Here is a 54,784-nt window from a genome sequence, read left to right as displayed (position 1 = left end):
GGGTGCGGACCGCTTTCCCAAACCGAATATCGAAGGCGAATAATCACGGCGCCGGCCGGGCGATGCCCGGTCGGCGTTCGTTTATTTGAGCAAGTCGACGGCAAAGGCGCGGACGTCGTCGGCCATGTCGGGACGTGCGAGCGCGACCGCAAGATTGGCCTGGATATAGCCCGCCTTCGACCCGCAGTCGTACCGCGTCCCGTCGAACGTGACGGCATGAAAGGGCTGCTTGCCGATCATCGTCGCCATCGCGTCGGTAAGCTGGATTTCGCCGCCGGCGCCTTTTCCCTGTCCTTCGAGGACGCGCATCACTTCGGGCTGCAGGATATAGCGGCCCGAGATGATGAGGTTCGACGGCGCGTCCTCGACCGCGGGTTTTTCGACGAGCCCCGTGACTTCGGTCAGCGCGCCGTCGGCCTTGCCCGGCGCGATCACGCCGTAGCTCGATACCTGCTCGCGCGGCACCTCGAGCACCGAGATCAGGTTGCCGCCGACATGGGCATAGGCGTCGACCATCTGCTTCATGCAGCCGGGCGAGCCATGCATGAATTCGTCGGGAAGGAAGATGGCGAAAGGTTCGTCGCCGACGATATCGCGCGCACACCAGATGGCGTGACCGAGGCCCATCGGTTCCTGCTGCCGGACATAGGCGCAATTGCCCGGCCCGAGCCGCGTCGCTTCGAGCACCGATATGTCCCTGCCGCGGTCGAGCATCGTCTTTTCGAGCTCGAACGCGATGTCGAAATGATCCTCGATCGCGCTCTTGCCGCGCCCGGTGACGAAGATCATCTGCTCGATCCCCGCCTCGCGCGCCTCGTCCACCGCATATTGGATCAGCGGCCGGTCGACGACCGGCAGCATTTCCTTCGGGATCGCCTTCGTCGCGGGCAGGAAGCGCGTGCCGAGACCGGCGACGGGGAAGACGGCTTTGCGGATCGGCTTTTGCATCGACAGCGAATTAGAGCGTGATGCCATGACATTGACCCACCGTGACGGAGCCGCTTTTGGCCGAGTGCGAGGCGTGAGGAGCGGCGCGATGCGGGACATCGTGCCCGACGAGCAACGAAGCAATCGGCCAAAAGCGGCCCGCCCCGCAGGGATTGCCCCCGGAAGCCCGCCGGGCGGCGGCGCGTCTCTGGACCGGGCCACCGGCCCGGCCTGCGAGACGCTTTTTGCCGGCGAACTTCCGGGGGCAATCACGGTGGGTCAATGTCATGGCATCACGCTCTAGCCGCGAACGCCCGACAAGGAAAGGCGCGGCTATTGCGGCGTGACGATCACGACGACGCGCCGGTTGTCCTGGCGGCCTTCGGCGGTCTTGTTACTCGATAAGGGCAGGGTTTCGCCGCGCCCGACGATCTGGTCGGCGGTGAACTGCATGCCGCTCGCCTGCATCGGCGCCGCGACCGCCTGCGCCCGCGCTTGCGACAGCGTCAGATTATAGGCGGCGGTCCCGGTCGAATCGGTATGGCCTTCGACCCGTGCGGTGACGATGCCGACCGCGACGAGCTTGGCCGCGATGTCGCCGATCCGTTGCTGCTGCTCGCCCGGCAGGCCGCTTTCATTGGACGGAAAGAGCAGGCGTTCGGGCATGCTCAGTTCCCAGCCCAGCCCGGTTTCGACAAAGCCCTGCGATTGAAGCGCGGAAACTTGCGCGGCGCTGAAGCCCGTCTGCGGCGGCACGGTCTGGCAGGCGGCCAGCAAGGCCGCGAAGGCGGACAGGAAAATGAGGCGAAGCGAACGGGGGAGGGGGTGGGTCACGGCAATACTCCGGTCATCGGACTGAACGATTGGTCAGCTTGTCGGCATACATGGCGGCGTCGGCGGCGGTGAGCAGTGCGGTCGCGTCGCTGCCATTGTCGGGATAGACCGCAACGCCGACGCTGACCGACGCGCGATAGGTCGCGCCGCCGGGGAGCGTGACGGGCTGGGCAACGCAGGCGCGGATGCGCATCGCGAGGTCATTGGGCACGGTTTCGGCATCGAGCGGGTCGATGATCACGATGAATTCGTCGCCGCCGATCCGCGCCGCGAAATCACCCTTGCGCAGCGTGTCCTTGATGCAGGCCGACAGCGCGACGAGGACGGCATCGCCGGCGGCGTGACCGTGATTGTCGTTCGCCGCCTTGAAATTGTCCGCATCGATGAAGAGCAGGGCGAAGCGCACGCCGCGGCGATCCGCGGCCTCGATCCGCTGTGCCAGCTGTTCGTCGAACGCCGCGCGGTTCGGCATGGCGGTCAGCGGATCGTGCGAGGCGCGGTGCGCCAGCATCGCATGTTCGCTTTCCATATGGCCCTGCCAGCCCGCAAGTTCGTCGAGCAGCGCATTGATGTCGCCGCCGAGCCGGTCGAGCTCGGCGATCCCGAGCGGCTGGACGCGCTTGTCGAACCGGCGATGGAGGCGGACGTCGTGCGCCACGGTCGCGATTTCATTGAGCGGCTTGACCAGTTCATATTCGAACCGGCGCGCGAGCGCGATGGTGCCGAGCGCGGTGATGAGCAGGCAGATCAGGCCAGCGAGCAGGCCGATCCGGACATAGTCGGTCAGCGTCGAACTGTCGCCCCAGACTTCGACCTTGCCGATGGCGGAGCCGTTGCGGCGGACGGCGACGGCATAGGGGCTCGGGAAGAAAATTTGCGTCAGCAGCGGCGCCGGGTCGTCGGCCGGCGACGTCCATTCGATCAGCGGCCGGCCGCGGTCGTCGACCACGCGCAGCCGCGCGATGCCCGGAATGCGCGTCAAAGGTTCGATCCCCTCGCGCGCCGCCTGCGGGTCGTTGAAAATCAGCGCCGGTTCGACGCCATAGGCGCCAAGCTGCGCCGCCAGTTCGATATTGCGGTCGGCATAGCCGCGCAGCGCGGTCACGCCGGCGAGCAGGATGGTGATGCCGGAGAGCGCGACGGCGAACAGCGTGATGCCGAAATGGAAACGCGACAGCAATTTCTGCAGCGTCGTCCGCGCGCCGATGCGTTTGCCGGTCCGTTCGCCGATCCGTTCGCCGATCCGTTCGGGCGTGGGGCCGGTCATGGCGCGCCCTCCCCGTCGCGGCCGATCTTGAGCACGCGCGGATCGATGCGCAGCGTTCCGCGGGCGATCGCGTCGAGATTGACCGAAAAGCTGAGGCCCGACTGCCGGTTGGCGAGGCAGAACATCGCGCCGTAAATGCAGGCGGGATCGTCATCGGTGATCGTCAATGCCGCGCGGCCGCGGACCCAGACGATCAGTTTCTGGCGGTCGGTGACGGGCATCCGTCCCAGGAACAATATGTCGCAATCGGCACCGTCGGTCACGCCGTCGATGGTCATGCGGCGTACCGTGACGGCGGGTCCGCCGGGGACGACGGGCGCGATACGATCGGTCAGGCGCGGCGTGCCGACAAGGCACATATTGCGTACGGCGCCGCGTTGCCCGTCGGGCCAGCGCGCGTAGCCGATGATTCCGCCAAGCATGCGGTTGACCGCACGCGCCGTCCCGCCGGCGTTGTTTTCGACGATCGTCTGGCTGGCGGCCTGAACCGACATCTGTGGCGTCGCAAATAACGAGCCGATCAGAAACAGTGATGCCAGCACCTTGCAGTGACCCCCAACTGCGCTTCGGGCCTATCCTGCCCGACCAAGGCGGTGTCCGCTAGTTAAAAGAGTATGAAAGTCAAGGAAAAGTAGCGGCATGCAACCTTGTTTAAACACCCCGCCAAGCGTTCAGCCGGCGCGCAAACGGTCGCTGAAGCCCTTGCGCAGCTTGGCGAGCTTGGGGGGGATGACGGCCAGGCAATAGGGGTTGCGCTGGCCTTCGCCTTCCCAATAGGCCTGATGATAGTCTTCGGCCGGATACCAATCGCTTGCCGCTTCGATCGTCGTCACGATCGGCGCCGGCCAGTCGGCCCCGGCGCGGACGATGCCGGCGCGCGCCGCGTCGCCCTGCGCGGCGTCGAGGGGGAAGATCGCGCTCCTATACTGGGTGCCGATGTCATTGCCCTGGCGGTTGAGTTGGGTCGGATCGTGCGTCGCGAAAAAGACATCGAGCAGATCGTCATAAGTAATCGCGGCGGGGTCAAAAGTGATGCGGATCGCCTCGGCATGACCGGTATCGCCGCCGCACACCTGCTTGTAGGTCGGATCGGGGGCAGTGCCGCCGATATAGCCGCTTTCGACGCGCTCGACACCGGTCAGCGACTGGAACACGGCTTCGGTGCACCAGAAGCAGCCTCCGGCGAAAATGGCGGTCTCACGGGTCATGGCGTCGATCCTTGTCGTGAAAATTGTCGGGAAGAAAGCGGATGCCGTCAAAATAGGGTGGCGCGGCCTTATTCCAAGGGTGGCGGCGCGGCGATCAGCGGCGGGACGAACGGTTTGCCCGATGCCTGCGCGGTGCGGATCGCCGCGATCTCGGTTTCGAGTATCTGGACGCGGTCCTGCCAGCGCGGATGGGTGCCCGCCTGAAACAGTATCGGACCGCCGCGTTTGCCGAAGCGCTGCCAGAAGCGCACGGCGGCCGCGGGGTCATATCCCGCCGCCTGCATCAACCAGACCGACAGGCGGTCGGCCTCGATCTCGGTCTGGCGGAACAGGCGCGCGCTGCGTCCGAACTGCTTGCCGAGGCCGCGGTCGACCCCTGCGGCATCGAGCCGGGCGCGGTGGCGCAGGATGTTGTGCGCCAGTTCGTGGGCGACCGCGGCGGCAAGCTCGTCGTCGTCCGCAAAGCCTGCGAGCCCGGCGCTGATCAATACCAGCCGGCCGTCGGCCGCGCCCTCGGGACGGTCGCGCGCTTCGACACGAAAGGCGCTGGCGCAGCCGGCGACGGGATGGACCGCGATGCGGCGGCCGTCGGCGGCCTCGATCTCCACGGCGGGATCCGGGCTCGGCGCGCCGAGGCGCGTTTCAAGCGCGGCGATGCGGGCAAAGGCGTCGCCGCCTTCGCTGGCCGGGACCAGCCCGGCGACCGCATGGATCGCCATGCCGACGTGCAAACCCGCCGCCGCGGCGGGTGAACCGGTGGCGATCGCGGCGATGTAGGGGGCGTCGCTGTCGCTTGCGCCATAGGCGGCGCGCGCCGCAGCGCGGCTGGCGGTGTCATAGAGACGCGGATCGCCCCAGATCACACCGATCTGCGGCTGGGTCTGGGGACAATGCGGTGCATTGGCCGTGGTCAGGCGAAAGCCGATCGTCGCGACGCGCGTCTCGAGTTCCGCAAGCACAGCGTAAGGCGAAGCACCGGCCGGCGCGGACGCCGCAGCGGGTGCGGCGCACAGCGCGGTCAGGACGGCAAGGAGCGATCGTGTGAAGCGGGGCATCGGCGCGGGCTTACCAAGGGGCGGCTGTCGCGGCCATGAATTTCCCCGGGCCTCGATCGAGGAGATTGTGGTCGATTGCAAAGTTGTCGGGAGATGGCGGGTAACGGGCGGAAGCGGACCTCTCCTTCATCGTCATCCCGGACTTGATCCGGGATCCCGCTTCTTGACCTTGCCACCAGTTTTCGACGTCAAGCGGGACCCCGGATCAAGCCTGTCCTGAGCCTGTCGAAGGGCCCGGGGTGACGAGGAGGGGTGGAAGTTGACGCTCTGGTGCGTACCCCGTGCGAAGGACGGGTATTCCAATGCGGGGCCGAACGCCCGCTGCACTCCAAAACCAGTCGTCCAATTCCAGGGTTGCAATCGATAGGACCGCCATTTCCAGCCCCTTGCCTATCTCCCGGCGAGCGCCGATAGGGCGGGTCGATGACCGACGCCTCGACTCTCTCGCCCTCCGTTCGCCTTTCCGCGCCGCGTCCGGCGGCGCTGGCGCGCTGGCTCTGGGCAGTCGCGTTGCTGGTGATTGCGGTGGTTGCGGTCGGCGGGATCACGCGGCTCACCGAATCGGGGCTGTCGATCACCGAATGGAAACCCGTGTCGGGGGTGCTGCCGCCGCTGACCGAGGCGGGATGGCTGGCCGAGTTCGAGAAATATAAGCGGATCCCCGAATATAAGGCGATCAACCTCGGCATGACGCTCGACGGGTTCAAGGCGATCTTCTTCTGGGAATGGCTGCACCGTATCCTCGGGCGGCTCGTCGGCATGGCGCTCGTCGTGCCGCTGATCTGGTACGCGTGGCGCCGCGCCGTCCCGGCCGGTTATGGCTGGCGGCTCGTCGCGCTCGCGGCGCTGGTCGGGCTGCAGGGCGCGATCGGCTGGTGGATGGTCGCCTCGGGGCTCGAATATCGCACCGACGTCAGCCATTTCCGGCTCGCGACGCATTTGCTGACGGCCTTGTTCCTGCTTGCCGGGCTGGTGTGGACGGCGCGCGACCTTGGCGCGCTGGCCAGAAATCCGGCGGCACGTCCGGCGCGGCTGACCGGCGCTGCGCTCGGCATCATCGGCATCCTGTTCTTCCAGCTTCTGCTCGGCGCCTGGGTCGCCGGGCTCAACGCCGGCTATGTTGCGAGCACATGGCCTTCGATGAACGGGCATTTCGTTCCCGAAGGCATCGACTGGTCCGATGGCGCGTGGATGGCGTTCACCAACGATCCCTTCCTGATCCACTTCATCCACCGCTGGTGGTCGTGGGCCGCGGCGCTGGCCTTGCTCCTGCTGGCCCGCCAGTTGTCGAAAGGCGGCGCGCGGACCGAGGCGGCGTTGCTTGTGGCGGTGGTCGCGGCGCAGATGACGCTGGGTATTCTGACCGTCGTGACCGGCGTGTCGATGTGGATCGCGGTGCTGCACCAGGTCACCGGCGCGGTGCTGGTCGCGATCGCCGCGGCTGCGCTTCACCGGCTCGGCCGCCCGGCGACATGATCGCGGCGGCAGGCCTCGGCGCGCTGCTGCTCGCCGCGCAGATTCCCGCTGGACCGCCGCCCGTATCGCCGCCGGCGCGCGTCGCCGCATCACAATTCGCGCCGCCGCTCGGCCAGCCGATGGCCTATCGCGTCACGACGCGCCGGCTGGGCCGCGACGGCAGTTTGATCAGCTTTTCGCTCGTCTATGCGCTGCAATGGCAGCGCGTGGGCCGCGGGTATCAGCTTGTCGCGACGTTGCAGCGAATCGATTCGGATGCCCGGCCCGAGGTGACGCGCGCGCTGACCGCGGTGCTGCAGCCGCTCGTCGGCGAGCCGATGACCTATCTTGTCGCGCCCGACGGCAGCCGCATCGATCTGGTCGATGCCGAGGCCTTGTGGGACCGTGCGATGGCACGGACCGAGGCGCTGGGTGCCGCGGCCGGGCAGGCGGAGGCAAAGCAGATGGCGGCGCTGATCGCTGCCCTGCCGGTCGGACAGCGGAGCGAGATGGCGACGGCTGATATCCGCGCGCTGGTGGCGCCCGCCAATGCCGCCATCCCGGCGTCGGGGGGGGCGAGCGTGTCGATCCGGCAGGATGGGGCGATGCAGAGTGTTGCGCTGGTCGAGCATGTTCAGCTTGCCGCGGGGCAGGGCGGCAACCCGCTCGAAATCGACAATCTCTGGACCATCGACACCGCGACGGGGCTGGTTGTGCGCGAACAGCGGCAGAGCTGGATCATCGAGCCAGGCAGTGATGCGCGCACGCTCGTCGAGGAGCGGGTCCGCGCGCTGGAACCCGCCGCAAAAGATTGAAGGTATCATAATACCCGTCAGCAAAGCCGCGATATGCTTGACTTTGCGGCTCCCAGCGGCCATTGGCCCGCTCCGAAGCGCCGCTGCGTCCCGTCGGGATCAGGCGGCGCGGTTTGTTTCGGGCGGCGCGTGCCGCTCATCCTAGTCCATCTCTGTCAAGGAGCGTGCCATGAAGGCGCTGACCAAGACGACCGCTTCGGCCAACGCCGCCACGGTCGAAAAGAAATGGGTGCTGATCGACGCCGAGGGCCTTGTTGTGGGCCGCGTTGCATCGATTATCGCCAATATCCTGCGCGGCAAGCACAAGCCGTCGTTCACCCCGCACGTCGATTGCGGTGACAATGTCATCGTCATCAACGCCGAGAAGGTGGCGTTCACCGGCAAGAAGCTGGCTGACAAGCGCTATTACAAGCACACCGGTTATGCCGGCGGCATCAAGGAAACCAGCCCCCAGAAGATCCTGGAAGGCCGTTTCCCCGAGCGCGTACTTGAAAAGGCCATCGAACGCATGATCCCGCGCGGCCCGCTCGGCCGCCAGCAGATGCGCAACCTGCGCGTCTTCGCCGGATCCGAACATCCGCATGAAGGGCAGAGCCCCGAAGTGATCGACGTCGCGTCGATGAACCGCAAGAACAAGGTGGGTGCATAATGGCTGACGAACAGACCATGACCGATCTCAAGGACCTCGCCGGCGCCGTCGAAGGCGCCGCCGTCGCTCCCCAGATCTCGAGCGCGCCGCTGCGCGAGAAGATTGTCGACAAGCAGGGCCGCGCTTATGCGACCGGCCGCCGCAAGGACGCAGTCGCCCGCGTGTGGGTCAAGCCCGGCACGGGGAAGATCACCGTCAACGGCCGCGACCAGGAAGTCTATTTCGCGCGTCCGACGCTGCGCCTCGTTATCAACCAGCCCTTCGGTCTGACCGAGCGCGTTGGCCAGTATGACGTGATCGCAACCGTCAAGGGCGGCGGTCTGTCGGGCCAGGCGGGCGCCGTGCTTCACGGTATTTCGCAGGCGCTGACCCGCTTCGAACCGACGCTTCGCGGCGTCGTCAAGACGGCCGGCTTCCTGACCCGCGACAGCCGCGCGGTCGAGCGTAAGAAATACGGCAAGGCCAAGGCCCGCCGCAGCTTCCAGTTCTCGAAGCGCTAAGGCGAGCCTTACTGCTGGGCTTGAAAAAGCCCAACTATATCAAGGAAAAAGCGGGGCTTGTCCCCGCTTTTTTCATGTACAACAGATTTGCAGCAGGCCGTTCGAAAGCGCGGTTTTCTGCCATTCTTTAACTCGACTTCAATCCCTGCGTGCAACAGGTCGTGCAACAGATCGCGCCCCATGTGCAACAGGTTTGGAACGAGAAAAGTGAAGAGAATCAATGCTTTCAAGATAGAGGGCGGCAAAGTCACCGTGTTCCAGCGCGATGACGTGAAAAGCAGCCTCTAGTATGCGAATTTCCAGTTCGGCCATCGCCAGCGCGCAATGCGATCGTTGGAAACGGACGACCGAGCAGTGGCAGAGCACAAGGCGAAGGAGATTTATCGCAAGCTGCTCGTTCGCGTTGACCAAGACCTCCCGTTGAAAGCACTGAAGTTTTCGGATTTCTGGGACAACAAATGGATTCCCTATGCGAAGCGGCGGCTATCGCCTGATCGCTATCGTCTGCATGAAGGCACGGGACGCCTTTATCTCAAATCTTATATCGACAATCGCAATCTCGACCAGATCACCGCGCAGGTCGCGGAAGGCTATGTCGAATGGCGGCGGGACTATTGGATTGAGAGGGATGATCGCCCCAAAAATTGCGCGGTGCGGCCATCGAGGAAGACCTTGCAGATTGAATTTGGGCTGCTCAAACAATCCCTGTATTGGGCTGAACGCGAAAAGCTCGTCCGGCCGTTGGGCGTGATGAAGGCGCATGTCCTCAACAGCGACCCGGATCGACAACGCCGATACGGCTTCACCTCAGATGAATGGTATGAGCTAGGCAGCTACATGGAGAGTTGGCAGCATGGCGGACGCCATCGCCTGCACAACACCCAGCGCGCTTTGCTGCGCCGTTTGATCTGGAGCTATTACCTGACGGGTCTGCGTCGCCGCGAGATGGAAACGCTGACATGGAAAGGCGTGAAACCGTTGAAGGACGGGAAGGCGGAAATAACTGTCGCCGCCGACACCAAGACCGGCACGCGCACGGCGATAAGTCAGCCCGATATATTCCACTATCTGCCGGAGCGCGGGGCCGATGAGGATTTGGTCTGGCCGGACGGCCATAACCGCACGATATACAGCTTCCGCCATACCTACGCGACGGAACGGCTGAAGGCCGGTGTCAGCTACGAGGATTTAGCCCTGAATATGGGCACCTCCTATGAGCAAATCCGCAAGCATTACAGTCACGTCATTCCGCAATAGCGCGCCGATGCGATCACGAAGCTGGATGGACGTTCCGCCGCCGAGCTTGTGCGGGCAATGACATTCCTGCGTCGGGAAGCGCAAGGCGAGGGACTGGATTGGGATGCGCTCGTCCAGCAGGTACTTGCCGCCCAAGCTGCCAAAGATGCTACCTGAATTGCGTTTTCCAGCCCGACGAAGGCGACATCCCCTAGCCCAGTAGCGGACGGCGTTTCGCGCCGCTCCGCGCTCAGAAGCTCTGATGGCGCGTTCTCACTAGTAGTGAGGGGAGGATACCGCTTCACTTCGAGATGAGCGAAATTTCTTTACACACCTTGCTGTAATAAAATTTCCTGAGCGCGTTTTCCTCTGCTGATCGCAGCGCTTCGAAATGCTGCAAGAGGTCGTGCCGCTGCTGCTGCCAGGACGGCGGCCATTCCCCAGAGCCGTATAGCAACGCGAGGGTGTCGGGGACGATTTTCCTCCGCACGTCGCGGCGCAGATCGAGCCGCCAATGGAAATAGAGATACAGGGAAAGCGTCAAGGTTCCCACTATGACGGGATTTCCTTCCCCGATCACCAAACCACGAAGTCCGAAAATTGAAAATAGCAACGCGAACCACATCGCCAATCCCCTCAAATATTTTGGATAAGGTGATTTTTATCGCGGAATCTGCCAGCGAATGCGGTTGCTGTAGGTGCCGCCCGTCGGATTGCCGGTCCGGTCTTGGCCCGGATTAAAACGAGCGCGCCGCCGCGCTATGGAGCATGTCGCCGTATCAAGGTCGGCATGACCGCTGGATGACGTCACCTCACATGCGACAACAGAGCCTCGCTCGTTGAAGGCAAGGCGGAAGTCGGCCGTTCCTTCCCGCTGTTCGCGCATCGCTCGAACTGGATAGTCGTCATATGTGATCCATTGTTGCGGGCTGCCGATCAGACGGGCGGGACTGGACAGATCGACGTTCGGATCGGCAACTTCCGCTCCTTCATTCCGGATCGCCTCCTTCGATGCATCTTCACTTTCGTTCGTGACCCCATTGGAGGTCTGGGCTGTATCGCGTCCGTTCGACGTGGGTTCACTCTGTTCCTCAGGGTGCCGCGGACTCTTTACTGTGTCGGGAAGGTTAAGGGTGATGGCCCATCGCTCTTCATTGGCAGGGAGGTATAGCGCATCGCACTTCGCATTGGTGGCAGTTGCCGAGATATAGCCCGGCATGTCGCTTTTCACCCAATCGCCATCCTTCAAACCACAGACGCCGTTAATAGCGCGACGAATATCTGCGATTGTTGAGGTCAAACGCGGGGTGGTAGCGAAGAAGCTCTTCGCCTTTCCCGACGGAAGATATTCGACCTGAACCTCCGTCAGTTGAAGGCCATGCCACGTTTCGCCTCTATCAAGGCCACCGTTTTCCAACAATTTTGTATAGTCGGCCCGCTTTGCAACGCCCAGACGCAGCGCCTGTTCAAGCAGGTTATCGGCTGCAATTTCCGGCCGAGTGTCTGCGATGGCCTCCACGATCTTTGTGTTGTTGCCGATATAATCATAGGCCAGAATGCCAGAGCCGCCTGCCGCAGCGACGATCAATGTCCAAGCGCCATAAACGGCCACGCTGTTGCGCTTGGGTTTTTGGGCATCATTCCAATCTGGATCGGGGGACGCGGTGACCGACTGTTGCGTCGAACCGAGCAATCGCGTCTTCTGGGTTGCAAACTCGGCATCGGTAAGCGCCCCCTCCTGCCAAAGCTTGGTGATGCGCTCCAGATCGTCTATATTCTGGCCTTGCAATGACACGGTTTGGTTCAACCGTTCCCCCTGATATTCCCGCATAAATCGCCTCTCGTCCCGCTTCAATATTCAAAAAATGCATATGCAATTATTGCATGTAGTCAACGGGAGATGTCGAAATCGGCCTTCTCTGCTGCCCACCAGCTTTTGGTGAAGGGTTTGACGCAGGCGCGCGAAGCGGCAGGGCTGCATCAAGCCGATCTTGCGAAGAAGATCGGCAAAAACCAGAGCTACATCAGCAACATCGAACGCGGTCAGCGCAGGGTGGATGTGATCGAGTTCATCGTGATCGTGGAGGCGATGAACGGCGATCCGGTCAGGATGTTTTCGGAGGTCGTTAGCGGCATGCCCGATGAAGTAGCCATTTAAAACCGGTTTGCTCGGATTGACCGATTACGGAGTTTTCCTCCGGCAACGAGGCCGATAAAATTGCGTGGAGAATGTCCAATTAGTTATGGTTTTCTGTTATTTGCGCGCGGCACGAGTTACTCGTCTGCTAAGCGGTTCATCCTCGATCCAAACTCAAAGTTCCATCCCTCAGGGATCGCTCCGGCCTGACTGAAATGCTCGGCTTCGTCCGCGAGGGCGATACGATCGTCGTCAGCAGATTGGACCGCTTCGCGCGTTCGCTATCCGATCTGTTCCAGATGCTCGATACGCTGACCAGCAAGAGCGTCGCGTTCCAATGTCTGCATCAATCCATTGATACCGGGACCAGCACCGGCAAACTCACGCTCGCGATCTTGGGTGCGGTGGCTGAATTCGAGAATGATCTACGCCGGGAGCGCCAGCGCGAGGGGATCGCCAAGGCCAAGGCGAGCGGAACCTACAAGGGCCGAAAGCCGAGCATTGACCTTTCTATGCTCCACGATCTTAGGGACGCGGGGCTTGGCCTGTCTGCTATCGCGCTACAGATGCCCAACCGGACAAACTTCCGGTGGCGGAGACTCTTCCAACAACGCCGATCGAAGTGGAAGCCGAAGGACGCCTTAGAGCGCTTTGCGGACCTAGACCCAATCGACTTCGAGCACATGTCTGCCGTGTTACAGGTCAAGCCAAGGCGTCAGGAATTGTCTACATAGTAAATGACTTGAGGCTGGCGTTTATGGAATGGTTTGCGATCAGCGGCTTTGCAGTTTGAAGATATAGGAGGCTTTGATCGCCTTCTCGAATTCCCTGCGCCGCTTCTGCTGATCCTTCGTCCGGTCCAAAGCCTGTTTGGCCTGATCCACATCGCGCTTGCGGGCGGCGACAACGGATTGCTCAGGTGTCAGCGGCTTCTTCGGTTTCTTGGGTTTGGTGGCAGCAAATTCGTAAAATCTCATATCGTATTTATGCTTGCCAAGTTTCAATATTGATTTTAATAGCTTAGCTATGAATTAGCCTGCAACAGATATGCAGCAGGTTTGCGTTATTTTTATTTAATCTTTATAATTCAATGCGATAACTCATAGTTTAAGTTATCGAAGCGCTAATCACTTTCCTTCGTCGACGGACGGAGAAACGGAAAAGGCGGTCCAGCGATGGGCCGCCTTTTTTGTTTGGTCATGTTGTTTGCGAAGCCGGGCGGATGGCGGCATTGCGGCAGGGAGCGGACGTTGAATTTCCCATCCCGCTTGCGGGAGGGGAGATGAACGGCAGCTATCGGCCGGTAACGGACACTCCGTGGGAAACCGGAGCGTCAGATAAACGGATCATAGGCCCATTGCAGCAGCGCCTGCCGCTGGCGCGGGCGGCAGAAGATGTCGCCGGGGTCGCAATTGGCGCGGATCTGGCCGGCATGGCGCGCGAAGCCGCGCCAGCGCTTGATCTGGATCGCATCGATGTCGGGCAGGCGGCGGCCCATATAATAGCGGCAATACCATTGGAACCAGCCGCGCGGATCGGGGCCGTAAATCCACCCCTTGTCGCGCCACACCGACAGCGGCTGCCGGCTCTTCACCCCGAAATAGTTCAGCTCTGCGTCGGCGATGTCGGCGGTCTTCGCCTTTTTGAACCATGATTTTGGAAATTCGGCCGTGCAGTCGTTGCAATATTTGCCCTCGAAAACCCCCATTTCCAGCATCTCCTGCGGCGTGAAATGCGGGGTGAAATCGGGTTCGAAATCCTGTCCGGCGCGCGCCGTCAGGCGATAGCTATAGCCCGACTGCATCCGGTCGTTCACATGGACCAGCCGGCCCTTCTTCTCGTTCACAGCAACTCCAGACTTCCCAGCATCAGCGCCTGGCGCGCCGGGCGTTCGGCCATGACTGCGAACATTTCGTCGCCGCGTGTCGTGCGCTCGACGCTCATCGAGGCGAAGATCGCCATGAAATAACCGCTCAAGGCCCCGATGCGATAGTCGATCCACAACGCTTCGGCATCACTTTCGATGCCCTTGGAGTCCAGCGCCGCGATCCAATGGTCGAAGGCGGGGCGGTCGGCGGCCGCGCGCGCGGCGGGGTCGGCGATGCTGGTGCCGACCAGATAGGCGAGGTCGCTCGCGCCGCTGCCGCGCCCGAGCGTCTGCCAGTCGACGAGCCAGCATTGCGCGCCGCCGGGGGCGAACAGGATATTGTCGATGCGCAGGTCGCCATGGACGATTGTCCGCGCCGCGGGGGTGCGCGCCAGATAGGCGTCGAGCCGGTCGACGATGGCGGCGCCGAGATCGAGCAGTTCGGGTGCTAACCGCGCCGCATAACGCTCGCGGAAGCCGAGGTAGAATTGCGGGAACAGGCTCCGGATCAGCTCTCCATTGTCGCGCGACAGCCAGGGCAGGGTTTCGAGCCGCGCGTCGTTCCACAGCAGCGCGTGCAACCCGGCCGCCGCGTCGATACACGGCCGCAGTCCGGCGAGGTCGAGCCCGGCAAGCTGGTCGCCTTGCCGCGCGGGAGCAAGGTCCGACAGGATCAGGATGAAGTCGACGTCGTTCGAGGCAATGTCGGCGTGGTAACAATGCGGCGCCGCGACCCCGCTGCCCGCCGCCAGTTCGCGGTACCAGCTCACTTCCTTGACATAAGTGCCGGTGAGCGCGGCGATATTGCGGCTCGCCGCGTCATGGCTCGGGCATTTGGCGACGACGCTCGCGGGCGCATCGATGCCGTCCGCCCAGTCGAGGGTTAGGCGGAAGCTGTCGCACATCTGGCCGGTCCCGACGGGCGTCGCGGTAAAACCATGTAGTGCGCCCGCTTCCTGCCCCAGTTTTTCCGCCAGCCACGCCGGCGTCATCGCGCCGGGCGAGGTCGGGAAGCTCATGGTGCGGGGTCCAGCAGGCCCGTGAGGCCGCTCGGCGCGTGCGGGCCGACGAACAATTGTTCGAGCACGCCGGCCCCGCTGTCGCTGCGGTCGCCGTCGGCGAGGTCGGCGCGCACCAGCGCCTGGACATGCATCGCCAGCGGATTGCCCCACTGGCGTTCGGCATCGGACAGGCTGTCATACGCGACCTCCAGCTCGCCATGGTCGAAACCATGGCCCCAGACGGGGTGCGTATAACCGAGCCCGCTCATCGCGAACATCGGCCCGGTCGGGGTCAGCGCCAGCCGGGTCGAGCGATCCAAATCGGCGGTCAGCCTGCGCATCCGGCGCGTTCCCGGCTGCCACTCGGCGATAAAGGCCGGGTCGGCGAAATGACGCTCGCCGCCATCGCCGCCGGCCAGCACCGCGCGGCGGTTCCACGGACGGCCTTCGCCGTCGTCGTTGCTGTGGAAGAAGAGCGAGCGGTCGGCGAAGTTGCACGGTGTCCACAGCCAGAAGAATTGGCTGAAATTGCCCTGCGGCGGCGGCTGGGGTTCGGCGGCGCCGACGGGGCGGATGCCCCAGCTCCGGTCGCGCGTGCCGGCCCAGCCGGCGTCGACATCGACCCGCGCGCCGTCGACCGACAGCCAGCCCGACCAATGGCCGTTCTGCGTCATCCGCGTATAGTCCATGAACAGGCGCGTGCCATTGCGGCGCGTGAAGCGCGGCTCCTCGATCGGGAAATGGCGCGCGGTGAAATGGAGTTCGGCAGCGAGCGGGCCGTCGTTCGCGGCGATGCGCAAGGTCAGCCGTTCGAGCGGCGCATCGATGGCGATCGCGATCGGACCGACCGCGAGGTCGAGCCGCTCGCCGCCCGACCGGCGGCTCGCGCGCAGATTATGCTGAACGCCGTCAACGAGCACGCAGAAGGCCGCGTCGACGATGCCGAGCTGCGGATAAAAGCCCATCGCCGCGGCGAAAAACACCGATCCGTCGGGCGAATAGCCGTTGAAAAAATAGCGGTCGTAAAAATTGCGGTCGGTGCCGGCAAAGGCCATCGGCTCGGCGCTCTGGTGCAGCGGGAAATCATCGCCTTTTGTCAGCATCGTTCCTCATCCCGTTTTTTGTTGCAACCTAACGGGATAGCAAGGTGCGTCAATGGGCGTGCATCGATGGGGCCGCGTCAATGCACCGGCGGATCGACCGGGGGCACGGCGCCCACCGGCGCGACAGGCTCGCCGGGTGCGCGCGGAGGCAGCGCATCGGATGGCACGTCGGCAATCTGCATGTCGGGGGTCGGAACCTTTTCGACGTTGCGGACACGGACGCTGAGCGCCCCGTCCACCAGACGCAGTTCGTTGAAGCTTGGCGGCGTCGACCGGATGCGCTGCGACAGGGTGCCGGCGCCGATCATGCGGATCGGACCCGCCGGCGTCGACTGGACGAGGTCGAAGGCGTCGTGGACATGGCCGGTCAGAACCCCCGCGACGCGCCGTTCGGCGAGCGCCTGAAGCGCGCGGGCGCCGCCGCGGGTCAGCGCGCGGCCGCGCGTTCCCGCTTCGACCAGCGGATGATGCGCGGTGACGAGTACGGTCGTCCCGGCGGGAAGCGCGTCGATGGCCGCCACTGTCCTGGCGAGCGCCTTTTTCGTCACCCAGCCCTTCGACCAGTCGAGCCGCCACTGCGCGCGTGCCGTGGTCTTGAGCGGCACGACGGCGACGCCGGGCAGGTCGAGTTCGCGCTCGACCAGTCGCTCGATCCCCCGAATGCGGCGATAGGGGTAGAAGAAGCGGGCGATCGGGTTGAAATAGGGCAGGTCATGATTACCGACCTCGACCGTTACCGGCATGTCGAGCGCACCGATCCAGTCACAGGCGGCGGCAAATTCGCGGGTCCGCGCGCGCATCGTCAGATCGCCGGTGATCAGCACGGCGTCGGGCTGTTCGCGGCGGACGAGACCCTTGAACCAGTCGAGCGCGGCGCGGTCTTCGAGCCCGAAATGCAGGTCGCTGATATGGAAAAGCCGGGTCATGACGTCGCGATGAAATCGACCGCACTGGCCCCGATCGCAAAGCGCGCGGGCGAGGATGTTTCGCGGAGCTCGCCATCATATTCGAGGCTGATCGGCCGTTCGCTTTCGAGGATGATCGTCTCGCCGGCGGCGAGCTCCTCGCTCGGCCCGTCGCGAAAGTCGCCGCCGAGCCAGGCCAGGCCGTGGCGCAGCACGTCGGCGGTGCCCTCGGTCAGGATGCCGTCGGCGCGCAGGCCCTGCTCGGTGGGGGTCAGGATGATCGCGGGATAGGTTTTTTCCTGCCCCGCGACGCGAACGCCCGGCGCGTTCAGCATGGCGTCGAGCGCGTCCGGCGCGGCGCCCGCCGCCTCGATCAACCCGTCCTGCCGCATCGTTTCGCGCACCTCGGCCCAGCGCGTTGCGGGCCCTGCGACGACGGTGATGAACGCGTCGCCCGCGTCGCTGCGGACGATCGGCACCGGCGTGCGGCGGCCCTTGCCCGCAAGCGCCTCGGTCAGGATATCGGGCGCCGGGCGGTCGCCGTGGAGCGCCTTCGACAACAGGTTGAGCGTGCCGCCGGGAAGCGGCAGGACGGCGCCGTCCCAGCCCGCCGCGCCGCTCGCGGCGGCGTTGATCGTCCCGTCGCCGGTCCAGACAAGCAACAGGTCGATGCTTTGCCGTTTCAGTTCATTTGCATCCGGAATATCGTCATCGGGAAGCGCAAAGGTCACGGCGAGCGGCGCCCCGGCGGCGCGGCAGCGTTCGACGATTTGTTGGAGAACGGCTTCGTCATGGCTGCCGCTCTGGCTGTTGCAGACAAGGGCGGGGCGGGTGAAAGCGCTGGTCATGGCCCTTCCTACGCATGACGGCGCAAAAGGTCACCTGAACCCGTCATCCGGGCGAAGGCCGGGACCTCGACATTGCAATATGACGCAGAATTATGGACGCATCTATGGCACCGCTTGTTTGCTGGACCGCGGCCCTGTAGGGCGCAGACCCTGTGGCGATGGCTAAGAGAATGCGGTTGATCAAATTCCTGATAGTCGTGGGTCTGCTGGTCCTGTTCTTCGGCGGCGGGACGCGGATGATCCTGGCGGGCGGCGCCAAGTCGCTCAATCTTGGCGACAAGCTGCTCGGCGACGGCGATGGCGCGACCCTGCAGGTCGCGGGGCAGCCCTATGGATCCGGCGACCGCAACAAGCTCAACATCTGGGTGCCGACGGGGACGAAGCAGGGCGACCGGCTGCCGGTGCTCGTCTTCCTCTATGGCGGCGGCTGGTACAGCGGCGCGCGCGACGATTATGGCTTTGCCGGGCGCGCCTTTGCCAAGCAGGGCTTCCTTGTCGTGATCCCCGACTATCGCATCGTCCCCGAGGGCCATTGGCCCGACTTTCTGCAGGACAGCGCGGCGGCGGTGGCGTGGACCGAAAGGCATATTGCGGCCTATGGCGGCGATCCCGGCCGGATCGCGCTGTCGGGCCATTCGGCAGGCGCCTATAATGCGGTGATGCTCGCGCTCGACCCGCAATGGATGAAGGCCGCGGGCAGCGATGCGTCGGTGATCCGCGGCGTCGCGGCACTCGCGGGTCCCTATGATTTCCTGCCGTTCGAAAAGGGCGGCCGCGCTGATGTCGCGATGGGCGATATCCGTCCCGCCGAACGGACGCAGCCGATCCACTTCGTCCGCGCCGACGCGCCGCCCTTATGGCTCGGCCATGGCACCGCCGACACGGTGGTGCGCGTCCGCAACAGCCAGAATCTGGCGGCGGCGCTGCAGCGGGCCGGCGGGTCGGCGACGCTGCGCACTTACGAGGGGCTGAGCCACAACGACCTCGTCATGGCGCTCACCGGGCCGCTGGCATATAAAGGCCCGATCCTGTCCGACGCGACCGACTTCCTGCGCGGCGCGACCGCGCGGCGGCTGTCTGCGGCGCCATGAGCGCGCTGATCCCCGCTATCGTCATGGCCGGCAGCCGGCCCGGCCCCGACCCGCTGCTGACCGGCAGCGGTGTGTCGACCAAGGCGCTGCTGCCGATCGCGGGCCGGCCGATGCTGGTCCATGTCGTGCGCGCGCTCCGCGCTTCACCGCGCGTCGGGCCGATCACGGTGCTGGCGCAGAACAGCGCCGAGCTGGCCGCCGAACCGGGGCTCGCCGGGATCAGCGGCCTGCATTTCCGGGACTCAGGCGCCGGAATCAGCAGTTCGCTCGCCGCGGCGCTGCCCGCGGGGGACGATCCGCTGCTGGTCACGACCGCCGACAATGTGCTGCTGACCCCGACGATGATCGCCGCGTTTCTGGCGGGCGCCGAGGACAGCGACGTCGCGGTGGCGATGGTCGAAAAGGACGTACTGCTCGCGCGCTATCCCGAATCGAAGCGAACCTGGCTGAAGTTTCGCGGCGGCTGGTGGTCGGGGGCGAACATGTTCCGCCTGCGCGGGCGCCGCGTGCTGCCGTTGCTCGACTTCTGGGGGCGGATCGAGCGCGACCGCAAGAAAGGGCTGAAGATCATTGCGGCGTTCGGTCCGTGGCTGCTGATCGGCGCGCTCTTGCGCCTGTTCACGATCCAGCAGGGGATTGCGCGCGCCGGGATGCGTTTCGGGCTCAAGGCCAGGGTGGTCCCGATGTCCGAGGGCGAGGCGTGCATCGATGCCGACAAGCCCGTCGATATCGAATTGATCGAGAAGATTATGGCGGCGCGTCAGGCCGCTGCCAGCGCCTGATCCACCGCCGCCGTCGCGATCGCGAGTTCTTCTTCATAGGGAAGCGTCGCGTCGATATCGACGATCGGCGCGCCGTTGAAGGTCAGCATGGGCACCGTCTCGACCTTGCGCGTGATCAGCGCGCGGTCGTGGTCGGGTTTGCGCGCCATGACCGTGTCGACATCGACATGCAGGCGGATGACCAGCGTCGGGACATAGGCCGCCATTTCGGCATAGAGCGCGCGCTCCTCCGCCTGCATCGCGGCAAGGCGGGCATTCGGGGCGCGGCCGGCGAGGATCGGGCCGTCATGGAGACCGGGCACTTCCAGCTGGGGGTAGCGGTCGGTGACGATGGTGATGCCCGCGCGGCGGCGGTCGACCAGCCCCGCAAACTTTGCGCGGCGCTTCTGCGACTTGTTCAGCGCATAGCGCGCCGCGAGCATGCCGGGGATCGGTGCGCCGGGCTCGCGGAGTTTATCGGCGATGCCGTCGAGGAAGCGGTGGAGCGGCGGACCGATGACCGGCCAGCGCCCGATGCGCCGGCCCTGCTCGCCCGACCCGAGGCCAAGATAGCCGCTTTCGGCTATCCGCGTCCGCCGGACATGCGCGAGCAGATCGGCCGACAGGGTCGATTTCCCCGACCCGTCGCTGCCGACGACTGCGATCAGGGGAGCGAGATCGCCCCCCATCAATTCAGCTCAATTCCTTGAAGAAGCCGACCATCTTCAGCCCGCCGATGATGAAGCGGATCACGACAAGCGCGGCAAAGGCATAGACCCAGGTCCACTGCTGCGGGGTCAGCGCGTCGAAATTGAAGTCGAGCCGCGCGAACCAGGTCAGGAACACCGTGGTGGCGAGCAGGAACAGCTTATTCTGTTCGCGCCAGATCATCCGCTTCCACCAGAAGGGATATTTGGGTTTGATCCAGCCGTGGAGGCGCGGGAGGAGCGCGGGAACGTCCTTGGCCCATTCGGCATGCGCGGCGCCGAACTTCTCGCGAAGGAATTCTTCTTCGTAGATCGAGATCCGCTCGTAGATCAGGATGCCGAGCAGAAAGACGATCGCGCCGAACACCCAGCTGCCCGACAGCATCGCGAGGCCGGTGAAGTTGAGAATGCGGCCGACATAGAGCGGGTTGCGCACCAGGCTGTACGGGCCTGTCGTGTTGAGTTCGCTCGCTTCGGCGGCGACCTTGGCGCGGCCCGAGGTGCCGAGCGCGGCCCAGCCGCTGGTGAAGACACGGACGATGGCGCCGGCGCTAGCGACGCCGAGCGAGAGCCAGAACCAGGCGCAATCGCCGGTGGCGGTCTGGAACGGACCCCAATCCTGCGCTACCCATGCGATCAAGACAGAGATCGCGATGGTGATGTAGATATAGGTGCCGCGAATGAAAAAGAGCCGCTTGCCGCTGCGGGCGAGTTCTTGCTGATACATGGGTATTCCGCCTGTTGGCCGCATCGCGGCGTCAAAAGTGGCGACCCCTCTAGCAGAATTTACGGCCAAAATAAGACCGTCTCTGTCAACGGCTAGACCAGCCGCAACTTCCGGGCCGTCTTGCCCAGCGAGGCGCGGTCGGCATGCGGCAGGGCGAAGCGCATCGACAGCCAGATCGATCCGGCGGCAATGGCGGCGATCAGCGGCAGCGCGATCGGGTCGGGCAGCCGGCTCGCGAGCAGCGCGACGGCGCCTCCTGCCAGCGTGATGCCGAGCCCGCGCAGCGCGACCAGCGGGAATTGCGCGTCGAACGGATGGAGTTTTTCATTGAGCGCCAGCTGGGCCATCGGCACACCCGCCATCACGACGAGCCCGATCGACATCGCCAGCGTCACTCCGGTCAGCGCATCCATATGGCCGACGATCAGCCAGCCGGCCCCGACCGCGACGATCACGCCGAAGATGCTCGCGGTGAGCTGGTGGCGGAAGGCGGCGACGACCTGCAGCACCGGCATCGAAATGCCGAGCACCGCTTCGAGCGCACGTGCGAAGAGCAGGATGACGACCGCGGCCTGTGCAACATCAGCCTGGTGCCCGAACAGGCTGAGCAGCGACGCGCTGCCCGCCGCGAGCACCGCGGCAAGCGGCAGGGCGATTGCCGCGATCAGCCGCGTCGCATAGGCGTAGATGTCGGCGACCTGCGCGCGATCCTCGCGCTCGGCGCTGGCCGCCAGCGGTGCCATCACATAGACGAAGGCGATGCGGACGAGCTGGACGACGCTCGACAGCTTGCGCGCGATCGTGAACAGCCCCGATGCCGCAGCGCCGGCGGCGCCGGGCAGTAACAGGTTGAGGATCAGCGCCGGGGCGTCGCCGAACAGGCGCGCGATGATGTTCGATGGCAGGATCGACAGCCCCGCCCAGAACGTATTGCGCGTGGTTTCGCTGACCCACGGCCCGCGCCCCAGATCGGCAAAGCTGTAATAGCGCCGGAGCAGACGGACACAGAGGATCGCGGTGATCGCCAGCGAACAAAGATGCGCGATGAACAGCCCCTTGAGCCCGAGCCCGCCGGCAAAGAACAGCCCGGCGAACACCAGCCGCATGATCTGTTCCCAAACGATGCGCAGGCGGATTTCGGCACCGAACACCATGCGCGCGCGCATCGCCGAGGTCGCGATCTCGACGAACGCCCAGAGGGGCAGCGCCCAGACGAACAGCTGGATCGCGGGGGTGACGAGCGCGCGATCCTTGTCGGCGACGTTGAGCAGCGGGGCGAGGTCGGCGGCGAAGAGCGCGATCAGGCCTGCGACGACCAGGCACGGCCCGACCCCGAAGATCATCGCGGTGCGCAGCGCCGCCGCGGCGTCGGCATCGCTTGCGGACTGGGGCACGGTGCGCTGCATCGCGCTCGTCATCCCGGTATCGAAGATATTCTCGAGCAGGTTGATCGTTGCCCAGAGCACGGCATAGAGGCCGTAACCCGCGAGCCCGAACATCAGCACGTACAGCGGCTGTGCGACGATCTCGACCACCGCGCCGAGCCGCGCAAGCACGGTCGTGCCAAGCCCGCGCGCGACGCTGCGGCTGGTAACGGCGGGCGGTGCGGCGGCGTCTTCGCTCATCCTGGCGCCCCTAGCGCCTTGCCTTCGCCGCCGCCAGCGGCTTTCACGCTTTGCGCCATCCAACCCCTTGCCGACTCTGCCAATCGGGTCTAGTCGGACCCCCAATTGCATAGGGGAACCGCGACATGGCCGAATTCCGTCTGCCCAAGAACAGCCGCCCGCAGAAGACGGGCAAGGTCCACAAGGCCGAGGGCGCCGCGGCCGTGAAGACATTCAAAGTCTATCGCTACGACCCCGACAGCGGCGAAAATCCCCGCTTCGATACATTCGAGATCGACACCGAAAAATGCGGCCCGATGGTGCTCGACGCGCTGATCAAGATGAAGAGCGAGCAGGACAGCTCGCTGACCTTCCGCCGTTCGTGCCGCGAAGGCATTTGCGGCAGCTGTTCGATGAACATGAACGGCAAGAACGGCCTTGCCTGCACCACCGCGATCGAGGATCTGAAGGGCGACGTCACGATCACCCCGCTGCCGGCGATGGACGTGATCAAGGACCTTGTCCCCGATTTCACCCATTTCTACGCGCAATATGCGTCGATCGAGCCGTGGCTGAAGACCAAGACGACGACGCCCAGCGGCAAGGAACGGCTGCAGTCGCCCGCCGAGCGCGAAAAGCTCGATGGGCTTTACGAATGCATCCTGTGCGCCTGCTGCTCGACGAGCTGCCCGAGCTATTGGTGGAACAGCGACAAGTTCCTGGGCCCCGCGATCCTGCTCCAGGCTTATCGCTGGCTCGCCGACAGCCGCGACGAGATGACCGGCGAGCGGCTCGACGAGCTCGAAGATCCGTTCCGCCTCTATCGCTGCCATACGATCATGAACTGCTCGAACGCCTGCCCCAAGGGGCTGAGCCCGGCGCGCGCGATCGCTGAGATCAAGAAGCTGGAAGCCGAGCGGCAGGTCTGATGCGCTTCGGGCTGCCGGCGCTGGTCGCGCTGGCGCTCGCGGGGTGTGCCGCCCATCCAACTGCCCAAAGCGTTGCTATGCCCCGCACCTATGCGCACGGCATCGGCGGGGCGACCTTCCTGATCGGCGGCACCTTCGCACCCGGCCGCGCCCCCGACGGCAACAGCCTGATCCTCTACGGACCCGAGGGTGCCTTTGTGATCGACACAGGGCGACACGTCGAGCATCTCACTGCGATCAAGCAGGGACTGAGCGGAATCGGCATGACCCCCGTCGCGATCGTCAACACGCATTGGCATCTCGATCATGTCAGCGGCAATCCGGCGCTGAAGGCGGCCTATCCGGATATCAGGGTTTATGGCACGTCGGCGATCGACGGGGCGTTGGCGGATTTCCTTGCGAAAAGCGCCGAAGCGTCGCGCAAGGCGCTGGCCGACGGCGCCGTGCGGGCAAGTGCGATACCCGAGGTCGAAGGCGACCTTGCGACGATCGCGCGCGGAGCGGAACTGCGGCCTGACGTGATCGTCGATGAATCGCGCGATATGGCGATCGCCGGCCGGCCGCTGTCGCTGCGCGTCGTGCGTCATGCCGTGACCGCGCGCGACTTGTGGATTTATGATGCGGCGGAGAAGCGCGCGATCGTCGGCGATCTGGTGACGTTTCCCGTGCCTTTCCTCGATACCGCCTGTCCGGAAGGCTGGCTGGAGGCGCTGGGCGGGGTCGCAGCGTCGGGGGCCGAATCAGGTGGTGCCGGGGCACGGGCCGCTGATGGACATCGCCGATTTCAATCGTTGGCGGGGTGCATTTTCCGATTTTATCGCTTGCGCGAAAGGGGCGGGCGCGCTTGAGGACTGTTCGGCGGGCTGGCTTGCCGCGACGGCGCGATGGGTCGGCGAGGATCGCCCGCGAACGAAGGCGATGGCCGATTATTATGGCGACCTGGTTCGCTCGGGAAAACTGGATGGATATTGCAAGGCATGAATGACGGGATCGAGGAACCGAAGCGCCGCGACAATTTCAGTGCCGAGGAGGTCGGCGGCGGCTGGCTGAGCTGGAACCTCAAGGACCCAAGCCGCTTCAACGCCTTTATCGAGCCGCTGTCGGTGCGCGCCGAACCAAACACGTCCGACGGCCGTCCCTGCGCGCGCGTTCGCATGATTCCGGAGCGCAAGCACAGCAACCTTGGCGACAATGTCCATGGCGCGGTAACGCTGGCGCTCGTCGATATCGCGCTGTTCGCGGCGTCGCACCAGTTCGGCTCGCTGAATGCCGGTCATTCGGTGACGCTCGACCTGTCGACGCAATTCGTCGGCGCAGGGCGGCTGGGCGAACCATTGGATGCGGTCGTCGAACTGGTGCGCGAGACCGGCCGTCTCATCTTCCTGCGCGGGCTCGTGGTGCAGGGGGAGGGGGACAGTCATATCGTACTGACCTTTGCCGGCACCATTCGCAAGGCGAGCAAGGAGCGCGGCTGATGTCGGTACTTGCCGAATATGACGCGCTGGTCGCGGCGGGCGAGCTCAAGCCCGATACCGAACAGCGCGCCGCCGCCGAGCGGCTGAACCAGCTGCAAAGCGAGCTCGAAGCCGCGCCGCCGCGCGGCAGCCTGCTCTGGCGGATCGCCGGACGCAAACCGCAGGCACCGCGCGGCGTCTATCTGTGGGGCGCGGTCGGCCGCGGCAAATCGATGCTGATGGACCTGTTTTACGATCAGCTGGATATCCAGCGCAAACGCCGGGTCCATTTCCACGCCTTCATGCTCGACGTCCACGCACGGATGCGCGAGGTGCGCAAGACCGAAAGCGGCGACCCGATCCCGCAGGTGGCGGCGGCGCTGGTCGAAAATGTCCGCTGTCTCGCCTTCGACGAAATGGTGGTGAACAACAGCGCTGACGCGATGATCCTGTCGCGCCTGTTCACCGCGCTGATCGAGCATGGAGTGACGGTGGTCGCGACGTCGAACCGGCCGCCAAAGGATCTCTACAAGGACGGACTCAACCGCGAGCATTTCCTGCCCTTCATCGCGCTGGTCGAGGAACGGCTCGACGTGATGGGCCTCAACGGGCCGACCGACTATCGCCGCGACCGGCTGGGCGACGGGGCGCGCTGGTTCGTCCCCGCCGACGAGGCAGCCAGCGCGGCGCTGTCAGCCGCCTTCTTCCGGCTGACCGATTATCCGCCCGAGGATCGTTCCAAGGTGCCGACGCTCGAACTCGATGTCGGGGGCGGGCGGCTGCTCCATGTGCCGAAGGCGCTGAAGGGCGTCGCGGTCTTTTCGTTCAAGCGATTGTGCGGCGAAGCGCGGGGAGCGCCCGATTATCTGGCGGTCGCGCGCCATTTCCATACCGTCATCATCGTCGGCATTCCGCGCATGGGACCCGAAAACCGCAACGAGGCGGCGCGCTTCGTCACGCTCATCGACGCGCTTTACGAGTTCAAGGTCAAGTTGCTGGCCAGCGCTGCGGCGATGCCCGACGCGCTCTATGTCGCCGGCGACGGCGCATTTGAATTCGAGCGGACGGCGAGCCGCCTCGCCGAAATGCAGTCCGACGATTATCTGGCGCTAGGCCACGGCCAGGAGGATGGCGGAGCCGCGGCCTAAGAGTCTGCCCTGAAGAGATTGAAGCCCGCCGCACAGCGGTTACCCTGTGAAGCCCGCCGGACTTCGTCGCGCCGCTGGCAGGGGGCCACCAGCCCCTGCGGCACGCCGCTCCTAGCCGGTGGGCTTCACAGGGCAATCACGGCGCTTCAATCTCTTCAGGGCAGACTCTAAGCCACGGCGAGGAGGATGCCGCCGGCAATCTTCCCCCAGCGTGACGAATTGACGGTCACATAGATGAGGTCGCGGACATAGCGCACCTCGTGCGCCAGATGACCGAGACCCTGTTCGACAACGCGTCGCAGCGTGCGCAGCGGTTTTGGCGCCGCGACCTGGATCCGGCCCGGACGGACGGGCGGCGCGGGCAGGGTGGCAAAGCCGCCGCTGGTCACTCGCGCGTCGTCGGCGATCGCACGGCACAAGGCTTCCATCCGCGCGATGGCAAGGCGGTTGGGAACCTTGCGGTCGCGGCTCAGCAGCTCGAAACTGTGGCTGAACGCCGAAAATTGCATCGCGCCGCTTGCCGCCGAATGGTCGAGTGCGTCGCGCATCTCCTCTTCCGACATCGCACAAAGCTGCGCCGGGCGGAAGCGGTTGGCGCGGTCCATCAGGCCGCTGACCGGGACTTCGCAAATTCCGTGATGCTCGCGCATGCCGAGGTTGCCGGCATCAAGCGAGATGGCGCAGCCGTGCCCTTGATAGGCCCCGTTGAAGCTGCTGTCGAAACGAAAACCCAATGCGGCGAGGGCGCGCAGCGTGTCGTCGTTGGCGCCGAAATTGCCGGCGCGAAACGCCGTCGGCCGCGCCGCGCCGGCACCGACCAATATGTCGCGGGCGAGGGCGATCAGCTTTTTCTGCGCCGCCAGCGGAAAATCGCCGATATTGCGTCCGGTCAGGCGTCCGACGGGATTGAAGTTCGCGAATTTCAGCCATTCGGTATGGATGTGGAGCTGGACCTCATGCCCGCGCGCCACGATCGGCTGCACGATCGCATCGATGATTTCAGGGCCATAGACGAGCGCCGGCATCGGATCGATGAAATAGACACCTAGCAATCCATGGCGGTCGAGGAGATCCATCTGAAAGTGAATACCGAAGTCGCCCTCGCGGCAGCGACCCAGGATCGAGCTGTCGAAATTGGCGCGCGCGTCGACGCCCCGTTGGTAGAGGCCTGCCGACAATTCGGTGTCAAAGCTGATGATTGCGCGCGTCATCGCCGCCAGCCTATCCTCCCTCGGGTATAGGGACGGTTAATCCGGCGCCGCGCCATCGGCTAGAATTGCATGCTCATCGCGACGCCCGCGCCCTTCGTATCCCCCCACGGGATGATCTGGACGCGTTCATTCGCTTTGGTGGTGATCAGATGTCCCGTCGCAGTGCCGATCGCGGCGCCGACGAGGACGTCCCCGACGCGGTGGCGTTTCGCCTCGACGCGCGACAGGCCCACGAACGATGCGACGACATAGGCTGGCAGTCCGACTTCCCAGCCATGGCGGTTGTGCAGCGTCGCGGCGGCGGCGAAGCTTGTCGATGTATGGCCCGACGGAAAGCTCTTGTTGTCGCTGCCGTCGGGGCGGTGCGACGGAAAGGCTTCTTTCATCCCCTGCGTGATCAGCATCGTGCCGCCGATGCTGCCCCCGGCCTGCAGCACGCCTTCCCAATCGCCTTCGACTGCCGGCATGGCGAAGGCCGCGACCATCAAAGCATTTTTGGCGATCGTTCCCGCATCGTCCCAGCCGTTTTCGCTGGCGCTGACAGGCGCTGCGAGGCCGAGCGACAGAGCAATCGCCGCCGTCGGAACAAAGCGGGGTGTGAAAAGTTTCATGTGCGGCATCCTTGCTATGCCGGAGCGGCCTGGCACGCCCGCATGAGGCCGGTTCGATTTTATGCGGCTGTCATGCAAAGGCAAGGAAAAGCCGTCAGGCTTGCAGGAAATCGCCGCTGCTACCATATCCCGATCGATCAAAAATGCTGCCTAATGTTATTGCGAACTATTATCAAAAAAAGGCGGAATTTCGTCCTTTTCGCTGTTGTTTCCTCAAGGGAATCGGCGTAGGGGCGTCGCCAGTCTTGGGACCGGAGCGGAGCTTTAGCCCGTGCTCCCGCCGGTCTGTGAACCAATTGCCGGGCTTGCCAGGAAGGGAGTGCCGCGCGCCATGGGACGCAAGAAGATCGCTTTGATCGGAGCCGGAAATATCGGCGGAACGCTGGCGCTGCTCGCCGCGCAGAAGGAACTTGGCGACGTCGTCCTGTTCGACGTCGTCGAAGGCGTGCCGCAGGGCAAGGCGCTCGATCTGTCGCAGGTCGGTCCGGTCGCCGGCTTTGATGCCAAGATCACCGGATCGAACGACTATGCCGACATTGCCGGCGCCGACGTCATCATCGTCACCGCCGGCGTCGCCCGCAAGCCGGGGATGAGCCGCGACGACCTGCTCGGCATCAACCTGAAGGTCATGAAGGCTGTCGGCGAAGGCATCAAGGCCAACGCCCCCGACGCCTTCGTTATCTGCATCACCAACCCGCTCGACGCGATGGTCTGGGCTCTCCGCGAATTCTCGGGGCTCCCGGCGGGCAAGGTCGTCGGCATGGCCGGCGTGCTCGATTCGGCGCGCTTCAGCCACTTCATCGCCGACGAATTCGACGTGTCGGTGAAGGATGTGAACACCTTCGTGCTTGGCGGTCACGGCGATACGATGGTCCCCGTCACGCGCTATTCGACGGTCAACGGCATCCCCGTTCCCGACCTCGTCAAAATGGGTCTGTCGACGCAAGAGCGTATCGACGCGATCGTCAAGCGCACGCGCGGCGGCGGCGGCGAAATCGTCGCGCTGCTCGGCACGGGTTCGGCGTTTTATGCGCCGGCCGCATCGGGCATCGCGATGGCCGAAGCCTATCTGGCCGACCAGAAGCGCATCCTGCCCTGTGCCGCCTATGTCGACGGCCAGTACGGCCTCGACGGTCTGTATGTCGGCGTGCCCGTGCTGATCGGTGCCGGCGGCGTCGAGAAGGTGGTGGAGATCGAACTCGACGACGCCGACAAGGCCGGGCTTCAGGTATCAGTCGACGCGGTCAAGGAACTGCTCGACGCGTGCAAGGCGCTGGATCCGAGCCTCGCGTAACAAAGCTTGTGCCCCTGCGCAGGCAGGGGCCCATCACCTGCGCTCGAAAGATCGGGCAAGCCGGTGAACCCAATGTCTGGAGATGGGCCCCTGCCTTCGCAGGGGCACGAGAAACGGAACGAAATCAATGTCTATTCTCATCGACAAGAATACCAAGGTCATCACGCAAGGGATGACCGGTGCCACCGGCACCTTTCACACCGAACAGGCGCTCGCCTATGGCACGCAGATGGTCGGCGGCGTCACGCCGGGCAAGGGCGGCACGACGCATATCGGCCTGCCGAACTTCAACACGGTTGAAGAAGCGAAGGCCGCGACCGGCGCGACGGCGAGCTGCATTTACGTGCCGCCGCCGTTCGCCGCCGACTCGATTCTCGAGGCGATCGACGCCGAGATGGAGCTGATCGTCTGCATCACCGAAGGCATTCCGGTGCTCGACATGGTCAAGGTGAAGCGTGCGCTTTCGGGTTCGAAATCGCGCCTCATCGGCCCGAATTGCCCCGGCGTGCTGACGCCCGGCGAATGCAAGATCGGCATCATGCCCGGCAGCATCTTTTCGAAGGGCAGCGTCGGCGTCGTCTCGCGTTCGGGTACGTTGACTTATGAAGCGGTGTTCCAGACGACGAACGTCGGGCTGGGCCAGACGACCGCGGTCGGCATCGGCGGCGACCCCGTCAACGGCACCAACTTCATCGACGTGCTCGAACTCTTCCTCGCTGACGAAGCGACCAAGTCGATCATCATGATCGGTGAAATCGGCGGCGACGCCGAAGAGCAGGCGGCGCAGTTCCTGATCGACGAAGCCAAGCGTGGCCGCAAGAAGCCGATGGCGGGCTTCATCGCGGGCCGCACGGCGCCCCCGGGCCGCCGCATGGGCCACGCCGGCGCGATCGTGTCGGGCGGCAAGGGCGACGCCGAAAGCAAGATCGCGGCGATGGAAGCCGCCGGGATCAAGGTGTCGGCGAGCCCGTCCGAACTCGGCTCGACCCTCGCCGAGGTGCTCAAGGAACGCGTTTGATTATTGCGCCGCTCTCTCATGCTTGTGCCCCTGCGAAGGCAGGGGCCCATCACCCCCCGGGCGATGAATGAAGAGCGGCGCAGTCTACATCATGGCGAACCGCAAGAACGGCGCCATCTATACCGGATCGACTTCGAAGCTGGTGCAGCGCGTTTATCAGCACCGCGAGATGACGATCGAAGGCTTCACGAAGACTCATGGCTGCGTGAAGCTGGTGTGGTTTGAAGTTCATGAGGATTTGCAGGAGGCGCGGCTGCGCGAACTCCAAATTAAGCGTTGGAAACGAAGTTGGAAGGTGCGGATGATCGAGGAAGCGAATCCTGATTGGCGGGATTTGTGGCTCGAAATTCAGGGGTGATGAAGATCAATCCCGCCGGTCCTACGTGGAGTCCCCAGGAGATGGGCCCCTGCCTGCGCAGGGGCACGGATAGGTTAGTGATATGAACCTCGAACGACAAAGCTTTGACATCGACGAACCGCAGGCGGGTCCGAGCTGGGCGCCGAAGAACTGGCCCCAGATCGATAGCGACGACCTGACCGCCGCGCTCGACCCGCAGCAGATGCAGGTCGCGGTGAAGGCGGCCGCGGCGAAGGCCGGTGCGCCGTTGTCGAACGCCGAGGTCGAGCGCGCTGCGGACGACTCGATCCGCGCCATGATGCTGATTCGCACCTATCGGGTGCGCGGCCATCTTGCCGCCAACCTCGACCCGCTCGGGCTCAGCCAGCGCGAACTGCCCGCCGACCTCACGCCCGAATATCATGGCTTTGCCGGCGCCGACCAAGACCGGCCGGTGTGGCTCGGCGGCACGCTCGGTCTCGAACGTGCGACGGTGCGCGAAGTCGTGGCGATCCTGCGCGCCAATTACTGCGGCAATGTCGGCCTCGAATATATGCACATCTCCGACATCGAGGAACGCGCGTTCCTCCAGGAGCGGATGGAGGGTGCCGACAAGATCATCGAATTTTCGGTCGAGGGCAAACGCGCCATCCTGAACAAGGTGATCGAGGCCGAGGAGTGGGAGAAATTCCTCGCGCGCAAATATGTCGGGACGAAGCGCTTCGGCCTCGACGGCGGCGAATCGATGATCCCCGCGATGGAAGCCATCATCAAATATGGCGGCCAGTATGGCGTGAAGGAAATCGTCTATGGCATGGCGCACCGCGGGCGCCTCAACATGCTCGCGAACGTGCTCGCCAAGCCGTACAAGGTGATCTTCCACGAATTCGCCGGCGGATCGGCGAACCCCGACGATGTCGGCGGGTCGGGCGACGTCAAATATCACCTCGGCACCTCGACCGACCGCGAGTTCGGCGGCGCGTCGGTGCATATGTCGCTGGTTCCCAATCCATCGCACCTTGAAGCGGCCGATCCGGTCGTGCTCGGCAAGGTTCGTGCGCAACAGGTTGTGCGCGACGACCTTGAAAAGCATGAGCAGGTGCTGCCGGTGCTGATCCACGGCGATGCGGCGTTCGCGGGGCAGGGGATCGTTTGGGAATGCCTCGGCTTCTCGGGTATTCGCGGTTACAATACCGGCGGCTGCATCCATTTCATCGTCAACAACCAGATCGGTTTCACGACCAGCCCGCAGTTCGCGCGCTCGTCGCCCTATCCGTCGGACGTCGCGAAAGGCGTGATGGCGCCGATCCTGCACGTCAACGGCGACGATCCCGAAGCGGTGACCTTTGCCTGCAAGCTCGCGATCGACTTCCGCCAGCAGTTCAAGCGCGACGTCGTGATCGACATGTGGTGCTATCGCCGCTTCGGTCACAATGAAGGCGACGAGCCCTCGTTCACCCAGCCTTTGATGTACGCCGTCATTCGCCAGCATCCGCCGGTGTCGCAGCTCTGCGCCGCGAAGCTCGAAGCCGAAGGCGTGATCGATGCCGGCTGGGCCGATGCTCACCGCGCCGAGTTTGTCGCGCGGCTCGAAGGCGATTTCGAAGCGGCAAAAAGCTACAAGCCCAACAAGGCCGACTGGTTTGCGGGTCGCTGGTCGGGGCTGCATGCTCCCGCCGATCCCGAAAATGCGCGCCGCAACATCTCGACCGGGGTTTCGGACAAATTGTTCGATTCGATCGGTCGTACGCTGACGACCATCCCGGACGACGTCGAGGTTCACAAGACGCTGCGCCGTGTGATCGATGCGCGCGGTGCGATGTTCGCCGACAAGAGCGACGGCGAAGTGTTCGACTGGGCAACCGCCGAGAGCCTCGCCTTCGGTACCTTGCTCAGCGAAGGCTATCAGGTCCGCCTGTCGGGTCAGGATTCGGGCCGCGGTACCTTCAGCCAGCGTCACGCCGTCTGGGTCGACCAGAAGACCGAAGCCAAATATGTGCCGCTGACCACCGTCCCGCACGGCCGGTTCGAGGTGCTCGACAGCCCGCTCAGCGAATATGGCGTGCTCGGTTTTGAATATGGCTATGCGATGGCCGATCCGAAGAGCCTCGTGCTGTGGGAAGCGCAGTTCGGCGATTTCGCCAATGGCGCGCAGATCATGATCGACCAGTTCATCGCGTCGGGCGAGGCCAAGTGGCTGCGCGCCAATGGCCTCGTGCTGTTGCTGCCGCACGGTTATGAAGGACAGGGGCCTGAACATAGTTCAGCGCGTCTCGAACGCTTCCTGCAATTGTGCGCGGGCGACAATATCCAGGTCTGCAATATTTCGACCCCGTCGAACTATTTCCACGTCCTGCGCCGCCAGATGCTGCGTCCGTTCCGCAAGCCGCTGATCATCATGACGCCGAAGTCGCTGCTCCGTCACAAGCTGGCGGTATCGCAGCGGTCGGACTTCATCGGCGAGGCGCATTTCCGCCGTATCATGTCCGACCGGACCGCGCCTGCGGACACGGACGTCAAGCGCGTCGTGCTCTGCTCGGGCAAAGTCGGTTATGATCTGATGGAAGCGCGTGATGCTGCGGAACTGAGCGACACGACGATCATCCGCATCGAGCAGATCTATCCGTTCCCGGGTGAGCCGCTCAGCGTTCGGCTGAAGCGGATGCTGAACCTCGAAGAGGTCGTCTGGGCGCAGGAAGAACCGCGCAATAACGGTAGCTGGTTCTTCGTCAACGAACTGATCGAGGATGCGCTGACTGAAGCGGGCAAGAAGGGCATGCGGCCGCGCTACGCCGGCCGCGCCGCCGCGGCATCGCCCGCGACGGGTCTGATGAGCCGCCACCAGACCGAACAGTCGGCGCTCGTCGCCGATGCGCTCGGCCTCAGCGTCCGCGCCGAAATCCGTCGTACCAAGAACAAAGCCTGAGCCCAGAGCCTAAGCCCCCAAGGAACTGCATCTATGAGCACCGAAGTCAAAGTCCCCGCGCTGGGCGAAAGCGTTACCGAAGCAACAATCGGCGAATGGCTGAAGCAGCCCGGCGAGGCCGTCGCGGTCGACGAGCCGATCGCGAGCCTCGAGACCGACAAGGTCGCGGTCGAGGTTCCCTCGCCCGTTGCCGGGGTGATGGGCCAGCAGGTGGTCGCCGTCGGCGATACCGTCAACGTCGGCGCGGTGATCGCGACGATCGAAGCAGGTGACGGCAAGGCGGCTGCTCCGGCGGCTTCACCAGCCGCGAAGGCCGAAGCGGCGGCGCCGGCACCGGCCGCCACCGCAGCGCCGGCAGAGGATGGCGTCGACACCGTCACCACCATGTCGCCCGCGGTCCGCCGCCTCGTCCTCGAGCATGGCGTCGACCCGACGAAGATCAAGGGCAGCGGCAAGGACGGCCGGCTGACCAAGGAAGACGTGCTGGCCGCCGCGAACACCGCGCCCGCGCCTGCTCCGGCCGCCACCGCAGCGCCTGCCGCGCCCGCACCCGTCGTCAGCAGCGCTCCGGGCCGCAAGGAAGAGCGTGTCAAGATGACGCGTATGCGCCAGACGATCGCAAAGCGGCTGAAGTCGGCGCAGGACACCGCGGCGATGCTGACGACGTTCAACGACGTCGACATGTCGGCGGTGATGGAAACGCGCGAAAAATATCGCGAGACGTTCGAGAAGAAGCATGGTGTTCGCCTCGGTTTCATGAGCTTCTTCACCAAGGCGGTCGCACTCGCCGCGCATGACATTCCGGCGGTCAATGCGCGGATCGACGGCGACGAGATCGTCTATCACGATTATCTCGACGTCTCGGTCGCAGTCAGCGCCCCCAACGGCCTCGTCGTGCCGGTCGTCCGCAACGCCGAGAGCCTGTCGTTCGCCGACATCGAGAAGGCGATCGCCGACCTCGGCAAGCGTGCCAAGGAAGGCACGCTGACGATGGACGACATGACCGGTGGCACCTTCACCATTTCGAACGGCGGCGTGTTCGGCGGCCTGATGTCGACCCCGATCATCAACCCGCCGCAGTCGGCGGTGCTCGGCCTTCATCGCATCGAGGATCGCCCGGTCGTGCGGGGCGGTGAGATCGTCATCCGTCCGATGATGTATATCGCGATGAGCTATGATCACCGCCTGGTCGATGGCCGCGAAGCGGTGACCTTCCTGAAGACGATCAAGGAAGCGATCGAGGATCCGACGCGGCTGCTGATCGATCTTTGATTTCGATTTCCTTTGCAAAGGAGCCGCAACCGATGACGCGCTTTTCCGCAAGACCGGTCCTGCTGTTCGTGCTGTCCGCGACAGTGGCCGGTTTGGCAAGTTGCGGCGAGGGCGACAACTCGATGCAAAAGGGGTTCGAGGACGGGTTCAAGACCCAGTTCGTCGAAAAGTTCGGCAAGTCGTGCCGCTCTGCCGCCGCAGGCGGCGGGGCACCGGCAGACAAGATTGCGGAAGTCTGCAAATGTGCGGCGGACGCATTGGTCAAGAAATATAGCGCATCGGAATTGATGAGTCTGTCGCCCGAAACGGCGACGCCAGTTATGAAGGAATGCGCTGCAAAATCCGGGCTGCCGGTTTGAGCGGACACGCCTCGCGGCGGCAGGCAGTAATTGAGGTAGAATGAACATGGCTGATTACGACTACGACGTCCTTGTCATCGGTGCCGGTCCCGGCGGTTATGTCGCGGCGATCCGCGCGGCGCAGCTGGGCCTCAAGACCGCGTGCGCCGAAGGGCGCGAGACGCTGGGCGGCACTTGCCTCAACGTCGGCTGCATCCCCTCGAAGGCGATGCTACACGCCTCCGAATATTTCGAAGCCGCCGCGGGCGGCGCGATGGCGGCGATGGGCATCAAGGTGAAGCCCGAACTCGATCTCGGGACGATGCACGGCCAGCGCAAGGATGCGGTCAAGGGTCTGACCGGCGGCATCGAATTTCTGTTCAAGAAGAACAAGATCGACTGGCTGAAAGGCTATGCGCAGTTCACGTCGAAGGATAGCGTGGAGGTCGCGGGCAAGACCTATCGCGCGAAGAATATCATCATCGCCACCGGTTCGTCGGTGACCCCGCTTCCCGGCGTCGAAGTCGACAACGACAAGCAGATCATCGTCGATTCAACCGGTGCGCTCGAACTCGCCAAGGTTCCCGGCCATATGGTCGTGATCGGCGGCGGCGTGATCGGGCTCGAACTCGGCAGCGTCTGGCGGCGCCTTGGCGCCAAGGTCACCTGCGTCGAATATCTCGACCAGATCCTGCCCGGCATGGACGGCGACGTCCGCAAGGAAGCGAACAAGATCTTCAAGAAACAGGGGATCGAATTCAAGCTCAAGACGAAGGTCACCAAGGCCGTCGTCAAGGGCAAGAAGGCCGTACTGACGCTCGAACCCGCCGCCGGCGGCGAAGCCGAGACGCTGGAGGCTGACGTCGTTCTGGTGTCGATCGGGCGCAAGCCTAACACCGACGGTCTCGCGCTTGATAAGGCGGGACTGGCTGTCAACCAGCGCGGCCAGATCGAAACCGATCATGATTTCAGCACGCAGGTCCCCGGCATCTGGGCGATCGGCGACGTGATTCCCGGCCCGATGCTCGCGCACAAGGCCGAGGACGAAGGCATCGCCTGCGCCGAAAATATCGCGGGCCAGACCGGCATCGTGAATCACGACGTCATCCCGTCGGTCGTCTACACTTGGCCCGAAATCGCCGGCGTCGGCCTGACTGAAGAGCAGGCGAAGGAAAAGGGCGAGGTCAAGGTCGGCAAATTCCCGATGATGGCGAACAGCCGCGCCAAGACCAACCACGAACCCGACGGTTTCGTGAAGGTGATCGCCGACGCGAAGACCGACCGCGTGCTCGGCGTGTGGTGCATCGCGAGCGTCGCCGGAACGATGATCGCGCAGGCCGCGCAGGCGATGGAATTCGGTGCAACCTCCGAAGACATCGCATACACTTGCCACGCGCATCCGACACACAGCGAGGCGATCAAGGAAGCCGCGATGGCGGTGACGGGCAAGCCGATCCACGTCTGACGAACAAAATGGGGGAGAGAGATATGGCGAAGCATTGGCTCCTGGGAGCAGCTTCGCTTGCTCTCCCGCTCGCCGCGACAACCGCCGAGGCGGCACCCGATCTTACAGCAGCCAATGCGCAGCTGACGGCGATCCTCGACAAAAATTATCCCGCACTCGAAGCGCTTTACAAGGACCTGCACCTGCATCCCGAACTCGGGATGCAGGAAGTTCGCACCGCAGGCATCCTGGCGCAGCATCTCCGCAAGGCGGGCTTCACGGTAACCGAGAAGGTGGGCGGGACCGGGGTCGTCGGCCTGCTGAAGAATGGCGAGGGTCCCACGATCCTTGTCCGCGCCGATATGGACGCGCTGCCGATGGAGGAAAAGACCGGGCTCGCCTGGTCGAGCAAGGCGCGCGCGACCTATGAGGGGCGCGACGTGCCCGTCATGCACGCATGCGGCCACGATACGCACGTCGCCTACCTCGTCGGTGTGGCACAGGCTCTGTCGGCGATGCGCGACCGCTGGTCGGGGACTATCATGCTGATCGGCCAGCCGGCCGAAGAACCGCTGACCGGCGCGCGCGCGATGCTCGACGATGGGCTGTTCAAACGCTTCCCGAAACCCGATTTCGGTTTCGCGGCGCACGTATCGAACCTTCCGTCCGGAGTTGTCGCGATCAAGGCGGGCGCTTCGTCGTCGGCGTCGGACAGCTATTCGATCACCTTTCACGGCCGCGGAGGACATGGCTCGATGCCTGCGGCGACGATCGATCCGATTCCGATCGCCGCGCGTTTCATTACCGACACGCAGACAGTGATCAGCCGCGAAAAGGATCCGGCGGTTTTCGGCGTGCTGACGATCGGGGCGATCAATGCGGGCAGCGCGCCCAACATCATTCCCGACAGCGCCGAGATTAAGGTCAATCTGCGCTCGCAGTCGCCCGACGTGCGCAAGCTGCTGCAGGATGGCACCGCGCGCGTCGCCAGGGCAGCCGCGGCGATGGGCAATGCACCCGAACCGACGATCCGCTATCTCAGCGGCACGGGCGTAATGGTGAATGACGAGACGATGGCGAATGCCGCGGTCGCGGCACTGACGCCGGTGTTCGGCAAGGGGCTGGTCTTCGCTTCCGCGAGCACGGCGCCGATGTCGGGTAGCGAGGATTATTCCGAATTCGTCGATGCCGGCGTGCCGTCGCTTTTCTTCGGGATCGGTGGCTACGACCCGGCGGTGCTTGCCGGGCTGAAGACGAAAGGCGAACCCGCGCCGACCAACCATTCGCCCTTCTTCGCGCCCAGCGCCGAACCCGCCATCCGCAATGCCGTGACCGCGATCATGCTGTCGATCATCGGCGGCGTGCGGCCAACGCCGGAATAGCCGGCGCATGCTGGGGCTCGACAATGCGTTGCTGATCCGCCTGCTCGATCTGATCGGCATCGGCGTGTTCGCCCTGTCGGGCGCGCTGATGGCGGTACGGCTGCGCCAGACGCTGGTGACCGCGAGCTTCTTCGCGCTGGTCACCGGGGTCGGCGGTGGCAGCGTGCGCGACCTCCTCATCGGCGCGCCGGTCTTCTGGGTCCAGGATGGCGCGATCGCCGCGGTGTGTATCGCGATCGCGCTGATCGTATGGGTGACGCCCGAACGCTGGTGGCCGGGGCAGTTGCTCGAATGGGCCGATGCGGTCGGGCTCGCCGCTTATGCCGTTTTCGGTGCCGCAAAGGCTTTGGCCTGGGGCGTGCCGCCCTTTCCGGCGTTGATGATGGGCGTGATCACCGGCTGCGTCGGCGGCACGATCCGCGATATCCTTGCCGGCGTTCCGTCGATCATCATGCGCCCCGAAGTCTATGTGACCGCGGCGGCGCTTGCGTCGGGGCTGTTTCTGTTCCTGCAATGGCTGGGCGCGGGAACGCCGGTCGCGGCGGTGACCGGGGCGGTCGCGGGTTTCATTTTGCGCGGCGCGGCGATCCACTGGTCGCTCGCGCTGCCGGCCTATCGCGGGCCCCAAGGCGGTTAGACTTGCCAAATCGCGAATCTGTGGCAGGTTGGCGTTATGAACATGGATGTCAGCACGATCGCCGGCCAGGTGCGCGGACAAGCCGCCGCCTTGCCCGGTCTCTTCGGTCGTTTCGATTTCGACAAGCCCCCCGAACGCTGGGCGCCCGAACCCGAAGCGGTGAGCGAACTCGGCGGCGTCCGCGGCATCGACCGCGCCGCCTATCTGGATGACGCCGACCTTCTTGCGCGCATTCGCGAATATACGATGCTCGGCGACCGGGCCGGCGATGCCTATGCCGCGCTGATGCCCAAGCTCGGTTTTCAGCGCAGCGTCGCGATGCTCGTCCGGGCGTGCGACACGGGTATCGAAACGGTGGAGGACGCGCCGCCCGAACTCGCCGCGCTGATCGCCGAGATGGAGCATAAGCCCGACTGGCTCGACAGGACGCTGGTCGAGGAAGGCGCGGCCTATGAGCGCAACGCGACCGCGAACCTGTCACCCTTCCTGATCCGCGGCGCCTTCATCGCGACCTTCCTCAACAAATATTCGGCCATGCCGATGGCGCTCACCGGGACGCTCGGCCACGCGACCGCGGCGCGGCGGGTCAAGGAAACCGCGACCTTTTTCGCCACCACGGCCTTGCCCGGCGCGCTCGATCGCTTTGGGCCGGGGTTCAAGGCGGCGGCGATGGTGCGACTGATGCATTCGATGGTGCGGGTCAACATACTGTCGCGCCCCGGCATGTGGGACATCGACACCTATGGCGTGCCGATCCCGCAGCTCGACCAGATGCCCGCGGGACTGATCCCCGTTTACTTCCTGTCGCAGGGGGTGCTTGCCAAGGGGCGCACCCGCTTCACCCGGCTCGAACGCGCGCGGGTCGAGCTGGCGCGTTACCGCTGCTATCTCCTTGGCTTGCCGGAGGATCTGCTCGCCGACACGCCGCAGGAGATCGTCCGCATCTGGCGGACGCGCAGCGCGACGCTGCGCTACGCTTATGACGATCAGGTTTGCGGTAACCTGCTCCGCGCGACGATGGATGCCGAACTGTCGAACGATGTTTCGCCCAAGGCGCGCATCAAGCGCCGCCTCGAACGATCGACCAGCCGCGTTTTCTTCGTCAAGGCCTTCCTTGCCGGCAACGAGGAAAGCGCCGCAGGGGTGGGCGTGCCGGTCACGCGCCGCGACCGGCTGATCTACGGCGCGACGATGCTCGGCATCGCCGGCCGCATGACCGCCTATCGCCTTGCCTCGCGCCTGCCGATCATCCGCCATCTGGCCGACCGGCGGCTTGTGCACCGGATCGAGCGCCAGCTTGCCGGCTATGGCCGCGCCGAATTCACCTCGGACGCCGCCCATTATCGCCCGGCGAGCGCCAGCTGAGGCCTGACAGGGAGTTTTCATGACGACAGAGCAGACGAGCGCCAACGGCGTCAGCATCGCCTATGAGGACAAGGGGCCGCGCGACGCGCCGGTGATCCTGCTGGTGATGGGGCTGGGCGGGCAGTTGACCCTGTGGCCCGACGAGTTTGTCGACGCGCTGAACGCGCATGGTTTCCGCACCATCCGCTACGACAATCGCGACGTCGGCCTGTCGACGCGGTTCGAGACGGCGGGGGTTCCGAACCTCAAATGGATGTTCGTGAAGGCGGCGATCGGCCTGCCGGTCCGACCCGCCTATACGCTTGCCGACATGGCGGCTGATGGCACGGCGTTGCTCGACCATCTGGGGATCAAGCGCGCGCATGTCGTCGGCGCCTCGATGGGCGGGATGATATCGCAGCATATCGCCGCGCGCTACCCAGACCGCGTGCTGTCACTGACCTCGATCATGTCGACCACCGGCAACCGCCGCCTGCCGCGTGCGAACAGGGAGGCGATGCAGGTGCTCGCGAACCGGCCGATGAGCGGCGACAAGGAGGATATGATCGCCTATTCGGTGCGCGCCGCGCGGGTGATCGGCAGCCCGGGCTATCCCGCGACCGAGGAGCGATTGCAGCGCCGGGTACGGAGCGATTTCGAACGCGGCTGGTATCCGCAGGGTGTCGCGCGGCAGATGGCGGCGATCGTCGCCGACGGCGACCGGCGCGCGATGCTGAAGGATATCAAGGCGCCGACCCTGGTGATCCATGGCGAGGCCGATCCGCTGGTACCGATCGCCGGAGGACGCGACACGGCGGCGAATATCGCCGGCGCGCGGCTGCTGACGATCCCGGGGATGGGGCATGATTTGCCGCTGGCGCTGGTCGATACGCTGGCCGATGCGATTGCGGAGCACGCCAGAAGCGTGACCGTAGCGGCATAAATTCCCCAGCCCGCCGGGGTGAGGTTATTTCAGCAGCAAAGCCAGCGTCCCCAGCCATCCCTTCGCCTCGGCGGCTTTCCCTGCCAGCGGCACTGCGGGCAGATAGGCGCGGCAATCGAGGCATGATGCCTGAATCGACCCCGCCTGGGTCAGCAGCGACAGGTCCTGCAATATCCGGCGCTCGGCAAGCTGGCGGTTCATCGCGGCGATGCCGAACCAGCCGCGCGGCGCGGCGGCGGCGGGTTGCTCGGCGCTCGACCAGCTTGCGAGCATTTTCGAGAATTCGCTCGGCTCGTCCTCGAAATATTTGGCGTAATAGCCGCCGTCGATCTTCGCGAGCTTCGCCGCGGCGGCGAGCGCGTCGGGCAAGCCGCCGAACTGGTCGACCAGCCCGATCTGGCGCGCGGTGCCGCCTGCCCAGACGCGCCCCTCGGCAATCGCCTGGATTTTTTCGAGCGGCTGCTTGCGGCTCTTGGCGACGAGGCCGGTGAAGCGGGCATAGACGTCCTCGACGCTCGCCTGCGCCATCGCGTTGAAATCCTCGCTGACGCCGCCGAGAATGTCCGGCTGGCCCGACAGGGGTGTCGTCTGGATCCCGTCGGTGGTGACCCCGACCTTGGCGAGCGTCTGTTCGAAGCTCGGCAGGATGCCGAAGACGCCGATCGAGCCGGTGATCGTTTCGGGCTCGGCGAAGATGCGGTCGGCGGGGGTCGCGACCCAATAGCCGCCCGATGCCGCGACATTGGCCATCGACACGACGACCGGCAGCTTCTTGGCCTTGGCGGCGAGCGTCGCCTGACGGATTTGTTCGGACGCAAGCACCGAACCGCCCGGCGAATCGACGCGCAGGACGATCGCTTTCACGCTGCTGTCGGCGGCGGCGTCGAGGATATGCTGGGCGATGGTTTCGCCGCCGGCGCTGCCGTTCGATGCTTCGCCGTCGACGATTTCGCCGACGATGGGAACGACCGCGATCCGGCTGCCGCTTTCCTGCGGCGGATTGGCGGCGACCCAGTTTTCGAGCGGGATCGCATTATAAGTCCACGGCTGGCTGTCGTCCTGCGCGCCGCTGATTTCGGCGACGCGGCTGTCGAACGCCATGCGGCCGCCGATCTTGTCGATCAACCCGGCGTCGAGCGACGCCTTGCTGAGGTCGTTGCCCGCGGCGCGGATCGCGCCCGCGGTGTCGGCGATATAGGGATCGATCTTCGCTTTCGGCCGCGCCTTCTTGACGTCGCTCAGCCAGTTTTCCCACAGCGCGCCGGCGTAAGCGAGGTCGGCTTCCTTCGCTTCGGGCGACTGGTCGGCGCGCAGATAGGGTTCGACCGCGCTCTTGAAGGTGCCGACGCGATAGATGTGCGCGGTGACGCCGAGCCGGTCCATCAGTCCCTTGTAATAAAGGCGCGATCCGCCGGGCCCGGCGATGGCGACGCCGCCGATGCCGTCGGCCCAGATTTCGCTGGCATGCGCCGCGACCTGATAGCTGTCGGTGGTGTAGGCGGTCGCAAAGGCGAGCACGGGCTTTTTCTTCGCGCGCACCTTGTCGATCGCGCCGCCGATTTCGGCGAGCGACACCTGCCCGCCGCCGAGGAAGCGGTCGAGGTCGAGGACGACCGAGGTCACGCGTTTGTCGTCGGCGGCGGTTTCGAGTGCGTGGACGACGTCGCGGACGCGGATTTCCTTGAGGTTGTTGCCGCCCGACAAGGCCGCGAGCGGATCGATTTCGGACGGCTGTTCGGTGACGATGCCGTCGAGGTCGATCTGCAGCGCGCCTTGGGCGACCGGCAGGCCGGCGTTGGGACGCCCCGCGAGCAGGCCGAAGAGCAGGGCAAAGAAGATGAGCAGGAAGACGAGCGCCAGCCCGTCCTTCAAGGCGACGAGCAGGTGCCAGACCTTGCGCGGAAAGCTGGTCGTGCCCCTGGGCTTGTCATCGCCCGGCAGCGGCCGGCGCACGGGGATGGCCCATGGGCCGGCGGAATTGCTGGTGTCGGGAGAGGTGTCGGTCATGCGGGCAAATCTAGGGACGCCGCCCGCCCTTGGCAATGCACGCTTCGACGGGCGGGCCATCGTGTGCCACGGGCGTCAGAGCCAGTTTTCGCGGCGATACCAGCGCACTGTCTCCGCCAGCGCGTCGCCGGTATCGATTTCGGGGCGCCAGAGGTCCGCGGGCGGACACGCGCCTTCGGCAACCACCCAGTCGGGATGCGCGATATAGCGCGCGCGATCGGGGGTCAGCTTGGCGCGGCTGCGGCGGACGAACGTGTCGATCCGCCCGCCGGCCTTCAGCAGCAGCGCCGGGGTCGCGAGCGTCGAGACATGGTGCCGCCCGACCGCGCGGCCGATCGCCCGGGCGAAGCTGCGGTGCGACCAGCCCTTCGCGCGCCCGTCGTCGGGCTCGTAAATCGCGCCGATGCTGGCATCGCGATCACCCGCGAGCGCGACGAGCAGGCGCGCGAGTTCGTCGACATGGATGACCGACAGCCGGCCGTTCGGTACCAGCGCGATGCCGCGCCGGGCCATCCGGAACATATCGAGCATCTCGGTATCGCCGGGGCCGAAGACTGCGGGCGGGCGAACGATCGTCCAGTCGAGCCCGCTGGCCTGCACGATCGTTTCGGCGCGCGCCTTCGACCAGCTATAGTTCGACAGATCCTTCTCGCGCGCCGCGAGCGAGGAAACATGGATGAAGCGCGTCACGCCCGCGCCGCGCGCTGCATCGACCATATGCGCGGTCGCGGTCGCATTGCCCGCTTCGAATGCCGCGCGGGTCGGCACGTTCACCACCCCCGCGATATGCATCACGACGTCGCTGCCGCCGGCCAGTTCGGCGAGGCTGTCGGGCTGGTCGAGCGCGCCCGCTATCCAGGTTATACCCTCCTGTTCCGGCTGCGAGCGGCGGGTGAGGGCGCGGACGTGCCAGCCCGCTGCCACCGCCTGTCGCAGCGTCGCACCGCCGACGAAACCGGTCGCGCCGGTCATCGCGAGCGTCGCCCTGGTCACAACAGCACCATATGGTCGCGGTGAACCATCGCGGTGCGGGGGGCATAGCCGAGTGCGGCCTCCTGCGCATCGCGCCCGAGCCCGAGGATCGCGGCGGCATCGGCGGCGGGATATTCCGAAAGGCCGCGTGCGATGACGCGCCCGTCGGGTCCCGCAATGTCGAGGATGTCGCCGCGCGCGAAAGCGCCCGACGCCGCGGTGACCCCCGCCGCGAGTAGGCTGGCGCCGCCATGGAGCGCCTTCACCGCGCCCGCGTCGATGGCAAGCCGTCCCTTGGCGGTGAGCCCGCCTGCGAGCCATGCCTTGCGCGCGCTCGCGCCGCGTTCGGCGGCGAACAGCGTGTGTCGCGCCTCGGTCGACAAGGGCCGGTCGATCCGCCCCGATGCGATGGCGAGGTGCGCGCCCGCGGCATTGGCGATGCGGGCCGCCGCGATCTTCGACACCATGCCGCCCGATCCCATGCCCGACGCCGATCCGGTGTCGGCCATCGCCTCGATCGCGGCGTCGATGCGGTCGATGCGCGCGATATGCACCGCGCCCGCTTGCGCGGGGTTGCGGTCGTAGAGGCCGTCGATGTCGGACAGCAGGATGACCCCGCCCGCGCCCGCCGCCTGCGCGACGCGCGCGGCGAGGCGGTCGTTGTCGCCGAAACGGATTTCCTCGGTCGCGACGCTGTCATTTTCGTTGATGATCGGCACCACGCCCAGATTGAGGAGGCGGTCGAGGGTCGCCGATGCATTGAGATAGCGGCGGCGATGTTCGAGATCGTCCAGCGTGACGAGCATCTGCGCCGCGGTGAGACCTTCGGCGCCGAGCACTTCGGCCCAGACCTGGCTCAAGGCGATCTGCCCGGTGGCTGCCGCCGCCTGTGCATCCTCGAGGCTCGCGCGGCCGCCCTTTGCCAGCCCGAGCCGCCGCGCGCCGAGCGCGATGGCACCCGACGAGACGACGGCGACCTGCTGGCCGTCGCGGGCGCGCGCCGCGATGTCGGCGGCGATGCCCGCCAGCCAGTCGCGCCGCACCGCGCCGTCGGGATCGACGAGCAGCGCCGATCCGATCTTGACGATCAGGCGGGAACAGGCGGCGGGCGGAAACAGGCTCATGGCGCCGCCGATAGCGCGATGGCCGCGCGCCGCCAATGCGAATGTCGCGGCGAGGGGCCGTCGCGCAATTTTATTCCGAAGGTCACAAAGGTCACACTACATACCCCTCTTCCTGTGGTGCTCGTTCCGCGATCGGCCGGTGGCTGCGGTCGATCGGGACGGGCACGGAATGTTCATGGGGGCGACGCTATGCCCGCGCGATAATGTAGGACAGGGATTTTTTCGGTGTCGGCTTTGGGGTGGAGAGCTGCCACAGGCACCACCCACTCTCGTCATCCCGGGCTTGACCCGGGATCCCGCTTTTTGACCGCATAATCCGTCTTTGACTTCGAGCGGGACCCCGGATCAAGTCCGGGGTGACGATAAGGGTAATGGCGGCAATCGGCCGAAAGCTGCCATCGCAGGCAGCAATTCCCGGCCGCTATCGCTCGCCGCCGAACGTGTAGCTGAGCGCGATTCCCGCCGAGGGTTGGCTGCGCGAGCCGCTGTGACGGACGACGGGCGAATCGGCCGCGTCGCCGATCAGCCGGTCGTAGCGGCCATAGACCCCGATCCCCCAGCGCTTGCCGAGTTGGCGGAGATAACCCGCGGTTACACCGACCGACTGGACGCCGCCGCCGGGGTCGAAGGCGGCCAGTCCCGACGCGGTCGATGCCGTGGGGGTAACGCCGAAATAGGCGCGTTGATATTTCGCATCGCCGAGCGTCACGCGTGGTCCGATAGAGAATAGCCAGTCATCGCCGTCGCGTGCAATATAATCGGCGCTGACTTCGCCGACCCATCCCTTGTGCCCGCTCAGCCCCTTGCGCCCTTCGACGCGGATGCGGAATTCGGGGGTGAGTGAAACCTGCGCAAAGCCGCCAGCCTCGATCGACAGGCCGACCTTGGGCAAATTGGCCTCGACATCGGCGGCGGTGCGCTTGCCGATGAAGCCGAACGCCGGGCCGAAGGCAAAATCGCCCGCATGGACAAGCGGCGAGCCGAAGCTTTCATCGGGCGCCTCAAATTCGAATGGCGTTCCTTCGGGCGAGCGCGACAGGTCGACATAGGGGCCGATCGTCATATCCTTCGCCCCGGGCCAGGCCGGCGAGAGTTGCGGACCGAGGATGAGGCGTGTGCGCTTTGTCCCGCCTTCGCCTTCCTGCGCGCTGGCGGTCGCTGTCAGGGCGACGCAAAGAGAGGCTGAAAGCAGGGTGCTGACGGAAAAACGATATCCGGGCATCGCGAACTCCTTGTTGTTCCTCGATGAAATCCCCATTCGCGGTTTTCGTTCCTAAAGCGGCGACCATGCGCCCGGTTCGCCGGGTGCGTCGTCCTCGTCGGCGCCCGGTTCGGGCAGCCCGACCGCTTCCAGCAATTTGTCGAGCACGACGTCGATGCCCGCGCCGCTGGCCCCCGACATCGCCATCACCGGATGGCCGCTTTCCGCAGCCAGTTCGGCGGACAGCGCGTCGATGAGCTCTTCGTCGAGCGTGTCGACCTTGTTCAAGGCGACGATCACCGGCTTGTCGACGAGGTCGGCGCCATAGGCCTCAAGCTCGTCGCGGACGATGCGGTAACTCGTCGCGACATCGGTATCGTTGGCATCGACGAGGTGGAGCAGCACGCGGCAGCGCTCGATATGGCCGAGGAAGCGATCGCCGACCCCGGCGCCTTCCGCCGCACCCTCGATCAATCCGGGGATGTCGGCGACGACGAACTCATGCCCCTTGTGGCTGACGACGCCGAGCTGCGGGCGAAGCGTCGTGAAGGCATAGGCACCGACCTTGGCCTGCGCATTGGACACCGCGTTGATGAAGGTCGACTTGCCCGCATTGGGCAGGCCGACGAGCCCCGCGTCGGCGAGCAGCTTCAATCGCAGCCATACCCACATTTCTTCGCCCGGCCAGCCCGGACCGTGCTGGCGCGGGGCGCGATTGGTGCTCGTCTTGTAGCTCGCATTGCCGCGCCCGCCGTCGCCGCCGCGCAGGAAGACAAGGCGTTCGCCTTCCTTGGTCAGGTCGGCGAGCAGGCTGCGATCCTCGTCGTCGTCGAGGATCTGGGTGCCGATCGGGACCTGGATGACAAGGTCGGGGCCGCCCGCGCCGGTGCGGTCGCGGCCCGCGCCGGGCGTGCCGCGCTTCGCCTTGAAATGCTGGGTATAACGAAAGTCGATCAGCGTGTTGAGCCCGGCGACGGCTTCGAAGATCAGGTCGCCGCCCTTGCCGCCATTGCCGCCGTCGGGGCCCCCATATTCGACATATTTCTCGCGCCGGAACGACACGGCACCGGGGCCGCCGTCGCCGGACTTGATGAAGATCTTGGCTTGGTCGAGGAAATGCATGGCCGCCCTTTAGGGCGATGGGGGCGATTTGGCCAGCTATCGTCTGCCTTGGGGTGGGAGCGGACGTTTCCACGCAGACTAATAACCGTCGCCCCCGCGAAGGCGGGGGCCGCTGGCAACCTTGCGCCAGGCCGACGGCGGCCCCCGCCTTCGCGGGGGCGACGATTATGAGTTAATGTCCATAACGGCCCTTTTCGACCTCTCACTTCGTCATCCCGGGCTTGACCCGGGATCCCGCTTTTTTGAAGGTGGCGCAGGTTTCGACGTCCAGCGGGACCCCGGATCAAGTCCGGGGTGACGACGAAGGGAACGGCAGCTTCCAGCCGAGACCCGCCGTTCACCCGGTGTCTTCAGCTCGCCGGCTTGCCGCCCTGTTCCGCCCAGAAGGCCGCGATCCGTCCGGTGATCAGCTCGCAAGCCAGCGCGCGCGCCGTGTCGCGTGGCAGCGCGAGCGCTTCGGCCATCGGGCCGCCGAGTTGCGCATCGCCCATCGCCATCAGGACGAGCGCCAGCGTATCCTCGTGCATCAGGCGCTTTTCGTGCGCGTCGGGCGCCATGCCGTCGATCAGCCGGTGGATCGCGTCGATCACCGGGTCGAGCGCGCCTTCATTGCCCGTCGCCGACATCCAGGTCGCCAGCGCACCCGCGCCGCCGCTGTCGAAAGCATCGAAGGCGAGATCGACGATCTCGCGCATATTGCGTTCGCCGGGCGGCGATTCGGCCATTTTTTGCCCGATCGTCTCGCACACCGTATCGGCAAGATAGGCCGCGAGCGCCTTTTGCAACCCCGCGGCGCTGCCGAAATGATGCAGCAGATTGGCGTGGGTGCGATCGATCCGCGAGGCCACGGCTTTCAGCGTTACCGCCTGCGGCCCCATTTCGATCAGGATCAATCGCGCCGCTTCGAGCGCGGCGGACCGGCTTTCCTCGGGACTCAGACGCTTTTTCACTATTGACATAGATGTAAGTAAACCCTATTGCCGACCCCGATATCCCTTTTCGACGGTATGATCCATATGTCCAGCCTTTCCCGCTCGCCAACCCCCGCCGATCTGGCGATCACCCCGCGCGACCGCCGCTTCGGCCGTAACGGCCAACAGGGGCGCTGGTGGCTGAACGGCGACCCGATCGGGTCGGCTTTCCACACCGCCTTGTCGGTGACCTTTCCCAAGGGCGAGGCGATGTTCATCGAGGCGGTGAAGGCGCATCGCGACGGGGTGGGCGAGAAGCTGGCGCGCGAAATCCGCGCCTTTACCCAGCAGGAAGTAATCCACAGCCGCGAGCACGTCGTCTTCAACCGCAAGGCGGCCGAGGCGGGGTACGACCTGTCCGAGCTCGAAGCCGACGTCGACCACATCATGGAATTGATCCGGAGCCGCCCGCCGATCGTCAACCTGATGGCGACGATCGCGCTCGAACATTATACCGCGATGATGGCGGCGATCATGCTTAAGGACCCGGCGATGTACGAGGGCGCCGAAGAGGAATGGGGAGCGCTGTGGAAATGGCACGCGATCGAGGAGATCGAGCATAAGGGTGTCGCTTACGACACCTGGCTCCACGCGACGAAGGACTGGAGCCGATGGCGGCGGTGGAAGGCCAAGTCGCTGATGATGCTGATCATCACGACGCGTTTCTGGCCGAAGCGGGTGCGCGGCATGAAGGCATTGTTGAAGCAAGACGGGCTGACCGGGTGGCGCGTCTCGGCGCGTATCTCGTGGTATCTGCTCGGCAAGCCCGGCATCCTCCGCCGCAGCTTCCTGCCCTGGCTCGCCTATTTCATGCCGGGCTTCCATCCGTGGAATCACGACGACCGCGCGCTGATCAAGAAATATGAAAGCGACTACGCCGATGCGGTGATGCCCGCGCAGGCATCGTCGCCCGAACTGGCGGCCGCCGCGGCCTGATCAGCCGCCGGAGCGGGCGCCGGCGCCTTCGGCGCGGTGCGACAGGCGGGCTTTTACCCCGAGCGGCCTACCTCCGCCTCCGGGGTGGACGCGTGCGGGGCTGTCCCATATTCCCGTAGAGAGGAAGGGAGAGCGATGCAGCCGCATATGTCCGCATCCGAAATCGCGTTGTTCGAACGCCAGCTGGCCGGCAAAGCCTCCCTGCTCGAATTCGGCTGCGGCGGCAGCACGGTGACCGCGGCGCGTCAGGTGCCGCGCATCGTCAGCGTCGACAGCGATCCGGCCTGGCTGGCGAAGGTCGCGGGCGATCCCGCGCTGGCGGAATGCGACTTCACGCCCTTTCATGCCGATATCGGCCCGGTCGGCGAATGGGGCTATCCGGTGGATGAACGCCGCATGCGCGACTGGCCGCGCTATCATGCCGCGGTTTGGCGCGGGATGCGCGGCAGTCCCGATGTCGTGCTCGTCGACGGGCGCTTTCGTGTTGCCTGCATATTGCAGAGCCTGATCCACTGCGCCCCCGCCTGTCCGCTGCTGGTCCACGATTTTCGCGACCGGCTGCAGTATCATGTCGTGCTGGAGCATAGCGATATCGTCGCGTCCGCCGACACGCTCGTCGTCCTGCGCGCCAAGCCGGCGATCGACGGCAAGGCGGTGCTCCATGACCTGTTCGATCATTTCCTGATCGCCGCGTGATCGCCGCCCGATCCCCGATTGACCTGCTTCGCCGGCTTGGGCATCCCGGCACGATGATCACCGCGCCTCCCGTCATCGAGACCGAACGCCTGCGCCTTCGGCCGCATCTTTTTTCCGACAAGGACGTCCATATCGCGATGTGGGCCGACGAACGCGTCACCCGCTTCATCGGCGGCGAACCGCGTGCGCCCGACGTCAGCTGGGGCAAATTCCTTGGCTCGGCCGGGCTGTGGCCGGTGATGGGCTTCGGCTATTGGGTGTTCGCCGACCGGGCGACCGACCGGCTGATCGGGCAGGGCGGGCTCAGTTACTTCTGCCGTGGCATAGCCGAGCTCGAGGGCGTGCCCGAAGCGGGGTGGGCGTTCGACGCCGATCATTGGGGCGCGGGCTATGCCACCGAGGCGATGACCGCGATCTTTGGCTGGGCCGACGCCCATCTCGATGCGCCGGAAATCCGCTGCATCATCGACCCCGGCAATGCGGCGTCAGAAAAGGTCGCCGCGAAACTGGGGTTCGGGCGCATCGGCGAGAGCGATGCGCTGGGACATGTGGTGGCGATTTATGCGCGGCCGAGGGGTGGGTAAAGCGCCATTTTATATCTTGTCATCCCGGCCTTCGCCGGGGTGACGAAAAAAATGCGCTCAAACCGCCTCGACCACCAGCACGCTGCCGTCGGCGCTGACAACGCGGACTTTTGCGCCCTCGGCGACGTCGGGCCCGCGTACCGGCCATTCGCCGTCGCCGACCTTGGCGCGACCGCGGCCATCCTCGATCGCCTTGGTCACGGTCAGCACTTCGCCGACCAGCCGCCCGCCGCGCTGGTTGAGATGCGGGTCGGTGGTGGTGATCGGGTTCGCCTTCAGCCAGCGGCGCCCGCCATAGAGCGCGACGATCGCCAGCACGGCGAAGATGCCGAGCTGGAGCGGGATGCCGAGCGGCAGGACCCACGCGAGAACGCCGGTGACGATCGCCGCGGCGCCGATCCAAATGAGGAAGAAGCCGGGAGCGACGATCTCGGCCGCGACGAGCAGGACGCCGACCGACAGCCACACCCAGTGCGGGTCCATATTGGCGATGAAGCCCGGCATGTCAGCCTCCCTTGCGCTCGAGCGCATCCTTGGCGAGTTCGCCGATGCCGCCGAGCGTACCGATCAACTGCGTTGCCTCGACCGGGAACAGGATCGTCTTGGCATTGGGGCTGGTCGCGAACTGGCTCACCGCCTCGACATATTTTTGTGCGATGAAATAGTTGATCGCCTGTGCGTTGCCGCCCGCGATCGCATCGGACACCATCTGCGTCGCCTTGGCTTCGGCCTCGGCTTCGCGTTCGCGCGCTTCGGCGTCGCGAAAGGCGGCCTCGCGGCGGCCCTCGGCCTGCAGGATCTGGCCCTGCTTCTCGCCCTCGGCGCGCAGGATTTCGGATGCGCGGGCACCCTCGGCTTCGAGGATATTGGCGCGCTTCTCGCGCTCGGCCTTCATCTGCCGCGCCATCGCGTTCGAAATGTCGGCGGGCGGGCGGATGTCCTTGATTTCGACGCGGGTGATCTTGACCCCCCACGGCGTCGTCGCATCGTCGACGACATGCAGCAGGCGGGTATTGATCTCGTCGCGCTTGGACAAGGTTTCGTCGAGGTCCATCGATCCCATCACGGTGCGCAGGTTCGTCGTCGTCAGGTTCATGATCGCCAGATAAAGGTCGCTGACTTCATAAGCGGCCTTGGCGGCGTCGAGCACCTGAAAGAAGACGACGCCGTCGACCGCGACCATCGCATTGTCCTTGGTGATGATTTCCTGGCCCGGAATGTCGAGCACCTGTTCCATCATGTTCACCTTGCGGCCGACGCGGTCGAAGATCGGCATGATGAAGTTGAGGCCAGGCTGCGCGGTGTGCGTGTAGCGGCCGAAACGTTCGATCGTATAGGCAAATCCCTGCCGTACGGGCGTCAGCGCCCAGACGAGGAACACCAGCGCCAGAACCACCAGTGCGAGTGCGAATTCCATCGATTGTCCCCTCAGCAAATATCACGTCGCGATGACCTTCCTTATTGCGACAATGGTACGGCTGCGCCACAGAAAAGCGCATGACCGCCATCGAACATCCTCCCCGCTCGCTCCTCTATGTCCCCGGCTCCAATGGCCGCGCGCTCGAAAAGGCGCCGGGGCTTGCTGCCGACATGTTGATCATCGACCTGGAGGATGCGGTGCCCGCCGATCGCAAGGACGAAGCGCGCGCTGCCATGCGCGCGGCGGTGACCGCCGGCTTTCCGGGCAAGCGCGTCGCGGTGCGGGTGAATGCCACCGGCAGCGCCGGGCAGACGGCCGATATCGCGGCGCTCGCCGGGCTGAGTCTCGATGCCATCGTGCTGCCAAAGGTTGATAAACCCGCCGACCTCGGCCCGCTGCGCGGTCTCGGCACGCCGCTGCTCGCGATGGTCGAGACCCCGGCCGCCATTTACGCCGCGCGCGATATTGCCGCCGACCCGGCGACGTTCGGACTGATCGCGGGGCTCAACGATCTGGCGCATGAGCTCAAACTGCCTGACGGAATGGACCGCGGCGCGATGAGCCATGCGATTCAGGCGATCATACTCGCGGCGCGCGCCGGCGGCGTCTGGTGTTTCGACGGCGTCTATAACGCGATCGACGATGCGGCGGGGTTCGCCGCCGAAGCGGCCGAAGGCCGACGGCTTGGTTTCGACGGCAAGACGCTGATCCACCCGTCGCAGGTCGATCCGTGCAACATCGCTTTCGCCCCGTCGGCGCGTGAAATCGCCGCCGCCGAGGCGTTGGTCGCCGCCGCGACGGGCGGGGCGCAGCGCCACGAAGGGCGGATGATCGAGGACATGCACGTCGCTGCGGCGCGTGTGCTGCTGGAACGGGCGGGAGGACGATCTTCTTAGCTTGTCATCCCGGCCTTCGCCGGGATGACGGATTGGGAAACGGGACGGTCCACCGTTCGTCGTTCGACGAACACGCCTTGCCTGCCATTGGCGGACATGCGATGCGCCCGGCCATGCAGAAAATGACGCTTCGCGCCGGACTCGCGGCGATCGCCCTGGCCGCCTTTGTCGCTCCGGTTTCGGTGCTTGCCGCCGATGCCCCCGTCACCGAGGCCGAACTGGCCGGGCATATCGAGACGCTTGCGAGCGATGCCTTCGAGGGGCGGGCGCCGGGCACCGCCGGCGAGGACCGCACGATCGCCTATATCGTCGGCGAATGGGCGAAGGCCGGGCTCGAAGCCGTGCCGGACAGCGTCACGCCCTGGCTGCAGCCGGTGCCGCTGGTCGAAGTCCAGCCGGTCAGCGGGACCGCCAAGTTCAAGGCCGGCGGCCGCGACATCGCGCTGGGCGACGGCGGCGTCATCCTGACCGGGCGCGATACGTCGGTGTCGCTGGCCGACGTGCCCGCGATTTTCGTCGGCTATGGCGTCGATGGTGCCGGCAAGGTGAATGCCGACGTCAAGGGCAAGCTTGCGATCATGCTGTTCGACAATGCGCCGTTTGGCGACAAATTGCCGCGCTACCGCGAACGGCGGCAGATGCTGGCCGATGCCGGCGCCGCTGCCGTGCTGGTGATCGCGACCGACGCGGTGCCATGGGCGCAGCTGCGCGAGGCGCTGGGCGACAAGGCGACACGCCTCGCCGATGCGAAGGCAGGGCCGCAGATCAGCGGTTTCCTGTCGGCCGAGGCCGCCGATGCGCTGCTGGCAAAGGCGGGGCAGAGTGCCGCCGCCGCGCGCGAGGCGGCGAAATCCAAGGACTATCGCGGGGCGGTGCTGCCCGTCACCGCCGACTTTGCCGCGACCTCGATTATCCGCGCCTACGACAGCCATAATGTCATCGCGAAGCTTCCGGGGGCGAAGCCCGATGGCAAGGCGGTGCTGTTCCTCGGCCATTGGGACCATCTGGGCATCTGCCGCCCTGACGATGCGGCCGACCGCATCTGCAACGGCGCCGTCGACAATGCGAGCGGGATCGCGGTGCTGATCGCGGCCGCAAAGCGCCTTGCCGCCGGTACGCGGCCCGATCGCGACATTTATTTCATGGCGACGACGGCGGAAGAAAAGGGGCTGCTCGGCGCCCATTATTTCGCCGATCACCCGGTCGTGCCGCTCGGCGACATCACCGTCGCGCTCAACATCGACACCATCGCGATTTCGCCGCGCGGCACGCCGGTCGCGACGATCGGGCGTGGCCAGCCCACCTATGACGCGGTGGTCCGCGACGTGGCGACGAAGCTGGGGCGCAAGCTCGACGAGGATGGCGAAGCCGACGCCTTCATCCAGCGGCAGGACGGCTGGGCGCTCGGTGCCAAGGGCGTGACGTCGCTGATGGTCGGCGGCAGCTTTTCGGACATGCCGCTGCTCGAAGCTTTTCTGGGCAGCGATTATCACACCGCAAACGACAATTTCTCCGACAAGATCCCGCTCGGCGGGGCGGCGGAGGATGCCGATCTGCACGTCGCGCTGGGCCGGGCCTTTGCCGATACGCAGCGCTGGCCGGGTAAATAATTTCCATATCGTCATTGCGAGCGAAGCGAAGCAATCTCCGGCGGCTTGGTCGCGTGGACAAATTTGTGACTTGTCGAAACGGCGGCTTTGGGGTGGATTTGAGACATTCCCCTCCCTTTTAGGGAGGGGTTAGGGGTGGGTAGCGAGCGTAGCGAGCCAGAGGTAGAGCGCCGCCTTCGGCGGCGGGGCCCCCCCCCCCCCCCCCCAAAAGGAAGGGGGGGTGAAAAGCAGCGGAGCGCCCCGCCCGACATAATAACCCC

58 protein-coding genes and 1 pseudogene (1 of these 59 cut by a window edge) are annotated in these 54,784 nt (G+C 65.2%); 30 read left to right on the top strand and 29 right to left on the bottom strand.

Annotated features, from left to right (window positions below):
* A protein-coding gene (aqpZ, locus tag FHR22_RS19715; protein WP_166945455.1) for an aquaporin Z crosses the window boundary here: on the top strand, window positions 1–43 show its final stretch. Its footprint begins 683 nt before the window's first position; only the last 43 of its 726 coding nucleotides appear in the window; its start codon lies off the left edge, out of view; it ends in the stop codon at window positions 41–43.
* Between the two features lie 38 nt (window positions 44–81).
* On the opposite strand, the gene galU is transcribed toward aqpZ, so the two are convergent.
* The 7 genes from galU to FHR22_RS19685 form a co-directional block, all read right to left on the bottom strand.
* Complete coding sequence (gene galU / locus FHR22_RS19710; RefSeq protein WP_166945770.1) at window positions 82–948, bottom strand: UTP--glucose-1-phosphate uridylyltransferase GalU; 867 nt, start codon at window positions 946–948, stop codon at window positions 82–84.
* Between the two features lie 10 nt (window positions 949–958).
* On the bottom strand, window positions 959–1,216 hold the full coding sequence (locus tag FHR22_RS22710) for a hypothetical protein (RefSeq protein WP_341787002.1): 258 nt from the start codon (window positions 1,214–1,216) through the stop codon (window positions 959–961).
* A gap of 44 nt (window positions 1,217–1,260) precedes the next feature.
* A complete protein-coding gene (yfiB, locus tag FHR22_RS19705) occupies window positions 1,261–1,761 on the bottom strand; it encodes an outer membrane lipoprotein YfiB (RefSeq protein WP_166945454.1) in 501 nt (166 codons plus the stop codon).
* A gap of 13 nt (window positions 1,762–1,774) precedes the next feature.
* Window positions 1,775–3,028, bottom strand: coding sequence for a diguanylate cyclase DgcN/YfiN (gene dgcN / locus FHR22_RS19700; RefSeq protein ID WP_166945452.1), 1,254 nt, complete (start codon window positions 3,026–3,028; stop codon window positions 1,775–1,777).
* Entirely contained in the window at window positions 3,025–3,570 is a 546-nt protein-coding gene (yfiR, locus tag FHR22_RS19695) for a regulatory sequestration protein YfiR (protein ID WP_166945450.1), read from the bottom strand. Before yfiR ends, dgcN begins: the two co-directional genes overlap by 4 nt.
* Before the next feature lie 129 nt (window positions 3,571–3,699).
* The gene (gene msrA / locus FHR22_RS19690) at window positions 3,700–4,236 is read right to left on the bottom strand and encodes a peptide-methionine (S)-S-oxide reductase MsrA (RefSeq protein ID WP_166945448.1); all 537 of its coding nucleotides are present in this window, start codon (window positions 4,234–4,236) and stop codon (window positions 3,700–3,702) included.
* A 68-nt stretch (window positions 4,237–4,304) separates the two neighbouring features.
* Complete coding sequence (locus FHR22_RS19685; RefSeq protein WP_166945446.1) at window positions 4,305–5,291, bottom strand: M48 family metallopeptidase; 987 nt, start codon at window positions 5,289–5,291, stop codon at window positions 4,305–4,307.
* Between the two features lie 423 nt (window positions 5,292–5,714).
* On the opposite strand from FHR22_RS19685, the gene FHR22_RS19680 reads away from it, so the two are divergent.
* The 4 genes from FHR22_RS19680 to rpsI all read left to right on the top strand — a co-directional run bounded on the left by FHR22_RS19680 (window position 5,715) and on the right by rpsI (window position 8,710).
* Window positions 5,715–6,767 (top strand): COX15/CtaA family protein, encoded by a 1,053-nt coding sequence (locus FHR22_RS19680; protein ID WP_166945444.1) that lies wholly within the window; start codon window positions 5,715–5,717, stop codon window positions 6,765–6,767.
* Complete coding sequence (locus FHR22_RS19675; RefSeq protein WP_166945442.1) at window positions 6,764–7,561, top strand: hypothetical protein; 798 nt, start codon at window positions 6,764–6,766, stop codon at window positions 7,559–7,561. The genes FHR22_RS19680 and FHR22_RS19675 overlap by 4 nt, the downstream gene beginning before the upstream one ends.
* A 169-nt stretch (window positions 7,562–7,730) precedes the next feature.
* Window positions 7,731–8,210, top strand: a complete 480-nt coding sequence (gene rplM / locus FHR22_RS19670) for a 50S ribosomal protein L13 (RefSeq protein WP_166945441.1) — start codon at window positions 7,731–7,733, stop codon at window positions 8,208–8,210.
* A complete protein-coding gene (gene rpsI, locus FHR22_RS19665) occupies window positions 8,210–8,710 on the top strand; it encodes a 30S ribosomal protein S9 (RefSeq protein WP_166945439.1) in 501 nt (166 codons plus the stop codon). Before rplM ends, rpsI begins: the two co-directional genes overlap by 1 nt.
* Before the next feature lie 138 nt (window positions 8,711–8,848).
* Here the strand turns inward: rpsI and FHR22_RS19660 are convergent, their stop codons facing one another.
* Window positions 8,849–9,022 carry a hypothetical protein gene (locus FHR22_RS19660; protein WP_166945437.1) on the bottom strand — a complete coding sequence of 58 codons (174 nt, stop codon included), beginning with the start codon at window positions 9,020–9,022 and terminating at the stop codon, window positions 8,849–8,851.
* Window positions 9,023–9,064: 42 nt separating this feature from the next.
* On the opposite strand from FHR22_RS19660, the gene FHR22_RS19655 reads away from it, so the two are divergent.
* Complete coding sequence (locus FHR22_RS19655; protein ID WP_166945435.1) at window positions 9,065–9,967, top strand: site-specific integrase; 903 nt, start codon at window positions 9,065–9,067, stop codon at window positions 9,965–9,967.
* 280 nt (window positions 9,968–10,247) lie between these two features.
* On the opposite strand, the gene FHR22_RS19650 is transcribed toward FHR22_RS19655, so the two are convergent.
* Both FHR22_RS19650 and FHR22_RS22435 read right to left on the bottom strand, forming a co-directional pair.
* Window positions 10,248–10,571: a hypothetical protein gene (locus FHR22_RS19650; RefSeq protein WP_166945433.1), complete on the bottom strand. Its 324-nt coding sequence runs from the start codon at window positions 10,569–10,571 to the stop codon at window positions 10,248–10,250.
* A gap of 36 nt (window positions 10,572–10,607) precedes the next feature.
* Complete coding sequence (locus FHR22_RS22435) at window positions 10,608–11,777, bottom strand: energy transducer TonB (RefSeq protein ID WP_243853896.1); 1,170 nt, start codon at window positions 11,775–11,777, stop codon at window positions 10,608–10,610.
* Window positions 11,778–11,846: 69 nt separating this feature from the next.
* On the opposite strand from FHR22_RS22435, the gene FHR22_RS19640 reads away from it, so the two are divergent.
* Together FHR22_RS19640 and FHR22_RS19635 are read left to right on the top strand one after the other, a co-directional pair.
* On the top strand, window positions 11,847–12,104 hold the full coding sequence (locus FHR22_RS19640; protein ID WP_166945431.1) for a helix-turn-helix domain-containing protein: 258 nt from the start codon (window positions 11,847–11,849) through the stop codon (window positions 12,102–12,104).
* 182 nt (window positions 12,105–12,286) lie between these two features.
* A pseudogene (locus FHR22_RS19635) lies at window positions 12,287–12,817 on the top strand (recombinase family protein); the annotation flags it as partial.
* A gap of 39 nt (window positions 12,818–12,856) precedes the next feature.
* Here the strand turns inward: FHR22_RS19635 and FHR22_RS19630 are convergent.
* The 6 genes from FHR22_RS19630 to FHR22_RS19605 form a co-directional block, all read right to left on the bottom strand.
* Complete coding sequence (locus FHR22_RS19630; protein WP_166945427.1) at window positions 12,857–13,060, bottom strand: hypothetical protein; 204 nt, start codon at window positions 13,058–13,060, stop codon at window positions 12,857–12,859.
* 356 nt (window positions 13,061–13,416) lie between these two features.
* Window positions 13,417–13,929, bottom strand: a complete 513-nt coding sequence (locus FHR22_RS19625; RefSeq protein ID WP_208417828.1) for a hypothetical protein — start codon at window positions 13,927–13,929, stop codon at window positions 13,417–13,419.
* A complete protein-coding gene (locus FHR22_RS19620; RefSeq protein ID WP_166945425.1) occupies window positions 13,926–14,969 on the bottom strand; it encodes a phosphotransferase family protein in 1,044 nt (347 codons plus the stop codon). Before FHR22_RS19620 ends, FHR22_RS19625 begins: the two co-directional genes overlap by 4 nt.
* Complete coding sequence (locus FHR22_RS19615; protein ID WP_166945423.1) at window positions 14,966–16,054, bottom strand: Rv3169 family protein; 1,089 nt, start codon at window positions 16,052–16,054, stop codon at window positions 14,966–14,968. The genes FHR22_RS19620 and FHR22_RS19615 overlap by 4 nt, the downstream gene beginning before the upstream one ends.
* A 77-nt stretch (window positions 16,055–16,131) precedes the next feature.
* A complete protein-coding gene (locus tag FHR22_RS19610) occupies window positions 16,132–16,980 on the bottom strand; it encodes a metallophosphoesterase family protein (protein WP_166945421.1) in 849 nt (282 codons plus the stop codon).
* Window positions 16,977–17,807 (bottom strand): diacylglycerol/lipid kinase family protein, encoded by an 831-nt coding sequence (locus tag FHR22_RS19605; RefSeq protein ID WP_166945419.1) that lies wholly within the window; start codon window positions 17,805–17,807, stop codon window positions 16,977–16,979. The genes FHR22_RS19610 and FHR22_RS19605 overlap by 4 nt, the downstream gene beginning before the upstream one ends.
* Window positions 17,808–17,977: 170 nt before the next feature.
* On the opposite strand from FHR22_RS19605, the gene FHR22_RS19600 reads away from it, so the two are divergent.
* Complete coding sequence (locus FHR22_RS19600) at window positions 17,978–18,898, top strand: alpha/beta hydrolase (protein ID WP_243853894.1); 921 nt, start codon at window positions 17,978–17,980, stop codon at window positions 18,896–18,898.
* Window positions 18,895–19,680, top strand: coding sequence for a nucleotidyltransferase family protein (locus FHR22_RS19595; protein ID WP_166945415.1), 786 nt, complete (start codon window positions 18,895–18,897; stop codon window positions 19,678–19,680). The genes FHR22_RS19600 and FHR22_RS19595 overlap by 4 nt, the downstream gene beginning before the upstream one ends.
* Here FHR22_RS19595 and FHR22_RS19590 read toward each other — a convergent pair.
* The 3 genes from FHR22_RS19590 to FHR22_RS19580 all read right to left on the bottom strand — a co-directional run bounded on the left by FHR22_RS19590 (window position 19,659) and on the right by FHR22_RS19580 (window position 22,718).
* On the bottom strand, window positions 19,659–20,348 hold the full coding sequence (locus FHR22_RS19590; RefSeq protein ID WP_208417827.1) for a nucleoside triphosphate hydrolase: 690 nt from the start codon (window positions 20,346–20,348) through the stop codon (window positions 19,659–19,661). The two genes, FHR22_RS19595 and FHR22_RS19590, sit on opposite strands and share 22 nt — an antisense overlap.
* Window positions 20,349–20,352: 4 nt before the next feature.
* Window positions 20,353–21,093, bottom strand: a complete 741-nt coding sequence (locus tag FHR22_RS19585; RefSeq protein ID WP_166945411.1) for a methyltransferase family protein — start codon at window positions 21,091–21,093, stop codon at window positions 20,353–20,355.
* A gap of 92 nt (window positions 21,094–21,185) precedes the next feature.
* A complete protein-coding gene (locus tag FHR22_RS19580) occupies window positions 21,186–22,718 on the bottom strand; it encodes a lipopolysaccharide biosynthesis protein (RefSeq protein ID WP_166945409.1) in 1,533 nt (510 codons plus the stop codon).
* A gap of 125 nt (window positions 22,719–22,843) precedes the next feature.
* Between FHR22_RS19580 and FHR22_RS19575 the strand changes: the two genes are divergently transcribed.
* From FHR22_RS19575 to zapE, 4 genes are all read left to right on the top strand, one after another.
* The gene (locus FHR22_RS19575) at window positions 22,844–23,626 is read left to right on the top strand and encodes a succinate dehydrogenase iron-sulfur subunit (RefSeq protein ID WP_166945407.1); all 783 of its coding nucleotides are present in this window, start codon (window positions 22,844–22,846) and stop codon (window positions 23,624–23,626) included.
* A gap of 77 nt (window positions 23,627–23,703) precedes the next feature.
* Entirely contained in the window at window positions 23,704–24,474 is a 771-nt protein-coding gene (locus tag FHR22_RS19570) for an MBL fold metallo-hydrolase (RefSeq protein WP_166945405.1), read from the top strand.
* A 129-nt stretch (window positions 24,475–24,603) separates the two neighbouring features.
* Window positions 24,604–25,101, top strand: a complete 498-nt coding sequence (locus FHR22_RS19565; RefSeq protein WP_208417826.1) for a PaaI family thioesterase — start codon at window positions 24,604–24,606, stop codon at window positions 25,099–25,101.
* A complete protein-coding gene (zapE, locus tag FHR22_RS19560) occupies window positions 25,098–26,228 on the top strand; it encodes a cell division protein ZapE (protein WP_166945762.1) in 1,131 nt (376 codons plus the stop codon). The genes FHR22_RS19565 and zapE overlap by 4 nt, the downstream gene beginning before the upstream one ends.
* Window positions 26,229–26,395: 167 nt before the next feature.
* Here the strand turns inward: zapE and FHR22_RS19555 are convergent, their stop codons facing one another.
* Window positions 26,396–27,439 (bottom strand): polysaccharide deacetylase family protein, encoded by a 1,044-nt coding sequence (locus FHR22_RS19555; RefSeq protein ID WP_166945403.1) that lies wholly within the window; start codon window positions 27,437–27,439, stop codon window positions 26,396–26,398.
* A gap of 59 nt (window positions 27,440–27,498) precedes the next feature.
* Window positions 27,499–28,050: a phosphatase PAP2 family protein gene (locus tag FHR22_RS19550; RefSeq protein ID WP_166945401.1), complete on the bottom strand. Its 552-nt coding sequence runs from the start codon at window positions 28,048–28,050 to the stop codon at window positions 27,499–27,501.
* Between the two features lie 331 nt (window positions 28,051–28,381).
* Between FHR22_RS19550 and mdh the strand changes: the two genes are divergently transcribed.
* From mdh to FHR22_RS19495, 11 genes are all read left to right on the top strand, one after another.
* The gene (gene mdh / locus FHR22_RS19545; RefSeq protein ID WP_166945399.1) at window positions 28,382–29,344 is read left to right on the top strand and encodes a malate dehydrogenase; all 963 of its coding nucleotides are present in this window, start codon (window positions 28,382–28,384) and stop codon (window positions 29,342–29,344) included.
* A gap of 127 nt (window positions 29,345–29,471) precedes the next feature.
* Window positions 29,472–30,362 carry a succinate--CoA ligase subunit alpha gene (gene sucD / locus FHR22_RS19540; protein WP_037517798.1) on the top strand — a complete coding sequence of 297 codons (891 nt, stop codon included), beginning with the start codon at window positions 29,472–29,474 and terminating at the stop codon, window positions 30,360–30,362.
* Between the two features lie 67 nt (window positions 30,363–30,429).
* Window positions 30,430–30,720 carry a GIY-YIG nuclease family protein gene (locus FHR22_RS19535; RefSeq protein WP_166945397.1) on the top strand — a complete coding sequence of 97 codons (291 nt, stop codon included), beginning with the start codon at window positions 30,430–30,432 and terminating at the stop codon, window positions 30,718–30,720.
* A gap of 82 nt (window positions 30,721–30,802) precedes the next feature.
* Entirely contained in the window at window positions 30,803–33,625 is a 2,823-nt protein-coding gene (locus tag FHR22_RS19530; protein WP_166945395.1) for a 2-oxoglutarate dehydrogenase E1 component, read from the top strand.
* A 33-nt stretch (window positions 33,626–33,658) separates the two neighbouring features.
* Window positions 33,659–34,897 carry a 2-oxoglutarate dehydrogenase complex dihydrolipoyllysine-residue succinyltransferase gene (gene odhB / locus FHR22_RS19525; RefSeq protein ID WP_166945393.1) on the top strand — a complete coding sequence of 413 codons (1,239 nt, stop codon included), beginning with the start codon at window positions 33,659–33,661 and terminating at the stop codon, window positions 34,895–34,897.
* A gap of 32 nt (window positions 34,898–34,929) precedes the next feature.
* Window positions 34,930–35,256, top strand: coding sequence for a hypothetical protein (locus tag FHR22_RS19520; protein WP_166945391.1), 327 nt, complete (start codon window positions 34,930–34,932; stop codon window positions 35,254–35,256).
* A 46-nt stretch (window positions 35,257–35,302) separates the two neighbouring features.
* The gene (gene lpdA, locus FHR22_RS19515; RefSeq protein ID WP_166945389.1) at window positions 35,303–36,700 is read left to right on the top strand and encodes a dihydrolipoyl dehydrogenase; all 1,398 of its coding nucleotides are present in this window, start codon (window positions 35,303–35,305) and stop codon (window positions 36,698–36,700) included.
* A 23-nt stretch (window positions 36,701–36,723) separates the two neighbouring features.
* On the top strand, window positions 36,724–38,061 hold the full coding sequence (locus FHR22_RS19510) for an amidohydrolase (protein WP_166945386.1): 1,338 nt from the start codon (window positions 36,724–36,726) through the stop codon (window positions 38,059–38,061).
* Between the two features lie 7 nt (window positions 38,062–38,068).
* Window positions 38,069–38,698 (top strand): trimeric intracellular cation channel family protein, encoded by a 630-nt coding sequence (locus FHR22_RS19505; protein ID WP_166945384.1) that lies wholly within the window; start codon window positions 38,069–38,071, stop codon window positions 38,696–38,698.
* 36 nt (window positions 38,699–38,734) lie between these two features.
* Window positions 38,735–40,063, top strand: coding sequence for an oxygenase MpaB family protein (locus FHR22_RS19500; RefSeq protein WP_166945382.1), 1,329 nt, complete (start codon window positions 38,735–38,737; stop codon window positions 40,061–40,063).
* A 19-nt stretch (window positions 40,064–40,082) separates the two neighbouring features.
* Window positions 40,083–40,985 (top strand): alpha/beta fold hydrolase, encoded by a 903-nt coding sequence (locus FHR22_RS19495; protein ID WP_166945380.1) that lies wholly within the window; start codon window positions 40,083–40,085, stop codon window positions 40,983–40,985.
* A 24-nt stretch (window positions 40,986–41,009) separates the two neighbouring features.
* On the opposite strand, the gene sppA is transcribed toward FHR22_RS19495, so the two are convergent.
* The 6 genes from sppA to FHR22_RS19465 form a co-directional block, all read right to left on the bottom strand.
* A complete protein-coding gene (sppA, locus tag FHR22_RS19490; RefSeq protein WP_166945378.1) occupies window positions 41,010–42,992 on the bottom strand; it encodes a signal peptide peptidase SppA in 1,983 nt (660 codons plus the stop codon).
* Window positions 42,993–43,067: 75 nt separating this feature from the next.
* The gene (locus FHR22_RS19485) at window positions 43,068–43,964 is read right to left on the bottom strand and encodes an NAD-dependent epimerase/dehydratase family protein (RefSeq protein WP_166945760.1); all 897 of its coding nucleotides are present in this window, start codon (window positions 43,962–43,964) and stop codon (window positions 43,068–43,070) included.
* A 17-nt stretch (window positions 43,965–43,981) separates the two neighbouring features.
* Complete coding sequence (proB, locus tag FHR22_RS19480) at window positions 43,982–45,088, bottom strand: glutamate 5-kinase (protein WP_166945376.1); 1,107 nt, start codon at window positions 45,086–45,088, stop codon at window positions 43,982–43,984.
* Between the two features lie 421 nt (window positions 45,089–45,509).
* Window positions 45,510–46,310 carry a MipA/OmpV family protein gene (locus FHR22_RS19475; RefSeq protein ID WP_166945374.1) on the bottom strand — a complete coding sequence of 267 codons (801 nt, stop codon included), beginning with the start codon at window positions 46,308–46,310 and terminating at the stop codon, window positions 45,510–45,512.
* 51 nt (window positions 46,311–46,361) lie between these two features.
* On the bottom strand, window positions 46,362–47,411 hold the full coding sequence (gene obgE, locus FHR22_RS19470; protein ID WP_166945372.1) for a GTPase ObgE: 1,050 nt from the start codon (window positions 47,409–47,411) through the stop codon (window positions 46,362–46,364).
* A 350-nt stretch (window positions 47,412–47,761) separates the two neighbouring features.
* Window positions 47,762–48,370: a TetR/AcrR family transcriptional regulator gene (locus tag FHR22_RS19465; protein ID WP_166945370.1), complete on the bottom strand. Its 609-nt coding sequence runs from the start codon at window positions 48,368–48,370 to the stop codon at window positions 47,762–47,764.
* A 57-nt stretch (window positions 48,371–48,427) separates the two neighbouring features.
* Here FHR22_RS19465 and FHR22_RS19460 point away from each other — a divergent pair, with 57 nt between their 5' ends.
* The 3 genes from FHR22_RS19460 (at window position 48,428) to FHR22_RS19450 (ending at window position 50,598) form a co-directional block, all read left to right on the top strand.
* Window positions 48,428–49,318, top strand: a complete 891-nt coding sequence (locus tag FHR22_RS19460) for a metal-dependent hydrolase (protein WP_166945368.1) — start codon at window positions 48,428–48,430, stop codon at window positions 49,316–49,318.
* Window positions 49,319–49,465: 147 nt separating this feature from the next.
* Window positions 49,466–50,014 (top strand): hypothetical protein, encoded by a 549-nt coding sequence (locus tag FHR22_RS19455; protein ID WP_243853892.1) that lies wholly within the window; start codon window positions 49,466–49,468, stop codon window positions 50,012–50,014.
* Window positions 50,015–50,067: 53 nt separating this feature from the next.
* Window positions 50,068–50,598, top strand: a complete 531-nt coding sequence (locus tag FHR22_RS19450) for a GNAT family N-acetyltransferase (RefSeq protein ID WP_166945364.1) — start codon at window positions 50,068–50,070, stop codon at window positions 50,596–50,598.
* 57 nt (window positions 50,599–50,655) lie between these two features.
* Here FHR22_RS19450 and FHR22_RS19445 read toward each other — a convergent pair whose 3' ends face one another.
* On the bottom strand, window positions 50,656–51,102 hold the full coding sequence (locus FHR22_RS19445) for an NfeD family protein (protein ID WP_166945362.1): 447 nt from the start codon (window positions 51,100–51,102) through the stop codon (window positions 50,656–50,658).
* A gap of 1 nt (window position 51,103) precedes the next feature.
* Complete coding sequence (locus FHR22_RS19440; protein ID WP_166945360.1) at window positions 51,104–52,015, bottom strand: SPFH domain-containing protein; 912 nt, start codon at window positions 52,013–52,015, stop codon at window positions 51,104–51,106.
* Between the two features lie 80 nt (window positions 52,016–52,095).
* Between FHR22_RS19440 and FHR22_RS19435 the strand changes: the two genes are divergently transcribed.
* Window positions 52,096–52,914: an HpcH/HpaI aldolase/citrate lyase family protein gene (locus tag FHR22_RS19435; protein WP_166945358.1), complete on the top strand. Its 819-nt coding sequence runs from the start codon at window positions 52,096–52,098 to the stop codon at window positions 52,912–52,914.
* Window positions 52,915–53,027: 113 nt separating this feature from the next.
* On the top strand, window positions 53,028–54,524 hold the full coding sequence (locus FHR22_RS19430) for a M28 family peptidase (protein ID WP_243853890.1): 1,497 nt from the start codon (window positions 53,028–53,030) through the stop codon (window positions 54,522–54,524).
* Window positions 54,525–54,784: the final 260 nt, after the last annotated feature.

This window comes from Sphingopyxis panaciterrae (assembly GCF_011762125.1).
Taxonomy (GTDB): Bacteria; Pseudomonadota; Alphaproteobacteria; order Sphingomonadales; family Sphingomonadaceae; genus Sphingopyxis; species Sphingopyxis panaciterrae.
Note: the sequence above shows the minus strand (reverse complement) of the source record. Positions and strands in the feature narration are given on the sequence as shown.

Bases quoted from the DNA above. Each gene is read 5' to 3' on its own strand.
- galU (WP_166945770.1), bottom strand. From the start codon at position 948: ATGCAAAAGCCGATCCGCAAAGCCGTCTTCCCCGTCGCCGGTCTCGGC.
- FHR22_RS22710 (WP_341787002.1), bottom strand. From the start codon at position 1,216: ATGACATTGACCCACCGTGATTGCCCCCGGAAGTTCGCCGGCAAAAAG.
- dgcN (WP_166945452.1), bottom strand. From the start codon at position 3,028: ATGACCGGCCCCACGCCCGAACGGATCGGCGAACGGATCGGCGAACGG.
- msrA (WP_166945448.1), bottom strand. From the start codon at position 4,236: ATGACCCGTGAGACCGCCATTTTCGCCGGAGGCTGCTTCTGGTGCACC.
- FHR22_RS19685 (WP_166945446.1), bottom strand. From the start codon at position 5,291: ATGCCCCGCTTCACACGATCGCTCCTTGCCGTCCTGACCGCGCTGTGC.
- FHR22_RS19680 (WP_166945444.1), top strand. From the start codon at position 5,715: ATGACCGACGCCTCGACTCTCTCGCCCTCCGTTCGCCTTTCCGCGCCG.
- FHR22_RS19675 (WP_166945442.1), top strand. From the start codon at position 6,764: ATGATCGCGGCGGCAGGCCTCGGCGCGCTGCTGCTCGCCGCGCAGATT.
- rplM (WP_166945441.1), top strand. From the start codon at position 7,731: ATGAAGGCGCTGACCAAGACGACCGCTTCGGCCAACGCCGCCACGGTC.
- rpsI (WP_166945439.1), top strand. From the start codon at position 8,210: ATGGCTGACGAACAGACCATGACCGATCTCAAGGACCTCGCCGGCGCC.
- FHR22_RS19660 (WP_166945437.1), bottom strand. From the start codon at position 9,022: ATGGCCGAACTGGAAATTCGCATACTAGAGGCTGCTTTTCACGTCATC.
- FHR22_RS19650 (WP_166945433.1), bottom strand. From the start codon at position 10,571: ATGTGGTTCGCGTTGCTATTTTCAATTTTCGGACTTCGTGGTTTGGTG.
- FHR22_RS22435 (WP_243853896.1), bottom strand. From the start codon at position 11,777: ATGCGGGAATATCAGGGGGAACGGTTGAACCAAACCGTGTCATTGCAA.
- FHR22_RS19640 (WP_166945431.1), top strand. From the start codon at position 11,847: ATGTCGAAATCGGCCTTCTCTGCTGCCCACCAGCTTTTGGTGAAGGGT.
- FHR22_RS19630 (WP_166945427.1), bottom strand. From the start codon at position 13,060: ATGAGATTTTACGAATTTGCTGCCACCAAACCCAAGAAACCGAAGAAG.
- FHR22_RS19620 (WP_166945425.1), bottom strand. From the start codon at position 14,969: ATGAGCTTCCCGACCTCGCCCGGCGCGATGACGCCGGCGTGGCTGGCG.
- FHR22_RS19615 (WP_166945423.1), bottom strand. From the start codon at position 16,054: ATGCTGACAAAAGGCGATGATTTCCCGCTGCACCAGAGCGCCGAGCCG.
- FHR22_RS19610 (WP_166945421.1), bottom strand. From the start codon at position 16,980: ATGACCCGGCTTTTCCATATCAGCGACCTGCATTTCGGGCTCGAAGAC.
- FHR22_RS19605 (WP_166945419.1), bottom strand. From the start codon at position 17,807: ATGACCAGCGCTTTCACCCGCCCCGCCCTTGTCTGCAACAGCCAGAGC.
- FHR22_RS19600 (WP_243853894.1), top strand. From the start codon at position 17,978: ATGCGGTTGATCAAATTCCTGATAGTCGTGGGTCTGCTGGTCCTGTTC.
- FHR22_RS19595 (WP_166945415.1), top strand. From the start codon at position 18,895: ATGAGCGCGCTGATCCCCGCTATCGTCATGGCCGGCAGCCGGCCCGGC.
- FHR22_RS19590 (WP_208417827.1), bottom strand. From the start codon at position 20,348: ATGGGGGGCGATCTCGCTCCCCTGATCGCAGTCGTCGGCAGCGACGGG.
- FHR22_RS19585 (WP_166945411.1), bottom strand. From the start codon at position 21,093: ATGTATCAGCAAGAACTCGCCCGCAGCGGCAAGCGGCTCTTTTTCATT.
- FHR22_RS19580 (WP_166945409.1), bottom strand. From the start codon at position 22,718: ATGAGCGAAGACGCCGCCGCACCGCCCGCCGTTACCAGCCGCAGCGTC.
- FHR22_RS19575 (WP_166945407.1), top strand. From the start codon at position 22,844: ATGGCCGAATTCCGTCTGCCCAAGAACAGCCGCCCGCAGAAGACGGGC.
- FHR22_RS19570 (WP_166945405.1), top strand. From the start codon at position 23,704: ATGCCCCGCACCTATGCGCACGGCATCGGCGGGGCGACCTTCCTGATC.
- FHR22_RS19565 (WP_208417826.1), top strand. From the start codon at position 24,604: ATGAATGACGGGATCGAGGAACCGAAGCGCCGCGACAATTTCAGTGCC.
- FHR22_RS19555 (WP_166945403.1), bottom strand. From the start codon at position 27,439: ATGACGCGCGCAATCATCAGCTTTGACACCGAATTGTCGGCAGGCCTC.
- FHR22_RS19550 (WP_166945401.1), bottom strand. From the start codon at position 28,050: ATGAAACTTTTCACACCCCGCTTTGTTCCGACGGCGGCGATTGCTCTG.
- mdh (WP_166945399.1), top strand. From the start codon at position 28,382: ATGGGACGCAAGAAGATCGCTTTGATCGGAGCCGGAAATATCGGCGGA.
- sucD (WP_037517798.1), top strand. From the start codon at position 29,472: ATGTCTATTCTCATCGACAAGAATACCAAGGTCATCACGCAAGGGATG.
- FHR22_RS19535 (WP_166945397.1), top strand. From the start codon at position 30,430: ATGAAGAGCGGCGCAGTCTACATCATGGCGAACCGCAAGAACGGCGCC.
- FHR22_RS19530 (WP_166945395.1), top strand. From the start codon at position 30,803: ATGAACCTCGAACGACAAAGCTTTGACATCGACGAACCGCAGGCGGGT.
- odhB (WP_166945393.1), top strand. From the start codon at position 33,659: ATGAGCACCGAAGTCAAAGTCCCCGCGCTGGGCGAAAGCGTTACCGAA.
- FHR22_RS19520 (WP_166945391.1), top strand. From the start codon at position 34,930: ATGACGCGCTTTTCCGCAAGACCGGTCCTGCTGTTCGTGCTGTCCGCG.
- lpdA (WP_166945389.1), top strand. From the start codon at position 35,303: ATGGCTGATTACGACTACGACGTCCTTGTCATCGGTGCCGGTCCCGGC.
- FHR22_RS19510 (WP_166945386.1), top strand. From the start codon at position 36,724: ATGGCGAAGCATTGGCTCCTGGGAGCAGCTTCGCTTGCTCTCCCGCTC.
- FHR22_RS19505 (WP_166945384.1), top strand. From the start codon at position 38,069: ATGCTGGGGCTCGACAATGCGTTGCTGATCCGCCTGCTCGATCTGATC.
- FHR22_RS19500 (WP_166945382.1), top strand. From the start codon at position 38,735: ATGAACATGGATGTCAGCACGATCGCCGGCCAGGTGCGCGGACAAGCC.
- FHR22_RS19495 (WP_166945380.1), top strand. From the start codon at position 40,083: ATGACGACAGAGCAGACGAGCGCCAACGGCGTCAGCATCGCCTATGAG.
- sppA (WP_166945378.1), bottom strand. From the start codon at position 42,992: ATGACCGACACCTCTCCCGACACCAGCAATTCCGCCGGCCCATGGGCC.
- FHR22_RS19485 (WP_166945760.1), bottom strand. From the start codon at position 43,964: ATGACCGGCGCGACCGGTTTCGTCGGCGGTGCGACGCTGCGACAGGCG.
- proB (WP_166945376.1), bottom strand. From the start codon at position 45,088: ATGAGCCTGTTTCCGCCCGCCGCCTGTTCCCGCCTGATCGTCAAGATC.
- FHR22_RS19475 (WP_166945374.1), bottom strand. From the start codon at position 46,310: ATGCCCGGATATCGTTTTTCCGTCAGCACCCTGCTTTCAGCCTCTCTT.
- obgE (WP_166945372.1), bottom strand. From the start codon at position 47,411: ATGCATTTCCTCGACCAAGCCAAGATCTTCATCAAGTCCGGCGACGGC.
- FHR22_RS19465 (WP_166945370.1), bottom strand. From the start codon at position 48,370: ATGTCAATAGTGAAAAAGCGTCTGAGTCCCGAGGAAAGCCGGTCCGCC.
- FHR22_RS19460 (WP_166945368.1), top strand. From the start codon at position 48,428: ATGTCCAGCCTTTCCCGCTCGCCAACCCCCGCCGATCTGGCGATCACC.
- FHR22_RS19455 (WP_243853892.1), top strand. From the start codon at position 49,466: ATGTCCGCATCCGAAATCGCGTTGTTCGAACGCCAGCTGGCCGGCAAA.
- FHR22_RS19450 (WP_166945364.1), top strand. From the start codon at position 50,068: ATGATCACCGCGCCTCCCGTCATCGAGACCGAACGCCTGCGCCTTCGG.
- FHR22_RS19445 (WP_166945362.1), bottom strand. From the start codon at position 51,102: ATGCCGGGCTTCATCGCCAATATGGACCCGCACTGGGTGTGGCTGTCG.
- FHR22_RS19440 (WP_166945360.1), bottom strand. From the start codon at position 52,015: ATGGAATTCGCACTCGCACTGGTGGTTCTGGCGCTGGTGTTCCTCGTC.
- FHR22_RS19435 (WP_166945358.1), top strand. From the start codon at position 52,096: ATGACCGCCATCGAACATCCTCCCCGCTCGCTCCTCTATGTCCCCGGC.
- FHR22_RS19430 (WP_243853890.1), top strand. From the start codon at position 53,028: ATGCAGAAAATGACGCTTCGCGCCGGACTCGCGGCGATCGCCCTGGCC.